The following is a 57,671-nucleotide window of genomic DNA, read 5'->3' on the forward strand; positions in this document are numbered from 1 at the left end:
CCAGTACATCCAGCTGTACTTGGGTGGTTTCGGCCTGGAACTCGAGGACATCAAGCAGCTGCGCCAGTGGGGCTCCCTGACCCCGGGCCACCCGGAGGTCGGCCACACCGACGGCGTGGAGATCACCACCGGCCCGCTCGGCCAGGGCCTGGCATCTGCCGTGGGCATGGCGATGGCCGCCCGCCGCGAGAAGGCGCTCTTCGACCCGAACGCCGGCGACGGCGAGTCCCCGTTCGACCACTTCGTCTACGTCATCGCCTCCGACGGCGACGTCCAGGAGGGCATCACTGCCGAGGCGGGCTCCCTGGCCGGTACTCAGGAGCTGGGCAACCTCATCGTCTTCTGGGACGATAACGGCATCTCCATCGAGGACGACACCACCATCGCCTTTACCGAGGACGTCGCCGCCCGCTACGAGGCCTACGGCTGGCAGGTCCTGGAGGTCACCGGTGAGGACGTCGAAGGCATCCTGGACGCCGTGGAGCGCGCGAAGCAGGAGAAGAACAAGCCGACCTTCATCCGCATGCGCAGCGTCATCGCCTACGGTGCACCGACCGCGGTGAACACCGGCGCCTCCCACGGGGCGGCTCTGGGTGCCGAGGAGATCTCCGGGGTCAAGAAGAACCTCGGCTTCCCGGACGAGGCCTTCCCGGTCGAAGAGGAGATCATCGATCACACCCGCCAGCTCATCGACCGCGGCGAGGCGGCGGAGGCCGAGTGGCGTAAGAGCTTCGACGCCTGGGCTGAGGCCAACCCAGAGAACAAGGCGCTCTTCGACCGCCTTTTCGCCGGCGAGCTGCCGGAGGGCTTTGATGCCGAACTGCCGAGCTACGAGGCTGGAGAGTCCGTCGCGACCCGCAAGGCCTCTGGTGCTGCGCTGCAGGCTCTGGCGAAGAAGATGCCGGAGCTGTGGGGCGGCTCTGCCGACCTGGCTGGCTCCAACAACACCCTCATCAATGGTGAGGACTCCTTCGGCCCGACCAGCATCTCCACCTCCACCTTCACTACCTCCCCGACCGGCCGGAACCTGCACTTCGGCATCCGGGAGCACGCGATGGGCGCGATCATCAACGGCATCGCCCTGCACGGCCCGACCCGCCCGTACGGTGCGACCTTCCTGCAGTTCTCCGATTACATGCGCGCCTCCGTCCGCCTGGCTGCGCTGATGAGCACGGATAGCTACTTCGTGTGGACGCACGACTCCATCGGCCTGGGTGAGGACGGCCCGACCCACCAGCCGATCGAGCACCTGGCTGCGCTGCGCGCGATCCCGAACCTCGCGGTGATCCGTCCGGCTGATGCCAACGAGACCTCCGCCGCATGGGCGGAAGCCCTCGAGGCTCCGGCCGCGCCGAAGGCCATGATCCTCACCCGCCAGAACGTCCCGGTCCTGGAGGGCACCAAGGAGAAGGCCCGCGAGGGTGTGCGCCGCGGTGGCTACATCCTCCGCGAGTCCTCCACCGAGACCCCGCAGGTCATCCTCATCGGTACCGGCTCCGAGGTGCAGCTGGCTATGGCTGCGGCCGAGGCGCTGGAGGCCGAGGGCATCGGCACCCGCGTGGTGTCCATGCCGGTCGTCGAGTGGTTCAAGGCCCAGGACCAGGCTTACCGCGACGAGGTGCTGCCACCGTCCGTGACCGCCCGCGTCTCCGTCGAGGCGGGCATCGCGATGCCGTGGCACGAGTTCACCGGCTTCGGTGGGCGCAACATCTCCATCGAGCACTTCGGTGCCTCGGCGGACTACCAGCGCCTCTACCAGGAGTACGGCATCACGGCAGAGGCTGTCGCCGACGCCGCCCGCGAGCTCGTCTAGCCAGCTCGTTACGGCGCGCTCCCCCGGCGTTTTTCGGCGGGTTTTCTGCCCGGGGGAGCAAAGTCGAAACCATCGCCTGCCAGCAGTAGGCTGGTGAGCGATGAACACTCCAAGCAATATCCAGAAACTCGCTTCCGCTGGCACTTCCGTGTGGCTCGACGACCTGTCCCGGCCACGCCTGACTAGCGGTGAGCTCGCCTCCCTCATCGATGCTAAGGGCATCGTGGGAGTGACGACCAACCCAGCCATCTTCGCGGCTGCCATGTCCCAGGGGGATGCCTACGACGAGCAGCTGCGCGAGCTCGCTGCCGCCGGCGTCGCCGCCGACGAGGCGGTCTTTGCCATGGCGGTCAAGGACGTGCAGGATGCCTGCGACGTCCTGGCTGGCGTCCACGAGCATACCGGCGGGGTCGACGGCTGGGTCTCCCTCGAGGTCGACCCTCGCCTCGCCCACGACGCTGCCGGGACGGTCGCGCAGGCCAGGGAGCTGGCCGCTCAGGTCAATCGCGCAAACCTGATGATTAAGATCCCCGCGACCACCGAGTGCCTGCCCGCGATCAGCGAGGTGCTGGCCGCAGGCATCAGCGTCAACGTGACCCTCATCTTCAGCGTGGAGCGCTACGAGCAGGTCATGGAAGCCTTCGTCGAGGGCATCGCCGCCGCCGAGAAGGCGGGCAAGGACATCAGCAACATCCACTCGGTTGCCTCCTTCTTCGTCTCCCGCGTGGACAGCGACATCGACCCGCAGCTGGCTGACAAGGGTGCGGAGGCCGCAGCGCTGCAGGGCAAGGCGGCACTCGCCAACGCCCGCCTGGCCTACGCTTCCTACCTCGACAAGCTGGCCAATAACCCCCGCTGGCAGGAGTTTGTTGGCCGCGGGGCGAACACCCAGCGCCCGCTGTGGGCATCCACCTCCGTGAAGAACCCGGAGTACCCAGACACCCTCTACGTCACCGAGCTCGCGGGCCCCAACACCGTCAACACGATGCCTGAGACCACCCTCGACGCGACGATTGACCACGGCGAGACCACCGGCGACCAGCTGAGCGGGCGGGCCAGCGAGTCCCTCGAGGTCTTCTCCGCGCTCACCAGCGCCGGCATCGACCTGCCAGAGGTCTGGCAGCGCCTGGAGACCGAGGGCGTGCAGAAGTTCGAGCAAGCCTGGAACGAGCTCCTCGCGACCCTGCGCGAGCAGCTCGCGAAGGCCAAGTAGTTTCCCGGCACACGTACCGCCAATCGGAAAGGGGATCGCTTCGACGTGGGCGCATCACAGGAGAACCTGAACAACCCGCTGCGCAATCCGCAGGATAAGCGCCTCCCGCGCATCGCCGGCCCCGGCGGCTTGGTGATCTTCGGGGTTACCGGTGACCTGGCACGCAAGAAGCTGCTGCCCGCGATCTACGACCTCGCCAACCGCGGTTTGCTGCCCCCGGGCTTCTCCCTGGTGGGCTACGGGCGACGCGCGTGGAGCAAGGCGGAGTTCGAAGCCCAGGTTCTGGAGAGCGTGAAGGCGGGAGCCCGCACCCCGTGGCGTAACGCGGTCTGGGACCGGCTCGCCGAAGGCATCGAGTTCGTCCAGGGCGACTTCTCCGACGACGCCGCTTTCGACAAGCTCGCTGCTGTCACCGCCCAGCTCGACGAGCAGCGCGGCACGTCCGGGAACTGGGCCTTCTACCTCTCCGTTCCGCCACAGCACTTTTCCAGCGTGATCCACCAGCTGCAGCGCTCCGGAATGGCCCGCAGCGAAAACGGCTGGCGCCGCGTGGTCATCGAGAAGCCCTTCGGCCACGACGAGGCCTCCGCGAAGGAGCTCAATGATGTGGTCAACGAGGTCTTCCCCGAGTCCGATGTCTTCCGCATCGACCACTACCTGGGTAAGGAGACGGTGCAGAACATCCTGGCGCTGCGCTTCGCCAACCAGCTTTTCGACCCGCTGTTTAACTCCCACTACATCGACCACGTGCAGATCACGATGGCTGAGGACATCGGGCTCGGGGGGCGCGCAGGCTACTACGACGGCATCGGTGCCGCCCGGGATGTGCTGCAAAACCACCTGCTGCAGCTGCTCGCCCTCATCGCGATGGAGGAACCCGTAGCCTTCAACCCGGCAGAGCTGCAGAGCGAAAAGATCAAGGTGCTGCGCGCCACCCGCCCCGTCGGCCCCTTCGCGAAAACCACCGCACGGGGCCAGTACACCGCGGGCTGGCAGGGCAGCGTTCCGGTGTGTGGCCTGCGGGAGGAGGAGGGCTTCGACCCGGAGTCCACCACCGAGACCTTTGCGGCGGCCACCTTCGAGATCTCCTCCCGCCGCTGGGCGGGCGTGCCCTTCTACCTGCGCACCGGCAAGCGCCTGGGCCGCCGGGTCACGGAGATCGCGCTGGTGTTTAAGAAGGCCCCGCACCTGCCCTTCGTGGACGGCCAGACCACCGCCCAGGGCAGCAATATGCTGGTCATCCGCGTTCAGCCCGAGGAGGGCGTGCTCATGCGCTTCGGCTCCAAGGTGCCTGGCTCCGGGATGGAGGTCCGCGATGTGAACATGGACTTCTCCTACTCCGAGTCCTTCACCGAGGAGTCCCCCGAGGCCTACGAGCGCCTGATCCTGGATGCCTTCCTCGACGAGGCGAGCCTCTTCCCCACCAACGAGGAGGTGGAGCTCTCCTGGCGCATCCTGGACCCCATCCTGAAGTCCTGGGAAAGCCACGGTACTCCAGAAGATTACCCAGCCGGCACGTGGGGTCCACCGGGAGCAGACGAACTCATGTCCCGCAGCGGCCGCCAGTGGCGCCGCCCATAAGCCCGCTTCCCCACCATTCAAGCGAGAGAAGGAAGAGTTCAGGCATGATCATCACGCTTCCGAACACCAGCACCCGTGAGGTGACCCAGCGGCTCAACAAGGCCCGCGAGGAACGCGGTGAGGTCGCGTCTGGCCGCGTGCTCACCGTGGTCGTCAGCTCGACTGCAGCAACCCCGCTGGAGACAATCCTGGTGCCGGTCACCGACGCCGCCCGCGAGCACCCCGCCCGTGTGATCATCCTGCAGGAGGCCGACGGACCCAGCGTTGAGCCGCGGTTGGACGCGCAGATCCACCTTGGTGGCAAGGCCGGTGCCTCCGAGATCATCGTGCTGAGCCTGCACGGTGGCTTGACCGAGCACGAGGACTCCATCGTCCGCCCGCTGCTGCTGCCGGACACCCCGATCGTCGTCTGGTGGCCGGGAGATGCGCCCCGCAACCCCGCCGCCGACCCACTTGGGGTGCTAGCGGATCGCCGCATCACGGACGTCAACGCGGAGACCACCACCCGCAGCATTTACCGCCGCCGTACCACCTACTCCCGCGGGGATTCCGACCTCGGGTGGAGCCGCATCACCCTGTGGCGGGCGCTGCTGGCATCCACGCTGGACCAGCCGCCCTTCGAGCCGGTGGAGTCCGCGGAGGTCACCGGCCCGACCGACGATGCCGCCGTGGATCTGGCAGCGGGCTGGCTTGCCGACCAGCTGGGGGTTCCGGTGAAGCGGATTAATTCCGACGCCCCCGTCCCTCCCGTGGACGCTGCGGGCCACGAGACCATTCCCGTTCAGAAGACGGTCCTGAAGCGGAAGGGTGCGGACATCACCGTCGCTGTTCAGGACGCCCACACCGCCGAGGTCACCGTCGGGACGCGACGTTCCCTGGTGGCCCTGGCTCCCCGAGATCTGGGCGACTGCCTCGCCGAGGAGCTGCGCCACCTGGATTCCGACTACGCTTTCGGGCGGGCCCTCCGTGGACTGGTGCGTGTGAATCGCTCCCGCCGCAGCGGTGAGACGGTCACCCGCATCGTCGAGGACCTGGAGAGCCTCGAGTCCCAGCGCTAAACACTTCTTTCCCACCCAGTTGTGGCTGAACACAAGGAGAAAGCATGACCGCAGAACACCGTGGAGAACACGGCACCATCGACGGCACAGTGAGCGAAGGTGGCGTCACCGTCGTCCAGAATGTGGACCAACGAGGCCTGGCTGCTGCCGCGGCCCGGGAAGTCGTTCGCACGGTCACGAAGATTCAGCGTGAGCAGTCCGGCGTCCACGGCGATGGGGTCGCACGCATCGTGCTGACCGGCGGGGGTGCCGGCATCCAGACTCTCCGCGAGCTCGCGGTGCTGGATCACGCCGCTACGACGGCCGCGGAGGACTTCCCCATCGATGCGATCGATTGGTCCCGGGTGCTGATCTTCTTCGGCGACGAGCGCTTTGTGCCCGCAGGTGATTCCGAGCGCAACGAGAAGCAGGCCCGCGACGCCCTGCTGGACCACATCGCGATTCCGGCTGAGAACATCGTGAGCTACCTCGCCCCCACCGGTGCCGGTCCAAGTGATGGTGCGGAGCTGGATGAAGCGGCCCGTGACTACGAGGAGAAGCTGGCCCGCCTGGCGCCACAAGGCTTCGACGTCCACCTGCTGGGGATGGGGCCGGAAGGGCACATCAACTCCCTGTTCCCCCACACCCCTGAGCTGCTGGAGGCCACCGGTGAGGTGGTGGCGGTGCGTGACTGCCCCAAGCCCCCGCCGGAGCGGGTCAGCCTCACGATCAGCGCGGTGAACCGGGCAGCCCAGGTGTGGCTGCTGGTCTCCGGGGCCGAGAAGGCCGAGGCTGCCGAGCAGGTGGCCAACGGCGGCAATGGGGCCCAGTGGCCGGGCGCGATCGTGGCGGGCGTGGAGCGCACCGTGCTGTGGGTCGACGAGGCCGCCTCCCCATGGCTGGCCGAGAGCGCCAGCGACTCTGCTACGGTCGCGGCCACAGAGGACGCCGAGAACGCCGAGAATTAGGTATAGGTAGCACGAAGCCCCGCTCACAGAACCGACGAGCGGGGCTTCAATCTATGCGGGCGTCGCTAACACTATGCAGCGACGCGGGAAATGTGGTGTCGCGAGAACTGCTTAGCCGTAGTGCAGAACCAGGTTCAGCGCGATGATGCACAGCAACCACACGACGCCGGTGCCGACGGTGAGCCGGTCCAGGTTCTTCTCTGCGACCGTGGAGCCGGAGAGGTTGGTCTGCATACCGCCGCCGAAGAGGCTGGACAGCCCGCCACCCTTGCCCTTGTGCAGCAGCACGGACAGCCCCAGCAGCAGGCTGGTGATGACAAGGAGAATCTGGAGAGTGAGGATCAAAGCCTTAAACCTTTAAAAACTTCTCGCTGAAGAATCTAACTAACAGAATAAATCTACCCAGCCAGGCGGGCGGCGGGCAATTCGGCGCGCCGCCCGGTCGGCGGGATTGTTGCGTGCCGACTAGCTGACGGACGCCGCGACGAGGCGGGCGAACTCTGCACCGTCGAGGCTTGCGCCGCCGACCAGGCCGCCGTCGATATCCGGCTGCGCCATCAGCTCGCCGATGGACTCCCGCTTCACGGAGCCACCGTAGAGGACCCGGACGCCAGCGGCGACATCCTCTCCTCCCAGCTCAGCGAGTGCCTCGCGGACCGCGGCGCAGACCTCCTGCGCGTCCGCGGCGGAGGCGACCTTGCCGGTGCCGATGGCCCAGACGGGCTCGTAGGCGATCACGATCTTGGAGAGTTCCTCCCCACTGAGGCCGGAAAGCGACGCCTTGAGCTGGTCGACGACGTAGCCCACGTGCTCGCCCGCCTCACGAACCTCCAGCGGCTCGCCGACGCAGATGATCGGGGTCAGACCATGCTTGAGCGCGGCACGCGCCTTCGCAGCGACCGTCGCATCGTCCTCACCGTGGTATTGACGGCGCTCAGAGTGACCGACAACCGCGAAGCTGCAACCCAGCTTCGCGAGCATCGCACCGGAGACCTCACCGGTGTACGCGCCGGAGTCGTGGGCAGAGACGTCCTGGGCGCCATAGCTGATCTGCAGCTTGTCACCCTCGACGATCGTCTGCACGGAGCGGATGTCGGTGAACGGTGGCAGAACCGCAACGTCGACTCGCTCGTAGTACTCCTTCGGCAGAGCGAAGGAAAACTTCTGCACCACCTGGATCGCCTCAAGGTGGTTGAGGTTCATCTTCCAATTGCCCGCGATCAGGGGCTTGCGCTTGACGGCGCTGTGAGCTGCCACTCAAGAATCCTTTCTGTGACTTCCCCGCCCCGTGCCTCGGGTGCGGGAAAAACGGCGGGTTGCGGCCCGGTACCTCGGACTAACCCGGTATCTCGGACTAACCCAGTACCTCGACGCCCGGCAGGGTCTTGCCCTCCAGGAACTCCAGGGAGGCGCCACCGCCGGTAGAAATGTGGCTGAAGCCCTCCTCGTCCAGTCCCAGGGTGCGCACAGCGGCAGCGGAATCCCCGCCACCGACCACGGAGAAGGCACCGGCGTCGGTGGCCTTGATGATGGCCTCAGCGACCGCCTTGGTTCCAGCGGCGAACGCCGGGAACTCGAAGACACCCATCGGGCCGTTCCAGAAGACGGTCTTCGCCTCGCCGAGTACCGCAGCGAACGCGGCCGCGGACTCCGGTCCGATATCCAGGCCCATCCAGCCGGACGGGATCTCGGACAGGCCCACGGCCTTGTGCTCGGCGTCCTTGGAGAAGTTTTCTGCTGCGACGACGTCCGTCGGCAGGACGATGACGTCGCCGTAGCGCTCCAGCAGGTCCTTGCAGGTGTCGATCATGTCTTCCTGCAGCAGGGAGCCGCCGACGTCGTGGCCCTGGGCGGCCAGGAAGGTAAAGCACATGCCACCGCCGATGATGAGACGGTCGACCTTCGGTGCCAGCGCCTCGATCACGCCCAGCTTGTCGGAGACCTTGGAGCCTCCCAGCACGACCGCGTACGGGGCCTCCGGGGAGCCCGAGACCTTCTCAAGAACCTCGAGCTCCGCGGAGACCAGGCCACCGGCGTAGCTCGGCAGCTTCTTGGCCACGTCGTAGACACTGGCCTGCTCGCGGTGGACCACACCGAAGCCGTCGGAGACGAAGGCGCCGTTATCGGCGGTGAGCTCGGCCAACTCCGCGGCGAACTCCGCGCGCTCGGCGGCGTCCTTAGAGGTCTCGCGGGGGTCGAAGCGAACGTTCTCCAGCAGCAGGATGTCGCCGTCGTCCAGGCCGTTGGCGCGCTCGTGGGCGTCCTCCCCCGTCACGTCGCCAGCCAGCGGCACCCACTGGTCCAGACGCTCGGCGAGCGCCTCGGCGACTGGTGCCAGGGACAGCTCCGGGTCGACCTCGCCCTTGGGGCGGCCCAGGTGGGCGGCGACGATGACGCGAGCCCCCTCGTCCAACAGGGCGCGCAGCGTCGGGATGGACGCGTCGATACGGCCCGGGTCGGTGATCTCCCCGTCAGCCAGCGGAACATTCAGGTCCGAACGAACCAGCACGTGGCGGCCTTCCACGCCTTCGGCCAGAAGGTCCTTGAGGGTCTTTACTGCCATGAAACTCGACATCCTTTGAAAGAAGCTTGAGGGAAAGTTTTCTGCTCGCACCCACGCTCAGCGGCTGGAAGCCACCGGGCGTGTGCGATAAGTAACCGCTGCGATTCTACCTAGAGGCGGGCGCCGATATAGTCAGCCAGGTCCGCGAGTCGGCAGGAGTATCCCCACTCGTTGTCGTACCAGGAGACAACCTTGACCTGAGAGCCGATCACCTTCGTCAGCTCCGAATCGAAGATCGTGGAGTGCGGGTCACCGATGATGTCGGTGGAGACGTAGGGCTCCCCGTTGGAGTACAGTGCGATGCCCGCCAGCGGCCCCTCTGCAGCATTGCGCAGGGCGTTGTTGACGGCCTCGACGGTCACCGGCTTGCTGGCCTCGAAGGTAAGGTCAACCAGGGATCCGTTGATGACCGGCACGCGCACGGCGTAGCCATCCAGCTTGCCTTCCAGCTCCGGCAGCACCAGGCCGACGGCGCGGGCAGCACCGGTGGAGGTCGGGACGATGTTCTGGGCGGCGGCGCGAGCACGGCGCAGGTCCTTGTGCGGGGCGTCGTGGATGCGCTGGTCACCGGTGTAGGCGTGCACGGTGGTCATCAGGCCACGCTCGATGCCGAAGGCGTCGTTCATGACCTTGGCCAGCGGTGCAAGGCAGTTCGTGGTGCAGGAAGCGTTGGAGACGACGGTGTGCTTCTCCGGGTCGTAGTCCTCGTGGTTGACGCCCATGACGAGGGTGGCGTCGACCTCCTTGCCCGGTGCGGAGAGCAGCACCTTCTTCACGCCGGTCTCGAGGTGGCCGTGGGCCTTTTCGTTCTTCGTGAACTGGCCGGTGCACTCCACGACGATGTCCACCCCGGCCTCGGACCATGGGATGGATGCCGGATCCGGCTCCGCAAAGGTGCGGATGGTCTCCTCGCCGATGCGAAGAGAGTGCTCGGAGTGCAGTACCGGCTCGCCGAGGCGTCCCATGACGGAGTCGTACTTCAACAGGTTCGCCAGGGTGGCGTTGTCGGTCAGGTCGTTGATCGCGACGATGTTGAGGTGGGGGTGCATCTCGCGCACCGCGCGGAAGAAGCTGCGTCCCACGCGGCCGAAGCCGTTGATGCCGATGTTGATTTTCTTCTGGTTGCTAGCTGGCATGCTTATTGCCTCTGTCCTTTCGCTTCGTCGGTCCCGTGGGGCCGGGTGCCGGCGGATGTCATCAGCCGCTGGCGGGGTATCTATTGGTCGTGGTGTTTGGGTGCTGGAGGCTTCCAGTTCCCGATCTTAGGGATTATTCGACGTCCTGGAAGAGGTCCTCGGTCACCGCGGCGTGGGTATCCGGGATGTCCAGCTCCTCGGCTCGCTTATCCGCCATCGAGAGCAGACGGCGGATGCGGCCGGCCACCGCGTCCTTCGTCATCGGCGGTGACGCCAGCTGGCCGAGTTCCTCCAGGGAGGCCTGCCGGTGCTTGACGCGTAGCTGGCCGGCTTCGGCGAGGTGGGTGGGAACATCCTCACCCAGGATCTCCAGAGCCCGCTCCGCCCTGGCGGCAGCGGCCACCGCCGCGCGGGCGGAGCGGCGCAGGTTCGCATCGTCGAAATTGGCCAGGCGGTTCGCCGTGGCACGAACTTCCCGTCGCATGCGGCGCTCCTCCCAGACCAGGCGCGTGGCCTGCGCCCCCATCAGGGTCAGCAGCGCGCTGATCGATTCGGCATCCTTGACCACCACGCGGTGCACCCCGCGGGTCTCCCGGGTTTTCGCGGTCACGCCGATTCGGCGCCCCGCACCCACGAGGGCGAGCGCCGCCTCATTGCTCGGGGTCGCGACCTCGAGCGCGCAGCTGCGACCAGGCTCCGTGAGGGTGCCGCGCGCGAGGAAAGCGCCCCGCCACGCTGCCACGCAGGCGGACTTTGGGCCGCCGATGATCGTCCGTGGCAGCCCCTGCACGGGCCTTCCTGCGCGGTCGATCAGCCCGGTGCGGCGGGCGATCTCCGTGCCGCCCTTGATCCACTTCACGATGTAGCGCGCGCTCTTGCGCAGGTTGCCTGCGCCGATGATCTGCAGCTGCGCCTCGTGGTGGTAGAGCTGCTCCACAAACTCCATCAGGCGTCGCGCCGTCGCGGAGCTGTCCACCTCGGACTCCACCACGATCTGTCCGGCGACCAGATGCAGCGCGCCGCTATAGCGCAGCAGTGCTGCCACCTCGGCGTTCATGTCCTCAGCGCGAACGACGCTGACGCGGGCGATCTCGTCCTTCACATCGGCGGTGAGAGCCACGGCTTGATTACCTCTTTCCTCTTCACATTCTCTTCAACCTGGGTGCCGCGTGGGCCCCGTGGGTTTTACCGGGTGCGGTGCTTCGCGGCGATGTCCGCCAGGGCGGCGGCCAGCTTCTTGGGTTTGTGCCGGTCAGTCCAGCGCCCCCGGTTGTCGTCCTCCCGGACGTCAGCGCAGATCAGCTCCGCCCCCATCGACGCCGCCGCACGTTCGATGTGGGTGCCCATCGTCCCGCCCGGCATGGTGGACTGGTCAATGAGCATGTAGTCCACGTTCAGGTCGCGGGCGTGTTGGTGCAGCATGTGGACGTGATGCTCCTGGGAGAAACCGGAGGTCTCCCCGGCTTCTGCTACGAGGTTCAACACCACCACGGTCGGGGCCTGTGACTCGTTGAGAGCTTCAACGATCCCCGGAACCAGCAGGTGCGGAATCACCGAGGAGAACCAGGACCCGGGACCAAGGGTGATGAGGTCAGCGTCCTTGATCGCTGCCACGGCCGGCGCAGCAGCCGACGGGTTGGCCGGGTGGACACGCACCCGGCGCACCTCCCCGATGGTGGTGGCCACGGCAACCTGGCCGCGAACCTGCACGCTCTCTCGGGGATCCTTCGCCAACCCCAACACATCCGCCTCTAAATCCAGAGGCACGGTGCTCATTGGCAAAACCCGGCCCTTCACACCCAGCATCTTCGCGAGCGTATCCAGGGCGGCGATGTCGTCACCCAGCACCTGGGAAATCCCGGTGATGAGGAAATTACCGATGGCGTGACCGTTGAGAGCACCCTGCCCGCCGAAGCGGTGCTGGATGACCTCCTCCCAGAAGCGTCCCTTGTCGCTGTCCTCGGTCAATGCTGCCAGCGCCATGCGCAGATCTCCCGGCGGGAGGCAATCCAGTTCCCGGCGCATGCGGCCCGAGGAGCCGCCGTCGTCCGCGACGGTGACGACGGCGGTCACGTGATCCGCGATGGTGCGCCCCGCGCGCAGGGTGGCGAAGAGTCCGTGGCCACCACCGAGCGATACGAGGCGCTCGAGGGGCTTGTTACCCGTGTCAGTAGCGGGCGGGGTGGTCGGGTTATCGACCACGGGGTGATCGTTATGAGACATGAGGTGCAACTTCCCAGTGAGCAGTGTGCGCTCCCCACATGACGGGGAACGAAAGGGTGAAGGAAAAGTTCAGTGCGTCGGCGACCTTCAGCCGCGTTCCAGATCGCGGTGCCTGGTCCGAACCTCCACTCCCCGCTCCCGCAACCTGGCGGAAACCTCCTCGGTCACTGCGACGGACCGGTGGTGGCCGCCGGTGCATCCAATCCCGATGCTTAGGAACCCCTTCCCCTCGCGGTGAAAGCCCGGCAGCATGGCCAGCAGCATCGACTCGAAGGACTCCAGGAATCGCGGGGCGTCTTGTTGGCTCAACACGTAGTCGGAGACCGGCTTGTCCACGCCCCGCAGTCCCCGGAGCTCGGGAACCCAGTACGGGTTTGGCAGGAAGCGCACGTCCAGGAGGATGTCCACATCCCGAGGAGCCCCGTGCTTGAAGCCGAAGGACTGCAAAACCACCCGGGTGCTATCCCCGGCCGCATCGGAGAACTTCATCTCCAGGATGCGGCGCAGGTCATGGATGCTGGTGCTGGAGGTGTCGACCACAATGTCCGCCTCCTGCTTAATCCCGTTCAGCATCTCGCGCTCGCGGTCGATCCCGCTCTGCAGAGAATCGCCGTCCTGCAGCGGGTGGGAGCGGCGCACCTCGTCAAAGCGGGAAATCAGGGCCTCGTCGGACGCCTCCAGGAAGAGCACGATGGGCTTGCGCCCGGAGTCGACCAGCTTCTCAAGCACCCCTGTCAGGCTGCCGGCAAAAGAACGCGACCGCACGTCGGTGACGATCGCCAGCTTCTCCACCGGGGATTCCGCGTCAAAGCTGAGCTCCACCATCCGCACGATCAACTCCGGCGGGAGGTTATCCGTGACGTACCAGCCCATTTCCTCGAGCACGGCCGCGGCGGTGCGGCGGCCAGCACCGGACATGCCGGTGACGAGGGTTAAGGAGGGTTCTTTCTGCGGCGAGGTCATGCTGACCATAGTAGCTACCCCGCAGGCTTAGTGGGGCGGTGCTGTACCGCCTCGTGCACCTTCTCGGCCAGCGCAGGGCCGAAACCAGGTACCTCTGCGATCTCCTCAACGGTGGCGGCGCGCACCTTCGCCACGGATCCGAAGTGTTTCACCAGCTCCTGCCGGCGTTTCGGGCCCAGCCCCGGCACCTCATCCAAGACGGAGGTGCGCATCCGCTTGCTGCGCTGCTGACGGTGGAAATTGATCGCGAAGCGATGCGCCTCATCGCGGATGTGCTGCACGAGATAGAGGGCGTCGGAATCGCGCGGGATGACCACCGGGTACGGGTCCTCCGGCAGCCATAGCTCTTCCAGGCGCTTGGCGATGCCCACCAGGGTGACATCGTTGACCCCCAGCTCGTCCAGCACCTTCTGCGCGGCGTTGACCTGCGGTGGGCCGCCATCGACGATGAACAGCTGCGGCGGGTAAGCGAAGGCGCGCTTCGGCTCCTCGCCTGCCGCCTGCTCCAGTTCTTCCTCGCCTTCCAGCCGGTCGCCGGCGTCATCGCCGGTCGGGACGGCGGTTATGTCCTCCTTGTGCCGCAGGAAACGGCGACGGACGACCTCGGCGATGGAGGCGACGTCGTCGGAATGTCCGTCTCCCGCGGCGTCCCGGATCTTATAGCGACGGTAGTCGGCCTTCTTCGGCAGGCCGTCTTCGAAGACGACGAGGCTGGCGACGACGTCCGTTCCCTGGATGTGGGAAATGTCCGTGCACTCGATGCGCAGGGGCGGCTCGTCCATCCAGAGAGCCTCCTGAAGGTCGCGCAGGGCTGCGGAGCGTGCGGTGATGTCCCCGGAGCGCTTCAACTTGTGCTGTGCCAGCGCCTGGGTGGCATTGGTGTGCGCGTTGCTCAGCAGCGCCTTCTTATCGCCGCGCTGCGGAACCCGGATGGTGACCTTGGAGCCACGCAATTCGCTGAGCCACGCACCGAGGCGGGCATTGCCGGCGGGCAGCTCGGGTACCAGTACCTCGCGGGGCACGGGTGAGACCTGCACATCCCCCACCAAACCGCCGAGCTCCGCGGCGGAGGCCGGGTTGATGGCGGTCGCCAGGTCGACATCCACATGCGAGCTTGCGGCACCACCAACCGCCGTCTCCGTCGCGGCGACCAGCTCGGCCTCCCCGCCGTAAAACTGCGTGATGAACTGGCCGATCATCTCCGCACGGGTTTCGTCGGAATGCTCCACCACCCAGCCACGCTGGCCGTGGATGCGCCCGCCGCGGACGTGGAAGATCTGGATCGCCGCTTCCAGGTCGTCCTGCTCGATGGCGAGGACGTCGGCGTCCGTGGCGTCGGAGAACACGACGGCCTGCTTCTCCATCGCCTTCTCCATGGCCTGCAGCTGATCACGCAGGCTCGCGGCCCGCTCGAAGTCCAGGTTCTCGGCGGCCTCCTCCATCTCGCCGCGGACCCGGCGCAGCACGGGCTCGGTGTTGCCGGCCAAAAAGCTACTGAATTGGTCGACGAGTGCGCGGTGCTCGTCCTCGGTCACCTTGCCGACGCACGGTGCGGAACAACGGTCGATATAGCCGAGCAGGCACGGCCTGCCCAGGGCCTCGTGCCGGCGGAACACGCCCGGCGCGCAGGTACGGATCGGGAAGACCCGGGTCAGGGACTCCAGGGTCTCCCGGATCGCCCAGGCTTTCGGGTACGGGCCGAAGTAGCGCACGCCCTTACGTCGCGGCCCACGGTAGAGATAAGCGCGCGGGAAGCGATCCTTCACGCTGATGGCCAGCATCGGGTACGTCTTATCGTCCCGGTACATGACGTTGAAGCGCGGGTTGAAGCGCTTAATCCACGTGTATTCGAGGTTGAGGGCCTCGAATTCGCTGCCCACGACGGTCCACTGCACCCGGTTGGCAGTTTGTACCATCGTGCGGGTGCGCGGGTGCAGCTGGCTGAGGTCCTGGAAGTAATTGGACAGGCGCGCCCGGAGGTTCTTGGCCTTGCCCACGTAGATGACGCGGTCGTGCTTATCGCGGAAAGTGTAGACCCCCGGCTGCGTGGGGATAGTGCCGGGGGCTGGCCGATAATCGACGGTGTTGGGGGTGCGTTCCGCCACCGGCTAGTCCTCCGGCATATAGCGGTCCTCAAGCAGGCGGAACCGCTCGACGTTCGCGGCGATGGTCTCCTTGTCGTAGATATTCAGCGCCATCATCGGAACGAACTCGAAATCCGGGAGCTCCAGCCGCGCCATTTTCGCCTTAGCCGGGAAGGAGAGGCCGTGGATGATCTGCCAGGGGTAGAACTGCGCGTTCGCGATGTTGCGCACCTCAACCCCGCGCTCATCAATGCGGACGCGGGGACGCAGCAGGAAGAGGCAGACGCCGGAGAAGAGCAAGCCGATGCCGACGAAGGACCACTGATCCGCCGAGGTCAGCGTCACGCCGGTATCGCCGATACCAACGATGATGGCCATGACGATGTGGATGATCATGATGACGACGACACCGATGATCGCGATCCGCTTGAGGAACGGCGAACGGGCCTCAAAGAGCCACTGCCCCTTGGCCGGTGCTGCCTGCGACACTGGGTTACTCATCTGTGAAACTCGACCGCTCTCCTCGTTCGTACTGCCACAACGTATCGGCTACTACCCTACCGCCGCGATCTGGCGGAGAACTAATGCGGCGTGGATGGCCGCGGTCGCGGAGTCCGCGCCCTTGTTTTCCTTGGCATCCGGCCCGCCCGCGCGGTCGACGGCCTGCTGGTGGTTGTCGACGGTGAGTACGCCGTTGCCGATCGGCACACCCGTATCCAGGCCGACGCGGGTCAGCCCGTAGGTGACGGCATCGCAGACCACGCGGAAGTGCTCGGTCTCACCCTCGATAACGCAGCCAGTGGCAATGACGGCGTCGAAATTCTTGCAGGCCGCGGCCACGACGACGGGGAGCTCCAGGGCGCCAGCCACCCGCCAGTCCTCGACGCTGGCGCCGAGCTCACGGGCAGCTGTGATGGCCTCGGCGTGGAGCTTATCGGTGATCTCGGCGTTCCACTGGGCGCTGATCACGGCGACACGCAGCCCCTCTGCTGCGCCGGGGCCCAGGTTGATCTGCGGGATACCTTCGGCTGGCATGCTAGTTCTCCTTCTCGGCTGTAGCGGCAGCCGGTGCAACGTTGAGGTTGTCGAGCTGGTGGCCCATCTTGTCCCGCTTTGTCTGCAGGTAACGAGCGTTATCCTTCGTTGCCGGTGGCTGCACTGGGATGCGGCCGGTGACAGAGACCCCGAAGTTCTCGAGGCTCTGCTTCTTCGCCGGGTTATTGGAGATCAGGTGGACGCTCTCGATCCCGAGTTCCTTGATGATCGACGCTGCCGCGCTGTACTCGCGGGCGTCGGCTGGCAGGCCCAAGGCGGTATTCGCCTCCACGGTGTCCAGTCCCTCGTCCTGGAGGACGTAGGCACGCAGCTTCGGAACCAGGCCGATCCCGCGGCCCTCCTGGTTGCGCAGGTAGATGACGACGCCGTGGCCCTCGTCCTGGACAGCCTCCATGGCGGCGTGGAGCTGTTCGCCGCAGTCGCAACGCAGGGAGCCGAAGACGTCGCCGGTGAGGCACTCAGAGTGCACACGGACTGGGACGTCCTTCTGGCCGGTGACGTCCCCGTGGACGAGCGCGACGTGCTCGGTGCCGTCGACGAGGCTGGTGTAGCCTACCGCGCGGAACTCGCCGCGGGTGGTCGGCAGGCGGGCCTCGGTGCTGCGCTCCACGGTCTGCTCGGTGGCGCGGCGGTACTCGATGAGCTGCTCGATGGAGACCATGCGCAGGCCGTGCTCGTCGGCGAAGCGGCGCAGTTCCGGGCCACGGGCCATGTCAGTGGGGTCGTCCTCGGAGACGATCTCGCAAAGCACGCCGACGGGTGCGCGGCCGGCGAGCCGGGACAGGTCTACGGAGGATTCGGTGTGGCCATCGCGGGCGAGCACGCCACCGCGGCGGGCGCGCAGGGGGACGATGTGGCCCGGCCGGGTAAAGGCCTCGGGGCCAAAGCTCTCGTCGGCGAGGCGGGTGATGGTTTCGCAGCGGCTGCGGGCGGAAATGCCGGTGGAGCCGGTGGCCGCATCCACGGTGACGGTGTAGGCGGTCGAGCGGGCATCCTCGTTTCGGGCGACCATCGGCGGCAGGTTGAGCGCGTCGGCGCGGTCATCTTCCATGGCGACGCAGATGTAACCGGAGGTGTAGCGCACCATGAAGGCCACGAGTTCTGGGGTTGCCAGATCCGCGGCGAAGATCAGGTCGCCTTCGTTTTCGCGGTCCTCATCATCGACGACGACCACCGCTTTGCCGGCGGCAATATCGGCGATGGCGGATTCGACGGAATCCAGGACTAGCGAGTCTCGTTCAGCGGTCATAGCTTCTTTCCAACGATGCCACCCTCGCCCGGTTGGGGCGGGTGGCTTAAGGCTTGTCGAATTCTTCTTTGTGGTTCTGTTGCGGCGGGTCAGCGGTCGAGCATGGCGCGGACGTATTTCGCAAGCACGTCGCATTCGATATTGACCTTATCCCCCGGCTGGAGTTCGCCCAGCATCGTGGCCTCCAAAGTGGCGGGGATGAGGCTGACCTCGAAGAGCCCATCGGCTAGTTCCGCGATGGTCAGGGAGGTGCCGTTGATTGCAATCGATCCCTTTTTCACCAGGTAGGTGGCAAGTTCCGGGTCGTCAAGGTGGAAGCGGAAGACCTCCCAATGCTCGGAGGGCACGCGTTCCTGCAAGGTGGCGGTGCCGTCGACGTGCCCCTGGACGACGTGTCCGCCGAAGCGCCCCTGGGCGGACATCGCGCGCTCCAGGTTGACGGACGCCCCCTCGGAGAGTGTGCCCAGCGACGTGTAATCGAGGGTGACCTTCATGACGTCAGCGGTGAAGCCGGTGTCGTCGAAGTCGGTGACGGTCAGGCAGACGCCATTGACGGAGATGGAGTCTCCCAGGCCGGCATCAGAGACCACTCGCGATGCGGCGACGCGGATGCGCCCGGCGTCGGGAAGCCTCTCAATCTTCTCGACGTGACCGATCTCTTCGATGATTCCGGTGAACACAGCCATCCTCTCTGACGTCGGGGCCAAAACTACCAATGATGATATATCTTCTTGCGCTTGAGCACGGGTCAATCCCCGGTCTAGCGTTGCGCCAGCCAGAGGATGTCCTCGCCGATGCGCTGCACACTACGGGTGGCGAAGCGCTGCAGATCCGTGATCGAAGTACTGCCGATGCCGCCGGCTCCCAGTGCGGGGAGGCCGCGCGGCAACCAGGCGGGGGCAAGATAGGACCGGATCTCGTCGACCAGGCCGTGGGCAAGGAAGCTTCCCGCTAGTTCGGGTCCGCCCTCCACCAGCACATCCGAGATGCCCTGCCGGCGCAGCTCCGCCAGCGCCGCATGGAGGTCCCGGGTTGCCAGGTGCTGGCCGGCCGGCGCGTGAGTCCCAGCTTGCAGGAGGCGAGCGTTAGTGGGGAGCTCCCGCTGCCCCAACGCGAAGCGCAGCGGCTGACGGGGACCCTCCGCCCCGCCGGGGCGGGCGGTGAGCTGCGGGTCATCGGCCAGGACGGTTCCGGTGCCCACGAGGATCGCCTCCCGGTACTGCCGGTCTGCGTGGACGTCCGCGCGGGCGGTCGGGCCGGTGATCCACTGGCTCGTGCGGTCCGTGGCAGCAGCCAGGCCATTGAGGGTGCTGGCGAACTTCAGCGTGACGTGCGGCCTGCCCAAATGTGCGGCGCGCAGCCAGGGTTCCACGCTGAAACGGTGCTCCCCCAGGTGGAAGGGCTCGAGGTAGGGGCCTGTGACGGTCACGCCGGCAGCGCGCAGGCGCTGGCCTCCCCCGCCCTCGGTCTTGCCCGGGTCGGCGAAAAGGTAATGCACCTCCGCGATTCCGGCGGCGATCAGGGCCTCCGCGCACGGCCCGGTGCGTCCGGTGTGATTGCAGGGCTCGAGGGTGACGTATGCGGTGGCACCAGCGGCGCTCGCACCGGCAGCCTGCAGCGCGACCACCTCGGCGTGCCTACCGCCCGCCGGTTCGGTCGCACCCCGGCCCAGAATCGCGCCGACCGAATCCACGATCACGCAGCCCACTGGCGGGTTCGGCCGGGTATTGCCCGCAGCGTGCCAGCCCATCTCGTCGGCCAGCAGAAATTCCGCTGGGAGGTCCGCTGGTACCTCGGTCCGCGACGGGGTCGCCCCCTGCGTCGCAGCCTGAGAAACGCGCTGGGGGGGGTTAGGCACCTGCGTTGGCCTCCGCGGCCGCGCGGATCTCGCCGATCGCCTGATTACGGTCCTCCTTGCCAAAGACCGAGGAACCCGCAACGTAGACGTCGACCCCGGCCGCAGCAGCATCCGCGGCGGTCTCTGGTCCGATGCCGCCGTCGATTTCGATGAGGGTGTCCAGCCCCTCAGCGTCGATTTTTTCGCGCAGGGCACGCACCTTATCCAGCACCTCGGGCATGAACTTCTGCCCGCCGAAGCCAGGCTCCACGCTCATCACCAGGACGAGATCGAACTCGGCCAGATGCTCCAGCAGCGGCTCCACCGGGGTATTCGGCTTGATGGACACACCGGCCTTGGTCCCGGCGGCGCGCAAGGCGCGAGCCAGAGCCACCGATTCCTCAACCCCTCCGGCAGCCTCCACGTGGAAGGTGACGTTGTCGAAGTCGGTGTACTCCTTCACCCAGCGCTGTGGGTCCTCGATCATGAGGTGGACGTCGAGGAACTGCTCGGTCTTCCCAATCAGGGACTTGGCGACCGGGGCGCCGAAGGAGAGGTTGGGGACGAAGTGGCCGTCCATCACGTCAATGTGCACCCACTCGGCGTCCGAAATGGCCTCGACTTCCGCGCCAAGGGCGGAAAAATCCGCGGCGAGGATGGAGGGGGCGATGATGGTCTGCTGTCCGTTGGCTGTGCTCATAACACTCACTCTACTTAGGCTTTTCTGATGCCCGCGATGAACATCGCGTCGGTGCCGTGGCGGTGCGGCCACAGCTGGATATAAGGGCCGACCGCTCCCCCGGCGGCCGCTGCGGCAGCCAAGGCCGGTACCTCGGAGCCAAGGTCGATGGGCTGGGCTCCCGCCTCCCGGCAGAAGGAGTCCACCAACTGCGTGGTCTCCAGCGGATGCGGCGAGCACGTCGAATAGATGACGACTCCGCCCGGTGCGGTGGCCTCCCACGCCGAGCGCAACAACTCGCGCTGGAGGGGGACCAGCTCGGTGACGTCCTTCTCCTGCTTGCGCCAGCGGGCCTCCGGGCGGCGGCGCAGCGCGCCCAGGCCGGTGCACGGGGCGTCGACGAGGACCCGGTCGAAACCGTCCTCGGGCAGCTGGAGGCCCCGCACCTCAGCGAGATTCCGGCCGTCGCCGGTGTGAACCTGCACCGGCAGTTCCTTGGTGGATTTCGCAACGAGGTCGGCGCGGTGCGCGGAGATCTCGGTGGCGTCCACGGTGGCTTGTTCTGCCTGCGCCCACGAGCCGATGAAGGCGGTCTTGCCTCCCGGCCCCGCACAGAGGTCGAGCCAGCGCCCGCGGTCCTCCCGTTCCAGCGGCGCCTGGACCAGGGCCAGGGAGATCAGTTGCGAACCTTCGTCCTGGACGCTCGCCAGGCCTTGGGTGATCGCCTCAAGCTCGCCCGGCGCTCCGGAGTCCAGGTAGACCGCATAATCGGACCAACGACCCTGTTCGCCTCCGGTGATGAGGGCGAGCTCTTCAGCGGAGATCTGCCCTGGTCGGGCGGCGAGGTGCACGATGGGTCGGGCGTCGTCGGCTTCCAGAGCCTCGGCCAGATCAGCCGCAGGGTTCTCCGCCGTCCCGCCGAGCGCCTGGTTGAAGGCGGCGGCGATCCACTCGGGGTGGGAAGAGCGCAACGCCATGCTGGCCAATCCCGAACCGGGTGCCACCCGGTCCAGCCATTGCTCGGGTGTGCTGCGGGAAATCGTGCGCAGCACACCATTGACGAAGCCGCTGGCCTTGCCCCCGCCATTGGCCTTGACCAACTCCACCGAGGTGTCCACCGCGGCGTGCGACTCGACCCGGGTGCGCAGCAGCTGATAGGCACCGATGCGCAGCGCGTCCAACGCCACCGAGTCAATCTTCTCTACTGGCCGTCCCGCGGCCTTGGCGATGATTGCGTCGAGCAGCCCGGTGGCTCGCAGCGTTCCGTAGGTCAGCTCGGTGGCGAAGTTCGCATCCCGGCCGCTGATCCCGCGCTCCCGCAGGACGGCGGGCAAGGCGAGGTTGCCGTAGGCGTCCTCCTCGGTGACTTGCCGAAGCACGGTGAATGCGGCGTCGCGGGCCTTATCCCCGATCCCGGCACGTCGGCTCTTTTCCTGGCGGTGTACCGGGCGGCGCTGCTGATAGCCCCGGGCCCGCCCCGATTCGCGTTGCTTAGCACGTCCGGTGCCACGGGAGGCCGTGTTGGGGCGCGCCTTGCCGCTACGCGCGGACTCGGACCTCGAACGAAAAGAACTCATTTAGCCGTGTCTTCCTCGATATCAAAGCGTGGGGACTGCGCCAGCAACTCCTGCTGACCTCGGGCCCAGTCGGCGGCCCGCATCATCTTCTTGCCTGGTGGCTGGATGCTTTCCACCAGCAGTGGATCGTCACCAGTGCCGACGAGCACCCGCGTCTTATCTGCCCACAGCTGGCCGGGGGCCAGCTCCGGGAACTCCTCCTCCTCTGGAACAGGCAGTAGCAACCCGAACTTATAGCGCTGGCCATCCAGCGTGCACCACGCACCCGGTGCCGGGGTGTGGGCACGGGCGCGGCGTTGAATCACCTTCGCCGGCGTAGAAAAGTCGATACGCGCGTCAGCGGGGTGAATCTTCGGGGCGTGTGTCGCCCCCTCCTCCGGCTGCGACTGCGGGATGGCCGTACCTTCGCCGAGCTCAACCAGGGTGTCTGCCAGCAGCGACTTGCCAGAGTCGGTCAGCTCGATGAGCACGTCCTCGGCGGTATCGCGGATACCGATCTCATAAGCCTTCTTCGCCAGCATCGGGCCGGTGTCCAAGCCCTGCTCGATGCGGAAGATCGTCGCACCGGTCTCTTCGTCGCCCGCGGCGATGGCGGCCTGCACGGGTGCGGCACCACGCCAGCGTGGCAGCAGGGAGTAGTGCAGGTTCACCCAGCCGTGCTCAACGGCGTCGAGCAAATCGGCCGGGATCAGGTTTCCATAGGCCACCACGGCCACCGCCGTGGCGCCCGCCTCGCGGTAGGCAGCCAGCGTGTCGCGGACATCGCTTGCATCCTCGGCGCTCGCCCCGAGGGAGGCCCACTTGTGAACCTTCAGCCCCGCGGCCTCGGCGACCTCCGCGACGGGGCTGGGGTGCAGGCTCCGGCCCCGGCCCCGGCGAGCGTCGGGCTGTGTAATGACCCCGAGGACCTCCAGCCGCGGATCGGCGAGCAGATGCTCCAGAACGATAGCGGCGGGCTTGGGCGTGCCAGCAAAAATAATCTTCATCTAAAACCACTCCGAGCGTCGAATATCTGCCATAGCTTGCTTGCGGTCCTCGGGCGCGAGGTGCTGGAGGAAAAGCACGCCGTCCAGGTGATCGGTCTCGTGCTGCACGCAGCGAGCCAGTAGGCCCGAGACCTCCCGGTCGACCAGTTCGCCCTCCAGGGTCTGTCCGCGCAGTCGCACAGTCTCCGCACGCTCTACCTCGCCGCGGATCCCGGGAATGGACAGGCAGCCTTCCGGGCCTGTTTGCGTCTCCTCTCCCACCGGCTCCCAGGTGGGATTGATGACGTGCCCACGGTCGGACTCGCAGTCGTAGACGAAGACGCGTTTGGTGACCCCGACCTGGTTTGCGGCTAGGCCGACTCCACCGTGGTGATCCATGGTTTCCAGCATGTCGGCCACGAGGGTGGCGAGGGTAGCGTCGGAAGAAAAATCGGCCCCGACCTCGGTGGCAGGAGTGCGGAGGACGGGATCGCCGAAGTAGCGCAGGGACAGAACAGCCATGGGGATACTCTAACCGATACGGACCGGGTCCATGACTACGCGTAGGGGTGCGGAGTGCCGCTGCGAGGAGCGCACGGCTACAGCGCTTTTGAGTGCGCTGCCCAGGGACAGCGCGTCGGAGTGCGGCACGCGAATGATGAGCCGGCGGGCTTCATCCGCATGGCCGCTCGACAGGCCCGCGGGAAGCCTGACTCCGGCCGGGAGCTCCACTGGCCCCAAAAGTTCCGCCGATTCCGGCAGCTCCCAAGCCTCCTCCAACTCGGCCAGGCTGGCCGGGATGCCGTCCACGACCGCAACCACCGCCGCCGGTGGGAACTGTGCCTCCGCCCTGCTGGCCAACTCTGCGGCGGCTGCAGCATCCGGGTTCCAGCGGATGAGCTGCTGAATCGCGCTCAGCCGGTAGTCCCCTGCGATGATGACCCGGCCACCGGCCTCACGGGGTGCGACGAGTGCGGCAGCGCCCATCCACTGGCGCAAGGCGTTCTCCTCGGCTCGCAGATCCGCGCGGGTCAGCGGCGCCCAGGGGTCCAAGATGATCGAGGCTCCGTAGTGCCCATTGGGCTGCTCGGGTGGCGTATCGGGGTCACGGAGGATCGGCTCGGAGCCTGGGGTGGCGACGACGATGCGGCGCCCGAGTGGGACGGACGTTTTTACTTGTTCTCCGCCCGAGACCGTCACCGGGACGCCGGGGAATGCGCGACCCAGCTCCTCAGCGGTGCGGTCGTGGCCCACCACGCTCATGCGCAATGCGTGGTTACCGCAGTTGGTGCAGGTGAAAGTCGGGTGCAGGTGTCCGCACCACCGGCACGTGGGCGCTGAGTGGTCCCTGCCCTGTGGCAGTTCGAGTGGGCCATTGCAGTTCCGGCACCGGGCCGGGGTGCGGCATCGAGCACAGGCCAAGGCCGGAGCGTAACCACGGCGCGGCACCTGGATCAGCACGGTGCGGTCCGCATCCAGGGTCTCGCGAATCGTGGCGAAGGCCAGAGCCGGCAGCCGGCTCCCCGGGCTGTGACTCTCGGCCTCGAGCTGGCGTTCGGTGTCCCCAAGCCCTCGAATCCAGGGCAGCTGCTCACGAAGGGTTTCGGGCGTGGGGCGGATGGAAGCCAGCTCCCCCGCCGCGACCCACTGCTGAACCTCGGCGGTGCGGTGGTGACCGATGATTGCCAGCGCCGCGGACTCACCCTGACTGCGGGCCTTCGCTACCTCCCTGGCGTGCAGGTAGGGAGCGCGGGGGTCGACAAGCGAATCGTCCCCCTCCCCCAATACGACCACCAAGCCGAGATCTTTGAGCGGCGCGAAGACTGCATTGCGGGTTCCGACGACGATCCTGGCCTGACCGAGCACGATGGAAAGGAAACGCCGGTAGCGCACATGCGAGGACTCTGCGGCCGTCATTTGGAGCACCTGCTCGGTGGACGTCCAGGCCGCCAGGGCCTCGCTGACGCGGTCCACGAGCCGCTGATGTGGAGCGATCACCAGCGTCGACTTCCCTGCCCACGCGGTCGCAGCGGCGAGGACGGCGGCTAGGCGGGCATCGTCGTCCCCAGGAGCGGTGAGCAGCGACATGCGAGGGGCGGCGCCCTCGTCCAGGAGGGCAGCAAGGAAGCGCGGACCAAAGTGATACTTGCCGAGCGCGGATTCGGCATTTGACCGCGCCTGGGTGCGCAACTCGGCGACGGGCTCCAGCGTCGAGTAGAGATCCTCCCACGCCTTACCGCCTGCAAACAGCCCTGCCTTCTCGGCGCTCGCATGGCGGGGCGGGATCGCTGCCCGTAGAACATCCGCTCGGGTTCCGGCGGCGCGCTCGGCGAGCTGATTCACCAGCCGCCACATGTGCTCCGGCAGCAGCCGAATCGGGCTGATAACGCGCTCCAACGGGCGCAGCTTTCCCGAGTGGTCGCTGCTCGAGCGTCGTTCGATGATGAAACCGTCCACGAGGCGCCCGTTGAACCGGATACGGACTCGCACGCCGGCCTGAGCGTCGGCGTCCATCTCGGCGGGAACCTCATAGTCGAAGAGGCGGTCGAGATGTGGCACCCCGACCAGCGGCAATACCCGCGCGATCCGGCGAGGCCCGCGCCCCGCACGGGCAGCGAGCAGTTCCCTATCACCGGGGTTGGCTGCGGCTGGCTGTGCGGTCGTGTTCATGAGCTACAGGCTAGCCGACGGTGCAGACACGCCTTCACGGGGCGCTGGGAGAATGCCCCGAGAGCTGCCGTTAGTTGCTGCCGACAGCCTTCTTGAGCTCCTCAACCTTGTCCAGGCGCTCCCACGGCAGGTCGAGGTCATTGCGACCGAAGTGACCATAAGCAGCCGTCTGGGCGTAGATCGGGCGGAGCAGATCCAGCTCGCGCAGGATCGATGCCGGGCGCAGATCGAAGACCTCGGCGACAGCGCGCTGGATGTCCTCCACCGGTGCCTTCTCGGTGCCGAAGGTTTCCACGTAGAGGCCGACGGGGCGGGCCACGCCGATCGCGTAGGCCACCTGCACCTCGGCGCGGTCGGCCAGGCCAGCAGCCACGATGTTCTTTGCCACCCAACGGGTCGCATAGGCAGCAGAACGGTCCACCTTCGACGGGTCCTTGCCGGAGAACGCGCCGCCACCGTGGCGAGCCATGCCGCCGTAGGTGTCAACGATGATCTTGCGACCGGTCAGGCCGGCGTCACCGGCAGGGCCGCCCAGGATGAAGGAACCGGAGGGGTTAACCAACAGTTCCAGGTCCTCGGTCACGAAGGGCTTGAGGCTCTCGTCAGAGAGCACGTGGTCCACCACATGCTCGGACAGGAGCTCCCGCAGCTCATCCTGGGTGCGCTCCGGGTCGTGCTGCGTGGAGATGACGACGGTATCCAGGCGCACCGGGGTGCCGGCCTCGTCGTATTCGAAGGTGACCTGGGTCTTGCCGTCCGGGCGAAGGCCGGTGACGATGCCCTCCTTGCGCACCTCAGTCAGGCGACGGGAAAGGCGGTGGGCGACGGAGATGGGCAGCGGCATGTACTCCGGGGTCTCGTTCGTCGCGTAGCCGAACATCAGCCCCTGGTCGCCCGCACCCTGGCGGTCGTCCTCGTCGGTAGAGGAGGAACCGCGGACCTCGTGGGAGGTATCCACGCCGGCTCCGATCTCTGGCGACTGCGCACCAATGGACACGGACACGCCGCAGGTGGTGCCGTCGAAGCCCATGTCGGAAGAGGTAAAGCCGATCTCCTTGAGGGTATCGCGCACCAGCTGCGGGATCTCAACGTAGCCCGAGGTGCGGACCTCACCGACAATGTGGACGAGGCCGGTGGTGACCACGGTCTCCACAGCGACGCGGGCCTGCGGATCCTCGGCGAGCATGGCGTCGAGGATCGTATCGGAGATCGCGTCACAGATCTTATCCGGGTGACCCTCGGTGACGGATTCGCTGGTAAATAGGCGCTTAGACACTAGTTATCTCGCTTCTATCGTTCGTATTGTTGGTGCGGCCCGTCGGTGGCGGGTGGCGGGCGACGACCTAGACGGTGAACTAATTCATCAATAATAGACCAAGCGGTCTAGAAATGCACGCTAGCGATCGGCGGTTCGTGGCAAAGCGTCAAGAATCGCTCCGGCTACCTCGAGCTTATGCCCTGCCGGGACTTCACGGACATCCAGCGTCTCCGGATCATCGGAGCCGGACGGATTAGCGATCAGCCAGCCCGCGGAGTCCTCCTGACCGAAGACCTTACCGCGGCCGACAGCGTTCGCCATCAGCAGGTCGCAGCCCTTGCGGAGAAACTTCCGCTGCGCGTGCTCGAGAGGGGTAGATTCCGCGTCACCGGTCTCCGCTGCGAAACCCACGATGCGCAGATCCTTCGGCAGCTCCCCTGCCCGGCGCAGCTCGACAAGCCCCGCCAGGATGTCTGGGTTTTCTACCAGTTCGATGACCTCCAGCTGATCCTCTCCGCCCTTCTTGAGCTTCGACTCAGCCTGCTGGGCGGGACGGTAGTCCGCCACCGCCGCCGCCATGATGACGACATCCGCTTCCCGAGCGGCCTGCTCGGTCGCGTCCTTCAGCTCCAGAGCGCTGTTGATCCGAGTCACCCGCGCGCCGGAAGGCGTCGGCAGATCCTCGGTATGCCCCGCGATGAGGTGAACGTCGGCGCCACGTTGGGCGGCGATGTCCGCCAGCGCGTAGCCCTGACGGCCCGAGGAGGCGTTACCAAGAAACCGCACCGGGTCGAGATCCTCGTGCGTGCCGCCGGCGGTGACAACCACGCGGGTGCCGACCAAGTCCTGGTCGAAGATTCCCGGCTGGGAGTGGGCCGCCAGCGCCAGTGCCGCGATGTGATCGGGCTCGGGTAGCCGACCGGGGCCGCTATCCTTGCCGGTGAGGCGCCCGTGGGCGGGCTCCAGCACGGTGATCCCCCGGCTCCGCAGCGTCGCAACATTCTCCTGCGTCGCCGGGTTTTCCCACATCTCGGTGTGCATCGCCGGGGCAATGACCACCGGGCAGGTCGCGACGAGGCAGCTCGCGGTGAGCAAGTCATCCGCGCGCCCCATACGGAGCCGCGCCATAAGATCGGCCGTGGCCGGGGCGACCACGATGAGGTCGGCCTCCTGACCGAGACGGACGTGCTGGACCCCGGAGACGTCGTCCCAGACGGTCGTACTGACCGGATTACCGGACAGGGCCTCCCAGGTGGCAGCACCCACGAAGTTCAGTGCGGATTCGGTGGGAACGACGTGGACGTTGTGCCCCCGTTCCGTGAAATAGCGCACGAGGTGGGCCGCCTTAAACGCAGCAATGCCGCCCCCAACACCCACCAGGATGCGGAGCGGCTTGCTCGTATTCTTCTTCGAAGCGTTATCAGTCACACGTGACAGGATAGCCTCTTAGCCCTCGGTGTGCTCCAAGAGATCCGCGTTAATCTCGCGCAGGGCGATGGACAGTGGCTTCTCGTGCATCTCCGGGGTCACCAGCGGGCCAACGAACTCCAGGACACCTTCGTCGATGCTCTGGAAGTAGTCGTTGATCTGACGCGCGCGCTTAGCTGCGAAGATCGCGAGGGCGTACTTCGAGGACACCTTGGTCAGGAGCTCGTCGATCGGCGGGTTGGTGATGCCGACTGGCGGATCGAAAACCGTCTCGTTCGAGTTGACGTCCTGATTTTCCACGAAATGCACCTATTCTTTCGATTGCTTAATTAAGCCGCGTCTGATCCCCACGACGGCTTAGGGGAAACTATATCTTAATCGCCTGGAAGCGCCTAACCCCACGCCCACGTCGGTGGGTCGCGGGGTGCGGTAACAGGCTGGGTGGAGCCGGTGTCTCTGGGGCGAGGTCCCCTAGGCTTCCGGCACCAGGATGTCGCGGATTCCCGCGACGGCCTCGTCCACATCCGAGTTCACGATGACGTGGTCGAACTCATCCTTAGCGGCCAGTTCCCCGCGGGCGGTCTCCAGGCGACGCTGGATGACCTCGTCGGATTCGGTGCCACGGCCGGTCAGCCGTTCCACCAGCACCTCCCACGAGGGCGGAGCAAGGAAGACGGTGTGGGCCTCCGGCAGGAGCTTCTTCACGTTCCGCGCACCCTCGAGATCCACCTCAATGAGGACGGGGTGCTGGGCGGCCATGGCCTCCTCCACCGGCTTGCGGGGCGTACCGGAGAGCTGCAGCCCACCGTGGATCTCAGCCCATTCGAGCATGAGGTCGCTGTCGATGTTGGACTGGAACTCGTCTCGCGTCACGTAGAGATAGTCACGACCGTGTACCTCGCCGGGGCGAGGTTCGCGGGTCGTCATCGATACGCTGAAGAAGAGGTTCGGGACCGACTCGCGGAGCTTAGAGACCACCGTGGACTTACCAACGGCGGACGGCCCGGCGAGGACGACCACGCGGCCGCGGCCCGATTCCTGCGTCACGGCTTAAGCCTCTGGGTCGAAGCCGAAGTGCTCCAGCAGAGCGCGACGCTGACGGTCGCCCAGGCCGCGCAGACGGCGGGTCGGGGCGATCTCGAGCTGGTTCATGATCTCCTCGGCCTTGATCTTGCCGACCTTCGGCAGGGAGACCAGCAGAGCGGAGACCTTCATCTTGCCCAGGATCGGGTCAGTCTCGGCGTCCTTCAGGACCTGCTGCAGATCGGTGCCGCCGCGCTTGAGTTTCTCGCGAAGTTCGGCGCGTGCCTTACGTGCCTCGGCTGCCTTCTTCAGGGCCTCTGCACGCTGCTCCGGGGTCAGCTGGGGAAGTGCCACGGGATTCCTCCATACGTAATCGTTTTTGAAAATCTTGTGGAATGTCTTGCATTTTAGCCAATCAGCGTCGGGCTGCTGGCTTGAACACCCCTTTTCAGGGCGCTACTTGCTTAAGAAAGCAAAGCACGAAGGTGAATCCTAAGGTGCTTTTGCCGTGGTGGCAACTGCGACGCGCGGATTCACCTTCGCCAAATTTGCAGGCTACACCTGAAGTTCCGCGGCGAAGCGGCGCGCTGCGGCCTGCAGATCCGCCACGGCAGGCCCTTCGTTCAGGACAGCGCGGGAGACATTCGGGCTCGCGAAGCGTGCCGCCTCACCGCAAATACGCCGCACATCGGCCATCGTGCCGCCCTGGGCCCCGACGCCGGGCATGAGGATCATGCCGTTGACCTGGTCCAGAACCGGTGGATTCTCCACCGTCGCGCCGACCACGACGCCGACGTTGCCGGGCTTGTCCCCCGCGTTGAGTTCGGCCACGCGGTCGCACACCGCCTGGGCCAGCGTGGCGCCGGACTGCGTCTGGGACAGCTGCACAGACGGGGCCTCCGGGTTGGATGTCGCCGCGAGCACGATGGCACCCTTGTTGTACTCGGCTGCCAGTTCAAACACCGGGGCCAGGGAATCCACACCGAGCCACGGAGAGACCGTCACCGCGTCCGCCTCCAGGGGCGAGCCCGGCCGCAGCCAGGCGCTGGCGTAGCCCGCCATGGTCGAGCCGATATCGCCTCGCTTGGCGTCAGCGATCACCAGCACGCCGGCCTCCCGCAGCTCCGCCATCGCGTTCTGGAGAACCTCGAAGCCTGCAGCCCCGAAAGCCTCATAGAAGGCCACCTGTGGCTTGACGACGGCGACGGTATCCCGGAAAGCGGCAACCGCGGTATCGGTGAATTCTTTCAGCCCGGCCAGGTCATAGCTCAACCCCCAGCGCTCGAGGATGTGTGCGTGCGGGTCAAGCCCCACGCACAGCGGCCCCAGGTCGGCAGCCCGAGCCAGGAAGCGCTCGCCGAAGGTCTGAGACTGGTCTGCAGCCTGCCTCACCGGCGTGGTCATTAGTGCTCCACTTCCTGAATCGGGGTCACAGTGGTGTCGTGGTCCAGCAGAGCCTCGATGCCCTGCACCGCTGCGACGGTGCCCTGAACGGTCGTCGCGCACGGCACGCCGCTGTTCACAGAGGCCGCGCGGATCTCGTAGCCGTCGGTGCGCGCGTCAGCGGTACCGGCCGGGGTGTTGATGACCAGGTCGATCTCGCCGTCGCGGATGTAGTCCACGACGTTGCGGGCGTTCTCGCCCTCGCCGCTGGTGGCGGAGACCTTCGCGACGACCTCGCACTCCACGCCATTGCGGCGCAGCATGCTTGCGGTGCCCGCGGTGGCGAGCACGTTGAAGCCCAAGGAAGCCAGGCGCTGGATCGGGAGGATCAGGGTGCGCTTGTCGCGGTTAGCGACGGAGACGAAGACGTTGCCCTTGGTCGGCAGCGCGCCGTAGGCACCTTCCTGGGACTTCGCGAACGCGGTACCGAAGTCCGAGTCGAGGCCCATGACCTCGCCGGTGGACTTCATTTCCGGGCTCAGCAGAGAGTCCAGCACCTTGCCCTCGAAGCTGCGGAAGCGGTTGAACGGCAGCACTGCCTCCTTGACGGCAATCGGGTGACCGATCGGCAGCGAGCCACCGTCGCGATCGGAAGGCAGGATGCCTTCCTCCTTGAGCTCGGCGATGGAAGCGCCCAGCATGATGCGCGCGGCGGCCTTGGCCATCTGCACGCCCGTGGCCTTGGACACGAACGGGGCGGTGCGGGAGGCGCGCGGGTTGGCCTCGATGACGTAGAGGATGTCGTCCTTCAGTGCGTACTGGACGTTCATCAGGCCCTTCACGCCGATGCCCTGGGCCAGCTTGCGGGTGGATTCCCGGACCTTTTCGATGTCCTGCTCCCCCAGCGTCATCGGTGGCAGCGCACAGGCGGAGTCACCGGAGTGGATACCGGCCTCCTCGATGTGCTCCATCACGCCGCCGAGGTAGACGTCCTCGCCATCGCAGAGGGCGTCGACGTCGATCTCGATGGCGGAATCCAGGAAGCGGTCGACCAGGACCGGGTGCTCGTCGGTGATCTCCGTGGCGCGCGAGATGTAGTCGCGCAGGCTGGCCTCGTCGTAGACGATCTCCATGCCTCGGCCACCGAGGACGTAGGACGGGCGGACCAGTACCGGGTAACCGATGTGTGCGGCGACCTCACGGGCCTCCTCGAAGCTGGTGGCGGTGCCGAAGGCCGGGGCTGGCAGCTCGGCGTCGCGCAGGACCTTGCCGAACTCGCCGCGGTGCTCCGCCAGATTGATGGCCTCCGGGGTGGTGCCGACGATCGGCACACCCGCGTCCGAGAGGCGCTGCGCCAGGCCCAGTGGGGTCTGGCCACCGAGCTGGACGATCACGCCCGCGACGGTGCCGGACTCGGACTCCGCGCGGTAGATCTCCATGACGTCCTCGAAGGTCAGCGGTTCGAAGTACAGGCGATCGGCGGTGTCATAGTCGGTGGAAACGGTCTCCGGGTTGCAGTTGACCATCACGGTCTCGTAGCCAACGCGGGAGAGCTCGAGGGCCGCGTGGACGCAGGAGTAGTCGAACTCAATGCCCTGGCCGATGCGGTTCGGGCCGGAGCCCAGAATGATGACCTTTTCCTTCTCCTTCTGCGGCTCGACCTCGGACTCGGCGTTCGGGTCCAGCTCATAGGAGCTGTAGTGGTACGGGGTCTTCGCCTCGAACTCGCCGGCGCAGGTGTCCACGGTCTTGAAGACCGGGTGGATGCCGAGGGACCAGCGCAGGGAGCGCACGCCGTCCTCACCTGCGAACTCCGGACGCAGGGCGGCGATCTGGCGGTCGGAGAGGCCGAGGAACTTCGCGTAACGCAGGAGATCCACGTCCAGGACCGGCGCGTCGATCAGTTGCTGGCGGAACTCCACCAGGGCCATGAGTTCGTGCAGGAACCACGGGTCGATGCCGGAGGCCTGGTAGATCTCGTCCACGGTCGCGCCGAGGCGCATGGCGAGCTCGACGTCGTAGAGGCGGCCCTCGGTCGGGCGCTTCAAGTCCTCGAGGACGGCTGCCTTGTCGGTGGCACGCTCGCCCGCAAAGTCCTCATCCGGGACGGTCCAGAAGCCCGCCTGCTTGGTCTCCAGGGAACGCATGACCTTGTTCAGGCCGGTGATGTAGTTGCGGCCGATGGACATGGCCTCACCGACGGACTTCATCGTGGTCGTGAGGGTGTCGTCGGCGCCCGGGAACTTCTCAAAGGCGAAGCGCGGAGCCTTGACGATGACGTAGTCCAGAGTCGGCTCGAAGGCAGCCGGGGTGACCTGGGTGATGTCGTTGCGGACCTCGTCGAGGGTATAGCCGATCGCCAGCTTCGCGGCCAGCTTCGCGATCGGGAAGCCAGTGGCCTTGGACGCGAGCGCGGAGGAACGGGATACGCGCGGGTTCATCTCGATCGTGATGATCCGGCCGTCCTTGGGGTTGATGGCGAACTGGATGTTGCAGCCACCGGTCTCCACGCCGACCTCGCGGAGGATGGCGATGCCCTGGTCGCGCATGATCTGGAACTCGCGGTCCGTCAGGGTCATGGACGGGGCGACGGTGACGGAGTCGCCGGTGTGGACGCCCAGGGCGTCGACGTTCTCGATGGAGGCGACGACGACCACGTTGTCCTTCGCGTCGCGCATCAGCTCCAGCTCGAATTCCTTCCAGCCGAGGATGGACTCCTCGATCAGGACGTTGGCCTCCGGGGACGCGGCGAGGCCGCCGCCGGCGATGCGCTCCAGGTCCTCGTAGTCGAAGGCCAGGCCGGAGCCAAGGCCGCCCATGGTGAAGGACGGGCGGACGACGACTGGCAAGCCCAGCTCGGCGACGGTCTCGTGGACCTCGTCCATGTTGTGGCAGACGCGGGAGCGGGCGGAGGATCCACCGATCTTCTCGACGATGTCCTTGAACTTCTGGCGGTCCTCGCCGCGCTCGATGGCGTCGATGTCCGCGCCGATGAGCTCGACGCCGTACTTGTCGAGGATGCCGCGGCGGTCCAGCTGGATCGCGGCGTTCAGCGCGGTCTGTCCGCCGAGGGTGGCCAGCACGGCGTCGATCGGGTGCCCCTCTGCCTTTTCCTTGGCGAAGATCTTCTCGATGTACTCCGGCTGAATCGGCTCGATGTAGGTGTGGTCGGCGAACTCCGGGTCGGTCATGATGGTCGCCGGGTTGGAGTTGATCAGGGTGACGCGGAGGCCCTCTTCCTTGAGCACTCGGCAGGCCTGGGTGCCGGAGTAGTCGAACTCGCAGGCCTGACCGATGACGATCGGGCCGGAACCGATGACGAGGACGTGGTTGATGTCTTCACGACGTGGCATGAGTGTTTTCTCTTTCTGTTGGGCGTTGTGCTGCTGGATGCGTTCTGTGCTGTGAGAAGGCGTCGGCTTAGGCCTTCTTCTCCTGCTCCAACAGGTTGAGGAAGTGGTCGAACAGGGGGTTTGCGTCGTGCGGGCCGGCGGCGGACTCCGGGTGGTACTGCACCGAGAAGGCGCGTCCGCTGGTCAGCGCCACGCCTTCGACGACGTCGTCGTTGAGGCAGATGTGGGTGACCTTGGCGGGCCCGAATGGGGTGTCGAATTCCTTCTCTAGGCCGCCGGCGGGGGCCGCCAGGGCGAAGCCGTGGTTCTGGGCGGTGATCGCGACCTTGCCAGTCTCCAGGTCCTTCACCGGCACGTTGGTGCCGCGGTGGCCGAACTTCAGCTTGTAGGTGTCCAGGCCGAGGGCACGGCCAAAGAGCTGGTTGCCGAAGCAGATGCCGAAGAACGGGATGTCGGCCTCGAGCACCTTCTTGACCTGCTCCACCGTGTGGTCGGCGGTGGCCGGGTCACCCGGGCCGTTGGAGGCGAACACGCCCTGGGCCTCGTACTCGCTCAAGTAGCCCTCGAGGGTGGAGAACTCGGTATCGGCCGGAATGACGACGGTGCGGATGCCGCGCTTGGCGAACTCGCGCGGCGTGTTGGTCTTAATGCCCATGTCGTAGGCGAGGACGGTGTACTTGCGCTCCCCTTCCGCGTCGACGACATAAGGCTCGTCGGTGGTGACGTCCGCGGTCAGGTCCGCGCCGCTCATCGACGGCTGCTCCTTGACCTGGGCGATCATCTCCTCGTCCGTGCCGAGGGCGTCGCCGGAGAAGATGCCCGCGGCGATGGATCCCTCCTCGCGCAGGTGGCGTACGACGGAGCGGGTATCCACGCCGCAGATGCTGACGATGCCCTGTGCCTCGAGCTCCTCGTTGAGGCTGCGCTTGGCTCGCCAGTTGCTGACGGTGTTGGAGAGGTCGCGGATGACCAGGCCAGCGGCCCAGATCTTGCCGTCGCGGGACTCGGAGTCCTCGTCGTTCCAGCCGGTGTTACCGATCTGTGGGGCGGTGAGCACCGTGATTTGACGGTGGAAGGAGGGGTCGGTGAGGGTCTCCTGGTAGCCGGTCATGGCGGTGGTGAACACTGCCTCGCCGAGGGTCTTGCCGGTCGCGCCCATCGCGAAGCCGCGGTAGATCGTGCCGTCTGCGAGAACCAGTGCTGCTGGAGTGTGAGTCTGCATATCTTTAGTCCTTAGTTTTTCTTTCAAGGTCAGTCGCCGATTGTTGAGTTATCGGGCAGCTAGTCGGTTGTCACAGGGTTGCCGTCGCGGCATGTCACCTTGCCACGCAGGATCGTCGTGGATACCCGAACCGGCATGGGCATGCCTTCGTAAGGGTTGTTCTCGGACTTGGAGGCCATCTGCTTGGCCTCGGCGGTCCAGCTAGCGTTGGTATCCACCACGCACAGGTTCGCTGGCTCGCCTTCGGCGATCGGGCGACCGTGGCCCGGCAGCTTGGTGATCTCGGCGGGACGCTCGGACATCACCTTGGCGACGAAGCGCCAGTCCTGATCGCCGTTGATGACGAAGAGGTCCGCGATGATCGCCAGGGAGGTCTCCAGGCCGAGCATGCCCGGACGAGCCTGGTCGAATTCGCAGCACTTCTCCTCGGAGGAGTGCGGGGCGTGGTCGGTGGCCACGCAGTCCACCACGCCGTCGATGAGTGCCTGGCGCAGGGCCAGGGTGTCCCGCTCCTCACGCAGCGGCGGGTTCACGCGGTTCACGCCGTCGAAGGTCTCCAACCGGGAGTCGGTGAGGATCAGGTGGTGCGGGGTGACTTCGGCGGACAGCGGGATGTCCTGTCCCTTCGCCCAGCGCAGCAGCTCGACGGTGCCTTCCGTGGAGGCGTGACAGATGTGGAGCCGACCGCCGTAGTCGCGGGCCATGAGGGCGTCGCGGGCGACGATGGACTCCTCCGCCACGCGTGGCCAACCACGAAGGCCCAGGCGGGCGGCAGTCTCGCCTTCGTGGGCGACCGCGCCCTCGGTCAGGCGGGGCTCCTCGCAGTGCTGCGCGAGCAGCACGTCCATGCCACGCGAGTACTCGATTGCGCGACGCATCAGGCGCGGGTCGTCGACGCACTTGCCGTCGTCGGAGAACATGCGCACCTTGGCGTCGGAATCGGCCATCATGCCGAATTCGGTGAGCTCCTTGCCCGCCAGTCCCTTGGAGATGGAACCGACGGGGTGGACGTCGCAGAGGTTCGTGTTCTGGCCCTTGTACCAGACGCTTTCCGCGATGGCGGGGTCGTCCATGACCGGGGAGGTATTAGCCATGGTGAACACGGCGGTAAACCCGCCCTTGGCAGCCGCCGCGGAGCCGGAGGCGATGGTCTCGGTGTCCTCGCGGCCCGGCTCGCGCAGGTGAACATGCATGTCCACCAGGCCCGGCAGGAGCACCTGGCCGGCAAGGTCGAGCACCTCGGCCTCAGCTGGAGCCTCGTCGGAGAGATCCGCGCCGATCTTGGCGATCACGCCGCCGGAGAGCAGGACATCCTGCGGCTCCCCTTCACCGTAGATGAGCACGCCCTTGAGGAGCACCGCGTTCTCGGCACCCGCCGGGTGCGCAGCCAGTGGGCCAGTCGGGGGAAAGTTCTTGTTGTCGACCATAAAAATCGCTTATCCTTTCTGGCCTTAAGCGTCTGTCTCGGTCTCGGAGGCCGAGTGGCCGCCGATCAGCAGCTGGAAGAGGATCGCCATGCGGACGTGAACACCGGCAGTGACCTGCTGGAGCACGACGGTGTTCGGAGCATCCGCGACGCTGTAGTTGATCTCCATGCCTCGCAACATCGGGCCTGGGTGCATTACAACCGCGTCCGGCTTCAACATGGCGTGGCGGGCCTTGGACAGCCCGTATCGGGTGGCGTACTCGCGGTGCGAGGGGAAGAAACCACCGTTCATGCGCTCCGCCTGGACCCGCAGCATCATGACCGCGTCGGCGCTCGGCAGCTCCGCGTCAAGATCGTGGCTCACGCGCACGCCCCAGTTCTCCACCCCGATCGGCAGCAACGTCGGAGGTGCGACGAAGGTGACATCTGCGCCGAGGGCATTGAGCAGCTGCGCGTTGGAGCGGGCGACGCGGGAGTGCAGGATATCACCGACGATCACGACGTGCTGCCCCGACAGATCACCCCGTTGACGGCGCAGCGTCGTGGCGTCGAGCAGCGCCTGGGTGGGGTGCTGGTTGGAGCCATCTCCGGCGTTGATCACCGCGGTATCGCCGATGAAGTTGGCAACGTGCTGCGCCGCCCCGGAGGACGGGTGGCGCATGACCAGTGCGTCGGCGCCGATGGACTTCAGCGTCAGTGCCGTGTCCCGGAGGGACTCGCCCTTCTTCACGCTCGAGGAGGACGCGGAGATGTTGATAACGTCCGCGCTCATCCACTTCCCCGCCGTCTCGAAGCTGGCCCGGGTGCGGGTGGAGTTTTCGTAGAACATCGTGAACACGGTGCGCCCCCGCAGGGTGGGCAGCTTCTTGACCTCGCGGCCCTTCAGCGCCTCGGCGAAGCGGTCCGCCTCGTCCATGATGCTCACAATCTCATTCGGAGTGAGATCGGAAATGCTGAGCAGGTTCTTCACTACGCACGCCCCTTGTCTGCGGCGGACGGTACCTGCCCGCCCTGATTCGCTGGTTGCTGGTCGGCGGGTGTGGTCGACCGGGTCAGGGTGACCTCGTCGCGGCCGTCGAGCTCGTGGAGAGCGACGGTGACGTCCTCGGAGGCTGCCGTCGGAATGTTCTTGCCCACGTAATCGGCGCGAATCGGCAGCTGCCGGTGACCGCGGTCAATCAGGACGGCCAGCTGGACGGTATCGGGACGGCCGAGATCCCGGAGGGCGTCCAACGCGGCGCGGATGGTGCGGCCCGAAAACAGGACGTCGTCGACCAAGATGACGGTTGCGCCGTCGATCCCCTCGTCCGGGATGATCGTGGGCTTGAGAGCACGGTGCGGGCCGCGCCCCAGATCGTCCCGGTACAGCGTGATATCCAGCGAGCCTTGGAACACATCCACGCCACTGAATTCGCTGATCTTTTTCTGCAGCCGCTCCGCGAGCGGCACTCCCCCAGACGGAATACCCAACACCACGACCCGCCGGGCGGATCCGCTGTCTAGAGCCGTCTTCTCAATGATTTGGTGCGCGATGCGTGCGACCGTGCGATTGACATCGTCCGGGTTCAGCAGAACCACGGAGTGCTGATCGACTGTCGGATTCATCGTGACCTCCTTTCCCGCCTCTCTGTGCGGTCTGTTAAAGGATGCCTCTGAAAGAAAACCTTTCATGTGAACGATAGCACAAAGCATTACCCCCGGCTGCGCGGGGCAACCGGGGGTAGATGGGTGCGATTCACTCATTCGCCGGCAGGATGCCGCGACTGAAAAACCTCGCTTTTTAGACGGAGTTCTGGCCGTCAGCGGCGGTGTCTTCGCCAACCCCCGCCTGGCCGTCTTCGGTCTCTTCTGCGGCGCCGTCCCCCACCTGCTCGGTGGGGTCTGCGATCACGGAATCAACCAGCGCCTCGATATCTGCCGGGGCAGGAGCAGAGCCCTCCTCGGACCCCGACTGTTCCTGCTCGCGCTGGGTGGCCAGACGGTCAGCCATCGCGGCGTCTGCGTCTGTGGCCACGCCGTCGAGCACAGCGTTGACGTAGTCCGGGGCCTTGACGTGGGAGTACTCGCTGGCAAGTTCGATCCCCTCGGACAGGGCAACGCGGTGCGGAACGTCCGGGTTAAACATCAGTTCCCACGCCGCCACGCGCATGACCGCGCGGTCCACGGCGGGGATGCGATCCAGGGTCCAATCGCTGGTGAGGTGCACGGCGATGGCGTCGTCGATCGCGTCGAGGTTACTTGCCACGCCGGGCACGATCTGGGAGGTGTACTCCGGGATCGGCTTGATCTGGTTTTCCTGATCCTTAGCTAGCTCCGCGCGCTCTTCCATGATGTCGACCGGGTCGATGTCGCGGAACTCCGCCTCGAAGAGGATGTCCACGGCACGGCGGCGGGCCTTGTAGCGCGCACCACGCCGCTTGAAACGCGCAGCCGAACGCTCATCCTTCGAGCCTTTGCCCTCCCCCGCAGACTGCGGGTTCTGGCTTTCGGGGCGCGAGGATGGCGACGGCGACTGTGGTTCAACCATGAGGAAGTATCAGGCTCCTGGGGTGTTACTGGGTGACGCGGGACAGGTACTCGCCGGTGCGGGTGTCCACCTTGACGACGTTGCCGGTCTCGATGAACAGCGGCACCTGGATCTCGGCACCGGTCTCCAGGGTGGCTGGCTTGGAGCCACCGGTGGAGCGGTCGCCCTGCAGGCCCGGATCGGTGTGCTCGATCTTGAGGTCAACGTTGGCCGGCAGCTCAGCGAACAGCGCCTGGCCGTCGTGGAAGGAAACGTTGACGCGGGAGTTCTCCAGCAGGAACTTCGCGCCGTCACCCATGAGCTCCGGCTGCAGCTCGACCTGGTCGAAGGTCTTGTCGTCCATGAGGACGTAGGCGGAGCCGTCGTTGTACAGGTAGGTCATGTCGCGGCGGTCGACGGTGGCCTGCTCGACCTTCACACCTGCGTTGAAGGTCTTGTCCACGGTCTTGCCGGAGACGACGTCCTTGAGCTTCGTACGCACAAACGCCGGGCCCTTACCTGGCTTGACGTGCTGGAACTCCACGATCTGTTGCAGCTTGCCGTCGATCATCAGGACCATACCGTTTTTGAAATCTGCAGTGGTTGCCACTAGTTCAGGCTCCTCTATTCTCGTTGAGATTTTTTTGCGCGCACGTCGACGCCCGAGGTCTCGGGCGTTCTCGTTCGACTTATTCTAACACCTTAAACGATGCGCAGATCAGTGCTGGAGGCGTTGCAGCTCTTCGCCCCGTCGGCCGTGACCACGTAGGTGTTTTCGATGCGCAGACCGGTCTTGCCCGGGATGTAGATCCCTGGCTCCACGGTCAGCGTCATCCCCTCAGCAAGCGTTACTGATCGGTCGACCCGGGAGTTCGCCGACGGCGCTTCGTGGACGTCCAGGCCCACGCCGTGGCCCGTCGAGTGCACGAAGTACTCGCCGTAGCCAGCATCGGTGATGATGTCCCGGCAGGTCTTATCGATATCGAACAGAGCGGTTCCCGGGGCGACGGCCGCGGCACCAGCCCGCTGCGAGCGCAGGACGACGTCGTAGAGGGTGGCGGAGAGCTCGTCCGGCTCCCCCACGCAGACGGTGCGTGTCTGGTCGGAGGCGTAGCCGTCCAGGTAGATGCCGAAATCGACGGTGACCAGACCGGGCACGATCGGGTCGCGGGAGACACCGGCGTGCGGCTTGGTGGCGTTGACTCCCGACGCCAGGATGGTATCGAAGCTCAGTGCTTCGGCACCGGCCTTGCGCAGGCGGTACTCCAGGTCCGCTGCGGCCTCGATTTCAGTGCGGCCCTCGCGGATTCCGCCCTCGTCGAGGAATTCCTGCCACACCGAATCCGCGAGCTCCCCGGCTGCCTCGAGGGCGGCGATCTCCGCGCTGTCCTTGACCAAGCGAAGCTCCTCGACGATGCCGGCCGCCACCTCCGGCAGCGGCCCGTCCGCGGCAAGCTTCTTCGCTTCGCCGATGCTCAGGCTGGACTCCACGGCAAAGCCGGTGACCTGAGCCCGCTCCGGGACTTTCTCGAGCAGCTTATTGTCGATGAGGAGCTCGACATCCTCTGGCTGGCCGGTCTCGATCTCCACCTGGGTGGCGTATCGGCCATCGGTGCCGAGCACGCCCCGGCCGTCCGGCCGCTGCAGGTACACCGCATTGGAGCCACTGAAACCGGTGAGGTAGCGAACGTTCTTCAGGTCAGTGACCAGAAGGCCCGGCAGGTCGCGCTCCTGTAGGCGTGCGGCAAGCTTGTTGCGGCGCTCGGCGTATCGCTGAGTCTGGGTCATTCGCGCTCTCCTTCGATCGTTGTTTCCCCCATGCTGGGTTCAATCACCCCCACGCTACTCCCCTGGGCGTCCACACTCGCGGGCGCGGGTCATTGCGCGGAGCGTTGAGCCCGACCCCGCCCTCAAAGACGTCGGCGGTGCTAGCTCTGCGCGAGGTAACGCAGAGCCGCCAGGTATCCCTCGATCCCCAAGCCAGCGATCACGCCGCGGGCAATGGGGCTGAGGTAGCTGTGGTGGCGGAAGGGCTCGCGGGCGTGGACGTTGGAGATGTGGACCTCCACGAAGCCCTGCCCGTCGGCGACCTCCGCGAGAGCGTCGCGCAGCGCCACAGAAGTGTGCGTCCAGCCACCCGGGTTGATGATCACCGCATGCCCCTGGTCAGCTGCCGCATGGATGCGGTCCAGCATCTCGCCTTCGTTGTTGCTCTGGAAGAACTCCACCGCCACACCCAGGCGTGCCGCCTCATCGGCGATCAGGGCCTCAACGTCGGCTAGCGTCGTCGCCCCGTAGACCTCCGGCTGGCGCTTGCCCAGCCGGTTGAGGTTCGGGCCGTTGAGCACGCTCACCGTCAGCTGCTGTTCCTGTGCGGTCACTGCGAAATCGCCTCCCACGCTGCGTCCAGGTGTTCCCTGCTCGAGGACTCGAGCCGGGTCGGTTTCGCCAGTCCCTCGAGGACGACGAAGCGAATCTTGCCCTGCTTATTCTTCTTATCCCGCCCCATAACCTCAATGAGGGTGTCGAAATCGGAGTGCTGATAGGTCGTCGCCAACCCAACGCTGCGCAGGATGTTCCGGTGCCGGTCCACGAGTTCCTGGTCGATGAGACCGGCGGCCTTGGCCAGCTCAGCCTCGAACATCATGCCCACGCCCACGGCCTGACCGTGACGCCAGCGGTAGTTCTCCTGCTGCTCGACCGCGTGGCAGAAGGTGTGCCCGTAGTTGAGGATCTCCCGGATATAGGACTCCTTGAGGTCCTGGGCCACCACCTCTGCCTTGACCTTGATCGCCCGCTCGATCAGTTCCGGGAGTACATCACCGGCGGGGTTCAGCGCCTCGACCGGGTCCTCCTCGTAGATCTCGATGATGCGCTCGTCACGGATGAAACCTGCCTTGATGATCTCCGCGGAGCCAGCGATCAGCTCCTCGCGTGGCAGATCCTTGAGGGTGTCCAGGTCGATGAGGACTGCGGCCGGTTCGTGGAAAGCACCGACGAGGTTCTTACCCCGGGTAGTGTTGATCCCCGTCTTGCCGCCCACCGCGGCGTCGACCATCCCAAGCAAGGAGGTCGGGACGTGTGCCACGCGGATACCGCGCATCCAGGTGGCGGCGATGAACCCGGCGAGGTCGGTGGCAGCGCCACCGCCCACGGAGACGATGCAGTCCTGACGCGTCAGCCCGGCATCTGCGCAGCGATCCCAGCAACGCTCGGCTGATGCAATGGTCTTGCCGTCCTCTGCGTCGGAGATCTCCAACAGCTCGGCGACCCTGCCCTCGGCCTCCAGCAACTTCGCGACGTGGGCTGCGCGCTCAGCCAGGGCCGGCTGGTGGATGATCAGGAAGGTGCTGGCGCCCTCGGTGGCCTCGAGCATCGGCGGGATCATCGTCTCGATGCCGCGGCTGATGAGGACCGGGTACGGCGAAGCGGTGCGCACATCGATGCGCGTTGGGGTGGGCTGCTGCGCGGAGTAAGGCGTTGTCACGCTGTCACGTTCTTTCTCTATAGCTGTGGTGGTTTGGTGGTCGGCCGTGGTGGCAGTGCCGCGGGTGAACGGCCCGGTGAGGTCGCCTAGACCTGTTCCGCGTCTTCGAGGTACTGCAGGATGGCGGTCACTGTCCGCTGCGGGTCGTGGTTGCCGGAGCGGATGCGGAAGCTCGCGACCTCTTCATAGAGCTCGTGGCGCTCGTCGTAGAGCCGCTGATAGACCTCTTCAGGGTTGGGGACGTCCAGCAGCGGGCGGGTTTTGTTCCCGGAGGTACGGCGCACGCCCTCAGCGACGTCTACATAGAGGTAGACGACTTGGTGGTTCATGAGGGCCTCGCGGGTCTTCGCGCTCTTCACAGCTCCCCCGCCCAGGGACACCACCGCATTGGTCTGCAGTGCCTGAGCGACGGCTTCCTCCTCAGCAGCACGGAATTTCTCCTCGCCGAGCTCCCGCAGCACGTCGCCGCAGGGCTTGTTGAAGCGTTCGGCGATGAGCTCATCGGTATCGATGACGGGCAGGTGGAGGGCATGCCCGATGCGCCGGCCCATCGTGGATTTACCCGCGCCCGGCAACCCAGCGAGCACAACCTTGGGGCGCTGCCCAGGTGCCGTGTGCTGCGCGTTGACCGGTGTGGATTGCCCTGGTCGAGTCATCTTTCGCGAAGCCTCCTTGTCCGCGGGTTGGTTAGAAATCCAGCCGCTCGGCGACCTGCTGCTGATAAGCGGCCACGTTGCGCTTCATCTCGGCGAGGGAATCGCCCCCGAACTTCTCAACGGTGGCCCGAGCCAGCACGAGGGCGACCATCGCCTCGGCGACGACTCCTGCTGCGGGGACGGCGACGACGTCGGAGCGCTGGTGGATGCCGGTCGCGGCCTCTCCGGTGGCGATGTCGACGGTGCGCAGGGCGCGCGGGACCGTGCTGATCGGCTTCATCGCGGCGCGGACGATGACGTCCTCACCGTTGGTCATGCCGCCCTCGATCCCGCCAGCGCGGTTGCTCAGTCGGGTGATCTCCCCGTCCTCGCGAACCATCTCGTCGTGGGCTTCGGAGCCGCGGCGACGGGCCTCCTCGAAGCCGTCGCCGATCTCGACCCCCTTGATGGCCTGGATCCCCATGACGGCGGAAGCCAACTGGGCGTCGAGACGAGCGTCACCGGACGTGTGGGAGCCCAAGCCGATCGGCAGGCCCTTGACCACGACCTCCACGATGCCGCCGAGGGTGTCGCCGCTCTTCTTGGCCGCCTTGATCTCCTCGACCATCGCGTCCTCCGAGGCCTTATCGAAGGCACGCACCGGGGAGGCGTCGATAGCTTCCAAGTCGGAGAAACTCGGGGTGGGTCCGGTATAGGGCTCGCTACGACCGATCGAGACGACGTGGCTGAAGACCTCCACTCCCAGTACCTCGCGCAGCAGGGCGCGGGCGAAGGTGGCGGCGGCGACGCGGGCAGCGGTCTCGCGGGCGGAGGCACGCTCCAGGATCGGGCGGGCATCGTCGTGGTCGTACTTCAGCATGCCGGCGAAGTCCGCGTGACCCGGGCGCGGGCGGGTGAGTTTCGCCCCGCGACCGGAGGCCATCGCCTTGGCCACCTCCGGGTCCTCCAGATCAACCGGGTCGGCGGACATGATGGTGGTCCACTTCGGCCACTCGGTGTTGCCAATCATGACGGCCACCGGGCTGCCGAGGGTCTTGCCGTGTCGGACGCCAGAGACGAAGGTCAGCTCGTCCGCCTCAAACTTCATCCGGGCGCCGCGACCATAGCCGAGGCGACGGCGGGCGAGCTGTTCCGCGACGTCCTCGCGAGTCACGCTCAGCCCAGCGGGGAGGTTTTCCACCAGCGCAATCAGCGCCTGGCCATGGGATTCACCAGCAGTAGTCCATCGAAGCATGCCGACAAGTCTACTATGTGAGCTATCGAACAATTATAAGGACACTGCGAAGGCCAGCAGCGTACCCAGAACCATTGCCGGTCCCATGGCGACGGGCCGATGGGGTGGAGCCTTTCTGGCCCGATCCTGGATCAGTATCCCGCCGGTCGTGAGCACGCCGGAAGTGCCGATGGCGAGCAACACCCACCCCAATCCGTGCCAGGCAGCAAGGATGCCGCACGCCGCCGCAAACTTGGCGTCCCCGCCACCGAAGTACTGGCCAGGAGCTCCGCTCCCCTCGCGGAGATTCTTTACAGAGCGTTGGTGGAAGAAACTGAACAATAGCCACCACACCGCGCCACCGACGAGTGCTGAAGGCTGCCAGACACACGCCGCGACAACAGCAGAGAGGATGCTGGGGAGCACCACGGCGTTGGGGATGCGACGATGCCGCCAATCTACGACCCCCAGGTAGGCCACAGCCACGCCAAGCGTGGCAAGCACAGCGCACATCACCGATGGCTCCCCCCTTAATCTTGCTCCCCTACAGTCTTCTCCCCTGCCCCAAAGAGCCCCCTGCGTCCCCACGCAGGAATCTCTTTCCCCGCCTGCGCTGAGAAGATAAGGCTCCGGCTTAGTCCAGCGCCAGGTGCTGGTGCAGTTCGGCCAAGAATAGTCCCTCGGGAGCCTGCTGGCCGGTGAACAGCCGGAACTGCTCCTCCGCCTGGCCAGCGAGCATCTGCAGACCATCGGAGACTGGCAGCCCCTGCTGCTTGGCCTGAGCCAACAGCGCGGTCGGATAAGGATCGTAGATCACGTCGATGACAGACTCAGCGCGACAGAACTCATCCACGTACTCCGCAGCGACGTCCTCCGGGACCGTCGAAATCAGCGCTGCAGCCTGGCCACACACGTGGCCCAGCTCCGGGGCATCGAACCGGGTCCAGGAAAACTCCATGCCCAGCGACTCGGTGAGCGCCTGCAGGTTCAGCGCACGCTCCGAACGGGCGACCACGTTAATCTCGGAGAATCCGGCAGCCGCTGCGGCAGCAACGGCGGGGCGGGCGGTGCCACCGTTACCGACAATGACGGCCGTCTGCCCGGCGAATGGTGCGCCTCGTTCCGGATCGCGCTCGGTGAGCTCGGCTGCCACCGCGTTCAGGCAGGCGGTGAGACCGTCGACGTCGGTGTTATCCGCGAGCCAGCGGCCATCCTCCTGCGGCACCAGCGTGTTGGCGGAGCCGATGTCCTCGGCCCGCTTCGTCGCCAGCCCCGCCAGCTCGAGTGCTGCGCCCTTGCCCGGCATAGTGACGGACAATCCGCGGATGTCCGGATCCTGCGCCTGAACGATCACCCGGATGTCCCGGGCCTCCGGCGCCTCCACCCGGTAGTAATCCAGGTCCAGGCCCATGGCCCGGTAGCCAGCCTTGTGGATCACCGGGGACAGCGAATGCGACACCGGGCTGCCCAGGACCGCGCAGCGGGGGCCGCTTAGCGCAAAAAATTCTTCCGGACTGAGCACACTCGCACCTGCCGAGTCCGCAGTGGGCTGAGGGTCACCGCCGGTAGACAACTGGGCATCCTGGCTTTCCGACATCGGCTTCCTCTTCCTCCTGGCTTATTGCTTAGCGGGCCGAGTCCAGCACGCCGTTGGCGCGCGCCTTCTCGATCGCGGCCTCGTGGGCATCGAAGTCCCGGTTGAACACGGTCTCGCCATCCTTGTTGATGGTGACGAAGTAGAGCCAATCGCCCTCAGCGGGGTGCTCCATCGCCTGCAGCGCCTGAATACCCGGGGAGGCGATAGGGGTCTCCGGCAGCCCCTTCTTCGCATAAGTATTCCACGGGGTGCGGCGAGCGCGGTCGCTATCCGTCGTGGCGACCTCCTGCTCGTCGACGTCGTAGTTCACCGTGGAGTCGAACTCCAGACGCTGGTCTTCCTTGAGTCGGTTGAGGATCACGCGAGCAACCTTGTCGAAGTCCCCGGCAGGTGCCTCGCGCTCCACCAGGGAGGCCGCGGTGATCATCTCATATGGGGTTAGGCCCACAGCCTCAGCAGCCTTGAGCAGCCCCGTCGCCTCGTATTCCGCCGCAGAGTTGCTGATCAGCTCGCGCATGATCTCCTGCGGGGTCGAGGTCGGGTCGAAAAGGTGCACGCCCGGGGAGATCAGCCCCTCGATGCGGCGCGGATCATCGGCGCGGTCGGCCACCGCCCCCTTCGCCCACTGCGGCACCTCCAACTCTTCCGGGGTGGAGCTGACCACGGCTTCGCGCAGCGTATCGGAGGAGATGCACTCATCCTCGCTCGAGCAGGTCTGGGCGGAGATCAGCGAGTAAATCCCCTCGCGCGTCTTCCCGCCCACGACGGTGACGTCCTCCAGCGGCAGGCCGGTCGGGATGTCGACGACGCCGCGGCGGTTAGCGTCGTCTGTCAGCGCGTCCAGCGCGGCCGAGGCCGACATTTTTTCCTGAAGCGGATAGTAACCGGTCTGCAGGCTGGCGTCACGGGCTTCGGCCTCGCGCATCAGCGCCCGCCGGGAGCCAACAATCTTCTTCTCCACCAATGTCGGGGCGATGGAAGACAGGCTGTCCCCCTCGCCGACCTTGACCATCACGACCGTTCCATTGCCCGCACCCTCGTAGTCGCGCTGGCCGACGACGGACCGCTGGTACCAGACGTACCCGGAGATGCCCACCAACAGCAGGGTGAGCGCCAAAGCCAGCGCGACTGCCAGTTGACGGCGGCGCCGGTACTTCGGTTGCATACTCCGCTTCAGGGTCATGCAACTATGCCTTTCGGATCTCAGGTGCTACGGAACGCGCGGCCACGCTCGAAGCGTGAAGGCAACGCGAAGCATCGCCATAGGACAGCGATGCATCCGATGATCGTGGATCGATCATCGGACATTATTCCATGATCACAATTCGATTACGAGATGACGCGCCGACGGGCGTCAAGCCACCCCTGGAGAATGTGCACCGCCGCGGCTTGGTCAATCCGCTTCCGACCCTTCTTGGCGCTCACCCCGGAGGCATGAAAGGCCTGGGTGGCTGCCATGGTGGACATGCGTTCGTCGACGAGCCGTATCGGGAGGTCGGGCAGCTCTTCGGCCAGGTCCTCGTAAAAGTCGAGGGCTGCCGCGGTGCTCGCGGTGTGGTTGCCGCGCAGCGCCACCGGAAGACCGACGACGACCTCCACGACGAAGTTCTCCTCGATCAGTTCCACGACGCGCGACACATCGGAGCCGTCGACGGCGGCGGCGACCGTCTCCAGTGGAGAGGCCAGGATGCCATCCGGGTCGCTCAGCGCAACGCCGATCCGCACACTGCCGACATCGAGAGCCAGCCGCCGTCCCCGCCCCGGGTCGGTCTCCGGGTCGGGACGATCTGGCGAAATCTCCTCGCGGGAAAAATCGGATGCCATCGGCGATCGACCTCGCGGAACTAGCTCAGGGTCTCGTTCACGAGGCGCTGCACGGCGGCCAGGCCGGCGTCGACACCGGAAGCATCGGAACCGGAGCCCTGCGCCAGGGCTGGCTTACCGCCACCGCGGCCACCAACCTCGGCGCCGAATGCCTTCACCAGGTCGCCGGCCTTCAGCCCACGCTCGACAGCCTGCGGGTTGGCCGCGGCGACGAACGGAACCTTTTCGCCGTCCTGGGCAGTGAAGAGCACGACCGCCGCCTCGGAGTTGAAGCGGGCGATGGCGTCCTGCGCCACCGAACGCAGGTCCTTCGCACCCAGGCCCTCCCCGAGGTTCTGGGTCAGCACCTTCACACCGGATACATCTGCGGCGCTGTCCACGATGCTGCCGACCTGGGCTGCCAGCTGCTGGGCACGCAGCTGCTGGACCTGCTTCTCTGCGGCCTTGAGCTTGGCGGTCAGCGCGTCGATGCGCTCCGGGATCTCCTCGCTGGTGGCCTTAAAATTCGCTGCGAGGTTCGCGACGAGGGAACGGTCGGCAGCGAGGTGGCGGAAGGAATCCATTCCGGTGTAGGCCTCGATGCGGCGCACGCCGGAGCCCACGGAGGACTCACCGAGCACGCTGATCGGGCCAATCTGGGAGGAGTGGTCCACGTGGATACCGCCGCACAGCTCCATGGAGAATGGTCCGCCAATCTCGACGACACGAACCTGGTTGCCGTAGTTCTCGCCGAACAGCGCCATCGCACCCATCGCCTTGGCCTCCTCCAGGGAGGTCTCGATGGTATTGACCTGGTAGTCAGTGTCCACCGCGGAGTTCGCGATCTCCTCGATCTGCTGCAGCTGCTTCTCGGTCAGCTGATCCCCGTAGGAGAAGTCGAAGCGCAGGTAGCCGGGCTTGTTCATGGAACCGGCCTGCACGGCTGTCGGTCCCAGCACCTCGCGCAGCGCGGCGTGGATCAGGTGGGTACCGGAGTGCGCCTGGCGGGCCTGGTGGCGCCACTTCTGGTCGACGCGGGCCTCGAGGAGCTCTCCGATGGCGAGCTCTCCCTCGGTGACCTCGATCTGGTGCGCCCAGACCTTCTTGGCGATCTTCTGGACGTCCACGACCTTAGCCAGGCCACCTGGGCCGCGGAGGTCGCCACGGTCGGCCATCTGGCCACCCGACTCAGCGTAGAACGGGGTCTGATCCAGGATGACCTGGGCGTGCTGGCCGGCGGACGCGCGGTCGGCGAGCTGGCCGTCGACGACCAGGCCCAGAACCTTGCCCTCGTCCACCGTGTTCTCGTAGCCGGTGAAGTGGGTCGGGTGGGAATCGATGAATGCGCGGTAGACGCTCAGGTCCGCGTGGACGTGCTTCTTGGCGGCGTTATCAGCCTTGGCGCGAGCCTTCTGCTCGGCCATCAGCTCGTGGAAGCCCTCCTCGTCGACCGTCAGCGAGGCCTCCTCGGCCATCTCGCGGGTCAGGTCGATCGGGAAGCCGTGGGTGTCGTGCAGCGAGAAGGCAACCTCGCCCGGTACCACCGTGGCGCCGCTGTTGCGGGCCTCCGTGAGGAACTGCTCGAAAAGCTGGGAACCGGACTCGAGGGTCTTCAGGAAGGCCTTCTCCTCGATCACGCCCACGGAGCGGATGCGCTCCCAGTTCTCCGCGATCTCCGGGTAGGACGGGGTCATCGCCTCGCGGACGGTGTCCAGGAGCTGCTCGATGACAGGCCCCTGAGCCCCCAGCAGTCGGGCGGAGCGAATGATGCGGCGGATCAGGCGACGCAGGATGTAGCCACGCCCCTCGTTGCCTGGGGTCACGCCGTCGAGGATGAGCATCAGCGCGGTACGGCTGTGGTCGGCGATGACACGGAAGCGGATATCGCCCTTATCCTCCGAGCCGTAGCGAGTGCCGGTCAGCTTCTCTGCGGTGTCGATCACCGGGCGCAGCAGGTCGGTCTCGTAGACGTTATCCACGCCCTGCAGCAGGAATGCGAGGCGCTCCACGCCCATGCCGGTATCGATGTTCTTCTTCGGCAGGTTGCCCACGATGTCGAAGCTGCCGTCGGGCTTGGTTTCGCCGCGCTCGAACTCCATGAACACGAGGTTCCAGATCTCGATGAATCGGCTATCGTCCACTGCCGGGCCACCGTCCGCACCATAAGCCGGGCCACGGTCGTAGTAAATCTCGGAGCACGGCCCACACGGTCCGGGCACGCCCATGTGCCAGTAGTTATCCTCCATCCCGAGGCGCTGGATGCGCTCGGTGGGTAGACCGACAAGGTCGTGCCACAGCTGCGCGGCCTCGTCGTCGTCCTCGTAGACGGTGACCCAGAGGCGGTCCGGGTCCATTCCCAGGCCACCGTCGTCAACGGAATTGGTCAGCAGCGTCCACGCGTTCTTAATCGCGCCTTCCTTGAAGTACTGGCCGAAGGAGAAATTGCCGGCCATCTGGAAGAAGGTGTTGTGGCGGGTGGTGATGCCGACCTCGTCGATATCGAGGGTGCGCACGCACTTCTGGATGGAGGTGGCGGTGCCGAACGGCGGGGTCTCCTGCCCCAGGAAGTAGGGCTTGAAGGGGACCATACCCGCGTTGACGAAGAGCAGGTTCGGGTCGTCGAGGATCAACGACGCGCTGGGCACCTCGGTGTGACCGCTTTTCACGAAATGGTCGGTGAAGCGCTGGCGAATCTCATGCGTCTGCACGGTTGTGCTACCTCAATCTGTCTCGGGTTGTCTTGGCGGCCTGAGTGGGGCCGACCGCCTCCTGCGGGTTGCGTGCCGCGGGGAAAGCTAAAACTACAGATGGCATTCTACTTGCCCGGGCGCGACCCACGCACAATACCCCGCAGCGTGTCCAGGCGACTGTGGATCGTACGCTCGTGGCCGTGAGTGGTGGGCCGGTAGTACTCCGCTTCGACCAGGTCATCCGGCAGGTACTGCTGGCGCAGCACGCCCCGGGGATCATCGTGCGGGTACTGGTAGCCGGTAGCGTTTCCGAGGGCCTTCGCGCCGCTGTAGTGTCCGTCGCGCAGGTGGGCTGGAACGATCGCCCCCTTGCCCGCCCGGATGTCGGCGATGGCCTCGTTGATGCCAACGTAGGCGGCGTTGCTCTTCGGGGCGGTGGCCATGTGGACGGTGGCATGGGCCAGCGTGATGCGGGCCTCCGGCATACCGATGAAGCTCACCGCCTGGTGCGCCGCGACTGCGACCTGCAGGGCAGTAGGATCCGCGGTTCCGATGTCCTCAGAGGCGACGATGACTAAACGCCGGGAGATGAACCGGGGGTCCTCCCCTCCTTCGAGCATCCGCGCAAGGTAATGCAGCGCGGCATCCGGGTCGGAGCCACGCATGGACTTGATGAATGCGCTCGTGACGTCGTAGTGCTGGTCGCCGTCGCGGTCGTAGCGAGCCACTGCCTTATTCGTGGAGCGGGTGACGTCGGCGACCGTGATCGTGGGAGCCTCGTCACCGTCCTGCTGTTGTTGCAGGACGTCCTCGGCGACGGCCTCGAGGTACGTCAGGCTGCGTCGAGCATCCCCGCCGGAGACCGCGGCGAGCTGGTTCAGGGCGTCGTCAGCGATCTGCACCTGGTCGGCCAAGCCCCGCTCATCGGCGATGGCGCGACGCAGCACGGATTTGATGCCTTCTTCGTCCAGAGACTTCAGCTGGACAAGCAGCGAGCGGCTGAGCAGCGGCGAGACCACGGAGAAGCTCGGGTTCTCGGTCGTGGCGGCCACCAACAGCACCGTGCGGTTCTCCACCGCCGCGAGCAAGGCGTCCTGCTGGGTTTTGGAGAAACGGTGCACCTCGTCGATGAAGAGCACGGTGCGCTCCCCGTGGAGCAGTCGACGACGGGCGTCCTCGATGACAGCCCGGACCTCCTTGACCCCGGAATTCAGGGCAGACAGAGCGACAAAGTGGCGCCCGGATGCCGCCGAGATCAGCGATGCGATGGTGGTTTTGCCCGTGCCGGGTGGCCCGAACAGGATGACGGAGGAGTCGCCGCGCCCGTCAATGAGCCGCTGCAGCGGGGTCCCCGGCCCCAGCACGTGGTCCTGCCCCACCACCTCAGCCAGGCTTCGCGGCCGCATGCGGACTGCCAGCGGCGCATGCGAACCCGGGTGAAAGTATGCTTCCGCCTCCGCTGCACTGGTCCCAGACTGGCTGGGTTCGGCCTGGGTGAACAGGTCCTCCATGTCGCGCCTAGTCCTCGCGTCGCTGCGGGTGCGCGCCCAGCGGGGCCAGCGCCACCAGGAGATTTTCTGCAAGCTCAATGACGGGTGCGAAACGCTCCTCGCCCAGCCCCGCCGTGAAGCGCAAGACGGCGTCCACGGTGGTCGCGAGATCGATGAGCTGTGCGGTCGTCAGCTTCTTCAAGTCATCGACCTCGATATCGAATTCGCGCAGGTCATTAACCTTATCGGAACCGTAATACAGGAGCGCCAGAGAGAAGAAGGCCCACGCGACCAGCGAGGCCACCAGGACCTCGTTGAAGTAGGCGTCGTCCCGGAACTCCGGCCAGTAGTGCACGACCTCTGCGCGCCAGGCATCGAGGAACTCGGCGGTCTCCTGATCGTTCAGGGCCGGGGTCGTCAGGTCCTGTGGGAAACCGGCCATGACACACGCGACGTCGAAGGCAATATCGCGGAACCCTGCCCACTCGTAGTCGAGGAAGAACACGCGCTGCGCTAAGACGATGTTATCCGGCATGAGGTCGAACGGAGTGAAGGCACGAGCGGTGGCATCCGACTGTCGCTTCGCCGACAGGTTCGCCAACCGGGTGACCTCCGGGTGCATGGCGATTGAGTTGCCCTCCATCAGCTCCAGTCCGAGCGCGATGGTGTCCTCAATCTTCGGCTGCTGGTCGGCGACATCCTCAAAGTCGTAGCCATGCTTCTGGCACTGGCGGCGGAAGAGGGTGTCATAGGACTCCTCTTTACCTGCGGTAGCTACGTGCATGCGACCGAGTGACCGCCCCAGCTTCCGCAGTGCGGTGCGGCGATCCTTGGCCGGCAATTGAGTGAGCACCTCAGCGAAATTCTGGCCTTCACCAAGGTCCGAGAGGATCAGGAGGCGTTCCTCGATGTCATACGCCAGCAGCAAGGGGCCTGGCCGTGATTCCTCAGCCAGGGTGTTTGTGAACTGATAAGCCACGAGCTCGCGGAAAAGCCCGGTGCGGTCGAAGGAGATTCTCCTGCTACCGCGTGACCGGTTGGCCTCCGGGTCCCCGAGGGATGAGTGATCTTCGCCCGAGGCCTCAGGTGGTAGCTGTTTGACCACCACCGTGCGTTCCTGGAGGAAGTCATTGTGCCCGACCCGAGCGCGCAGGACCAGGGAGGATCCGTTTCCTCCGAGGTTCTCCGGGCTGCTCAGTTCCGGCGATCCGCCGAAGCGGGCGGCGAGGACTCGCTGCGCGGACTCGCCTACTGCCGCCACGGAGAGGGCTGGATTGTGTTCGGACACCTGTTTACTCATCCTCATTGCCAACGGACCGGCACCATGTGCCACCCAGCTGGTCTTTTTATCTTTTCGCGCTACTTGGAGCTGGTCTTGGCTGCGCCGGCCTGCGCCTCTGCGGCCTTCTTCGGCTTCGCGTCGATGCCGGATTCCTTACGCTGCTCCGGGGTGATCTCGCTCGGTGCATCCGTCAGTGGGTCGACACCGCCGCCGGACTTCGGGAAGGCGATGACATCGCGGATGGAGTCGAAGCCGCCCAGCAGGCTGACGATTCGGTCCCAGCCGAACGCGATGCCGCCGTGTGGCGGAGCGCCGAAGGCAAAGGCGTCGAGCAGGAAGCCGAACTTCTCGCGGGCCTCCTCCTGGGAGATTCCCATGACCTGGAACACTCGTTCCTGGACGTCCCGCTGGTGGATACGAATGGAGCCGCCACCGATCTCGTTGCCGTTGCAGACGATGTCGTAGGCGTAGGCCAGCGCGGAACCCGGATCCTGGTCGAAGGAGTCCAGGAACTCCGGCTTCGGGGAGGTGAATGCGTGGTGCACGGCAGTCCATGCGGAGTTGCCGAGAGCCACGTCGCCCTCTGCGCGGGCATCTGCTGCAGGCTCGAACATCGGCGCGTCAACGACCCAGGTGAAGGCCCACTTGTTGTCGTCGATGAGCCCCAGCTTCTGGGCGATCTCGCCGCGTGCCGCGCCCAGCAGGCCGCGGGAAGACTTGGTGTCGCCGGCTGCGAAGAAGATGCAGTCGCCCGGCTTCGCACCGACGTGGTCGGCAATACCAGCGCGCTCGTCGTCGGTGATGTTCTTCGCGACTGGACCGGACAGCTCGCCGTCCTCGCCCACCAGGATGTAGGCCAGGCCCTTCGCACCGCGCTGCTTGGCCCACTCCTGCCAGGCGTCGAGCTGGCGGCGTGGCTGGCTGGCCCCACCATCCATGACGACGGCACCGACGTACTCGTTCTGGAACACGCGGAAGGTCGTGTCCTTGAAGAACTCGGTGCACTCAGTGATCTGGATGTCGAAGCGCAGATCCGGCTTATCGGAGCCGTAGAGGCGCATCGCGTCGGCGTAGGTCATGCGCGGGAACGGGGTCTGGACATCGTAACCGGCGGTGGACCACACCTCGGTGAGGATCTCCTCGGCCAGGGCGATGACGTCCTCCTGGTCGACGAAGCTCATCTCGACGTCCAGCTGGGTGAACTCCGGCTGGCGGTCGGCGCGGAAGTCCTCGTCCCGGTAGCAGCGGGCAATCTGGTAGTACCGCTCCATGCCGGCGACCATGAGCAGCTGCTTGAACAGCTGCGGGGACTGCGGCAGAGCGTAGAAGGTGCCTGGCTTCAGGCGTGCCGGAACCAGGAAGTCACGTGCGCCCTCCGGGGTGGAACGGGTCAGCGTCGGGGTCTCGATCTCCGTGAAATCGTGGCGCTCGAGAACCTTGCGAGCCGCAGCGTTGGCCTTGGAGCGCAAGCGGAGTGCGTCGCCCTGGGAGGCGCGGCGCAGATCCAGGTAACGGTACTTCAGGCGGGTCTCCTCGCCGACCTCGCCGGCGGAGGACGGGTCGTCGATCTGGAACGGCAGCGCGGCGGACTCGTTGAGTACCTCGAGCTCGCTGACGTTGACCTCGACGGCGCCGGACGGCAGGTTCGGGTTCTCGGAACCCTCCGGACGGGCCTCCACGCGACCGCGAACGCGGACACAGTACTCGCTGCGCAGCGCGTGGGCGCGCTCGGCGACCTCGGACTCGCGGAACACGACCTGTGCGACGCCGGAACGGTCGCGCAGGTCGATGAAGATCACGCCACCGTGGTCTCGGCGACGGCCTACCCAGCCGGTGAGGGTGACCTCCGAGTCGATGTCTCCTGGGCGAAGTTCGCCTGCTAGATGGGTTCGCAGCACGTCGCTTATCCTTCCGATGCTTTCAATCTTTGAAAAAGGTGTCGAATTCAACCCTTCAGCTTAGTCCATCAACAAGTGTGGCAAACTTTAGGGCGTGACCTTCAATCAAAATCTAGGCGACTCCTCCGGCCGCGCCCAAGGTGGCGGCAATTCCGGGGGCTCCAACTTCGGCGGCGGAAACCGTGGCGGCGGCAACTTCCTCATCAACATGTTGGTGAGTCAGGTGGGCGCTCGTTTCGGGCTGCCCGGCATCATCATCGCCGGCTTGGTGATCTTCTTCCTCAACAGCGGCGGCGGAATCCCAGGCATTGGCGGCGGCGGTGCCAACAATGTGCAGGGCCCGCAGACCGACTCGGATGCGCTCGCGCACTGCAAGACGTACGAGGACGCCAACGAGCACGACGACTGCCGCATTCAGGCCACCGCGACGGTTCTGGACGACTTCTGGGGCGAGGCGCTCCCCCAGGAGGCGAATATTGAGTACACCAAGCCGGGGCTCTTCATCGGCTCTGGTCAGCTAAACACCGCCTGCGGGGCGGCTGATGCCTCCCAGTCCGGACCGTTCTACTGCCCGGGCGATGAGACCGCCTACTTCGCGACGCCATTCTTTAAGCAGCTGCGGCAGATGGGTGGCTCCGATGGCCCGTTCGCCCAGATGTATGTTGTCGCCCACGAGTTCGGCCACCACATTCAACACCTCGAGGGCAACCTCGGTCTCTCCGATTACAACAACCCGGGTGAGGACTCCAACGCCGTGAAGATGGAGCTGCAGGCCGACTGCTACGCGGGCCTGTGGGCTAGCCAGGCAGATAAGGGGCCGGACGCCATGCTCGACCCGATCACGCAGGACCAGGTGGATCAGGCCGTGAAGACTGCCCAGTCCATCGGCGATGATGCCATTCAGAAGTCCGCCGGTCGCTCGGTCAACCCGGAGAAGTGGACTCACGGCTCCTCCCAGCAACGCGTGGACGCATTCCTGCGCGGCTACCAGGGAGGAACAATGGCCAGCTGCGAGGCCAACTTCCGCCGCTAAGCGCCATCAGCTTGGGCGCACGCCATCGGCTAAGGCCCTCCAGTAGCGCTTCGCTCCGGGCGGCCGAAGAACCCACGGCAACGAAAACGGCACTGTGCGAGAAAGCGCAGTGCCGTTCTTTTTGGCCGAAAGTCCCGCGTGGTGATCCGAGGACTACGCCAGCTGCTGACGGATGTGGGTGGTCAGGTCCGCCACTGCGACGTCGTGCTGCTCCCCGAGCTGCAGGTCCTTCACTGCCACGGTGCCGGCCTCGAGCTCCTGGTCGCCGATGACGACGGCGAGCTGAGCGTTCGCCCGGTTGGCTGCCTTCATCGCCCCCTTGAGCCCACGATTGCCGTAGGCCATGTCCGCCGCAACGCCCGCCGCTCGCAGCTCGTTGATCAGGCCAACCATGTAGCGCTTCGCGGCATCGCCCATCGGGATGCCGAACACGTCCACGCGGCGACCGGTCGACGCGGTCTTGCCCTCCGCTTCGAGCGCCAGCAGGGCTCGGTCCACGCCGAGGCCGAAGCCGATGCCGGAGAGGTCCTGGCCGCCGAGCTGGGCCATCAGGCCGTCGTAGCGACCGCCACCGCCGATCCCGGACTGAGCCCCGAGGCCGTCGTGGACGAACTCGAAGCAGGTCTTGGTGTAGTAATCCAGCCCGCGGACCATGCGCGGGTTGATCGTGTACGCCACTCCCATGTCCTCCAGCAGGCCGGTGACGGTTTCGAAGTGCTCACGGGAGGAATCGGAGAGGTGGTCCTTCATCAGCGGCGCGTCTTGCAGCATCTCCTGCATCTGCGGGCGCTTATCGTCCAGCACTCGCAGGGGGTTGAGCTCCGCGCGACGCTGGGTCTCCTCATCCAGCGGCAGCGTGGCCAGGAACTCCTGGAGCTTCGCGCGATATGCCGGGCGATCGGTGCTATCCCCCAGGCTCGTCAGCTCGAGGCGGAAGCCGTCCAGCCCGATGGAGCGGAAGCAGCGGTCTGCCAGGGCGATGACCTCGGCATCCAGCGCCGGGTCGTCCACCCCGATGGCCTCCACGCCGACCTGCTGGAGCTGGCGGAAACGGCCGGCTTGCGGGCGCTCGTAGCGGAAAAACGGACCGTGGTAGGCCAGCTTGGCTGGCAGCTGCCCCCGGTCCAGATTGTGCTGAATCACCGCACGCATCACGCCAGCGGTGCCCTCCGGGCGCAGCGTCACCGAGCGACCACCCCGGTCAGCGAAGGTATACATTTCCTTGCTCACCACATCGGTGGACTCCCCCACACCGCGGGCGAACAGCGAGGTGTCCTCGAACACGGGCAGCTCGATGTGCTCGTAACCG

At 66.0% G+C, this 57,671-nt stretch carries 51 protein-coding genes (2 of these 51 cut by a window edge); 6 read left to right on the top strand and 45 right to left on the bottom strand.

Translation table 11 applies throughout. The features are described from left to right. The 5 genes from tkt to pgl all read left to right on the top strand — a co-directional run. Nucleotides 1-1,813, top strand: the 3' portion of a protein-coding gene (tkt, locus tag QP997_RS00535) for a transketolase (protein WP_284846008.1). Its footprint begins 236 nt before the window's first position; 1,813 of the gene's 2,049 nt are visible here — the last part of the coding sequence; its start codon lies off the left edge, out of view; it ends in the stop codon at nt 1,811-1,813. Between the two features lie 100 nt (nt 1,814-1,913). Next, entirely contained in the window at nt 1,914-3,026 is a 1,113-nt protein-coding gene (gene tal / locus QP997_RS00540) for a transaldolase (RefSeq protein ID WP_284845886.1), read from the top strand. Between the two features lie 45 nt (nt 3,027-3,071). Further along, entirely contained in the window at nt 3,072-4,607 is a 1,536-nt protein-coding gene (zwf, locus tag QP997_RS00545; protein ID WP_070758917.1) for a glucose-6-phosphate dehydrogenase, read from the top strand. A gap of 44 nt (nt 4,608-4,651) precedes the next feature. Beyond that, nucleotides 4,652-5,665 (top strand): glucose-6-phosphate dehydrogenase assembly protein OpcA, encoded by a 1,014-nt coding sequence (locus QP997_RS00550; RefSeq protein ID WP_284845887.1) that lies wholly within the window; start codon nt 4,652-4,654, stop codon nt 5,663-5,665. Between the two features lie 44 nt (nt 5,666-5,709). Then, a complete protein-coding gene (pgl, locus tag QP997_RS00555; RefSeq protein WP_284845888.1) occupies nt 5,710-6,612 on the top strand; it encodes a 6-phosphogluconolactonase in 903 nt (300 codons plus the stop codon). Between the two features lie 111 nt (nt 6,613-6,723). Here pgl and secG read toward each other — a convergent pair whose 3' ends face one another. From secG to aspS, 44 genes are all read right to left on the bottom strand, one after another. Beyond that, nucleotides 6,724-6,957, bottom strand: coding sequence for a preprotein translocase subunit SecG (gene secG, locus QP997_RS00560; RefSeq protein ID WP_070758920.1), 234 nt, complete (start codon nt 6,955-6,957; stop codon nt 6,724-6,726). A gap of 120 nt (nt 6,958-7,077) precedes the next feature. Continuing rightward, nucleotides 7,078-7,869: a triose-phosphate isomerase gene (gene tpiA, locus QP997_RS00565; RefSeq protein WP_284845889.1), complete on the bottom strand. Its 792-nt coding sequence runs from the start codon at nt 7,867-7,869 to the stop codon at nt 7,078-7,080. Between the two features lie 97 nt (nt 7,870-7,966). Beyond that, nucleotides 7,967-9,175, bottom strand: a complete 1,209-nt coding sequence (locus tag QP997_RS00570) for a phosphoglycerate kinase (protein WP_284845890.1) — start codon at nt 9,173-9,175, stop codon at nt 7,967-7,969. Between the two features lie 110 nt (nt 9,176-9,285). Then, nucleotides 9,286-10,311, bottom strand: a complete 1,026-nt coding sequence (gene gap, locus QP997_RS00575; RefSeq protein ID WP_070758922.1) for a type I glyceraldehyde-3-phosphate dehydrogenase — start codon at nt 10,309-10,311, stop codon at nt 9,286-9,288. Nucleotides 10,312-10,444: 133 nt separating this feature from the next. Next, a complete protein-coding gene (whiA, locus tag QP997_RS00580; protein WP_070758923.1) occupies nt 10,445-11,431 on the bottom strand; it encodes a DNA-binding protein WhiA in 987 nt (328 codons plus the stop codon). A 65-nt stretch (nt 11,432-11,496) separates the two neighbouring features. Next, nucleotides 11,497-12,534 carry a gluconeogenesis factor YvcK family protein gene (locus QP997_RS00585; protein WP_070758924.1) on the bottom strand — a complete coding sequence of 346 codons (1,038 nt, stop codon included), beginning with the start codon at nt 12,532-12,534 and terminating at the stop codon, nt 11,497-11,499. An 87-nt stretch (nt 12,535-12,621) separates the two neighbouring features. Further along, nucleotides 12,622-13,506 carry an RNase adapter RapZ gene (gene rapZ, locus QP997_RS00590; RefSeq protein WP_284845891.1) on the bottom strand — a complete coding sequence of 295 codons (885 nt, stop codon included), beginning with the start codon at nt 13,504-13,506 and terminating at the stop codon, nt 12,622-12,624. 5 nt (nt 13,507-13,511) lie between these two features. Next, a complete protein-coding gene (gene uvrC / locus QP997_RS00595; RefSeq protein WP_284845892.1) occupies nt 13,512-15,602 on the bottom strand; it encodes an excinuclease ABC subunit UvrC in 2,091 nt (696 codons plus the stop codon). 3 nt (nt 15,603-15,605) lie between these two features. Next, nucleotides 15,606-16,082, bottom strand: coding sequence for a PH domain-containing protein (locus QP997_RS00600; protein ID WP_070761400.1), 477 nt, complete (start codon nt 16,080-16,082; stop codon nt 15,606-15,608). Nucleotides 16,083-16,133: 51 nt separating this feature from the next. Further along, complete coding sequence (gene ribH / locus QP997_RS00605) at nt 16,134-16,616, bottom strand: 6,7-dimethyl-8-ribityllumazine synthase (protein ID WP_070761399.1); 483 nt, start codon at nt 16,614-16,616, stop codon at nt 16,134-16,136. Between the two features lies 1 nt (nt 16,617). Continuing rightward, complete coding sequence (locus QP997_RS00610; RefSeq protein WP_187441034.1) at nt 16,618-17,886, bottom strand: bifunctional 3,4-dihydroxy-2-butanone-4-phosphate synthase/GTP cyclohydrolase II; 1,269 nt, start codon at nt 17,884-17,886, stop codon at nt 16,618-16,620. An 89-nt stretch (nt 17,887-17,975) separates the two neighbouring features. Beyond that, on the bottom strand, nt 17,976-18,566 hold the full coding sequence (locus tag QP997_RS00615) for a riboflavin synthase (protein WP_284845893.1): 591 nt from the start codon (nt 18,564-18,566) through the stop codon (nt 17,976-17,978). 80 nt (nt 18,567-18,646) lie between these two features. Further along, nucleotides 18,647-19,636 (bottom strand): bifunctional diaminohydroxyphosphoribosylaminopyrimidine deaminase/5-amino-6-(5-phosphoribosylamino)uracil reductase RibD, encoded by a 990-nt coding sequence (gene ribD / locus QP997_RS00620; protein WP_502870419.1) that lies wholly within the window; start codon nt 19,634-19,636, stop codon nt 18,647-18,649. Nucleotides 19,637-19,736: 100 nt separating this feature from the next. Then, entirely contained in the window at nt 19,737-20,423 is a 687-nt protein-coding gene (rpe, locus tag QP997_RS00625; protein WP_070761396.1) for a ribulose-phosphate 3-epimerase, read from the bottom strand. Between the two features lie 14 nt (nt 20,424-20,437). Continuing rightward, nucleotides 20,438-21,979: an RsmB/NOP family class I SAM-dependent RNA methyltransferase gene (locus QP997_RS00630; RefSeq protein WP_284845895.1), complete on the bottom strand. Its 1,542-nt coding sequence runs from the start codon at nt 21,977-21,979 to the stop codon at nt 20,438-20,440. Further along, entirely contained in the window at nt 21,976-22,965 is a 990-nt protein-coding gene (gene fmt / locus QP997_RS00635; protein ID WP_284845896.1) for a methionyl-tRNA formyltransferase, read from the bottom strand. The genes QP997_RS00630 and fmt overlap by 4 nt, the downstream gene beginning before the upstream one ends. Beyond that, a complete protein-coding gene (def, locus tag QP997_RS00640; RefSeq protein WP_070758934.1) occupies nt 22,966-23,466 on the bottom strand; it encodes a peptide deformylase in 501 nt (166 codons plus the stop codon). 9 nt (nt 23,467-23,475) lie between these two features. Next, the gene (locus tag QP997_RS00645) at nt 23,476-25,614 is read right to left on the bottom strand and encodes a primosomal protein N' (protein WP_284845897.1); all 2,139 of its coding nucleotides are present in this window, start codon (nt 25,612-25,614) and stop codon (nt 23,476-23,478) included. A gap of 70 nt (nt 25,615-25,684) precedes the next feature. Continuing rightward, nucleotides 25,685-26,890, bottom strand: coding sequence for a methionine adenosyltransferase (gene metK, locus QP997_RS00650; protein ID WP_070758936.1), 1,206 nt, complete (start codon nt 26,888-26,890; stop codon nt 25,685-25,687). A gap of 120 nt (nt 26,891-27,010) precedes the next feature. Continuing rightward, nucleotides 27,011-28,300 carry a bifunctional phosphopantothenoylcysteine decarboxylase/phosphopantothenate--cysteine ligase CoaBC gene (coaBC, locus tag QP997_RS00655; RefSeq protein WP_284845898.1) on the bottom strand — a complete coding sequence of 430 codons (1,290 nt, stop codon included), beginning with the start codon at nt 28,298-28,300 and terminating at the stop codon, nt 27,011-27,013. An 18-nt stretch (nt 28,301-28,318) separates the two neighbouring features. Beyond that, nucleotides 28,319-28,600 carry a DNA-directed RNA polymerase subunit omega gene (rpoZ, locus tag QP997_RS00660; RefSeq protein ID WP_012360221.1) on the bottom strand — a complete coding sequence of 94 codons (282 nt, stop codon included), beginning with the start codon at nt 28,598-28,600 and terminating at the stop codon, nt 28,319-28,321. A gap of 171 nt (nt 28,601-28,771) precedes the next feature. Further along, nucleotides 28,772-29,347 carry a guanylate kinase gene (gene gmk, locus QP997_RS00665; RefSeq protein ID WP_070758938.1) on the bottom strand — a complete coding sequence of 192 codons (576 nt, stop codon included), beginning with the start codon at nt 29,345-29,347 and terminating at the stop codon, nt 28,772-28,774. Between the two features lie 3 nt (nt 29,348-29,350). Beyond that, a complete protein-coding gene (gene mihF, locus QP997_RS00670; RefSeq protein ID WP_012360219.1) occupies nt 29,351-29,677 on the bottom strand; it encodes an integration host factor, actinobacterial type in 327 nt (108 codons plus the stop codon). Nucleotides 29,678-29,878: 201 nt separating this feature from the next. Beyond that, nucleotides 29,879-30,727: an orotidine-5'-phosphate decarboxylase gene (gene pyrF, locus QP997_RS00675; protein WP_070758939.1), complete on the bottom strand. Its 849-nt coding sequence runs from the start codon at nt 30,725-30,727 to the stop codon at nt 29,879-29,881. Beyond that, the gene (gene carB, locus QP997_RS00680) at nt 30,727-34,059 is read right to left on the bottom strand and encodes a carbamoyl-phosphate synthase large subunit (protein WP_070758940.1); all 3,333 of its coding nucleotides are present in this window, start codon (nt 34,057-34,059) and stop codon (nt 30,727-30,729) included. Before carB ends, pyrF begins: the two co-directional genes overlap by 1 nt. Before the next feature lie 67 nt (nt 34,060-34,126). Then, a complete protein-coding gene (carA, locus tag QP997_RS00685) occupies nt 34,127-35,281 on the bottom strand; it encodes a glutamine-hydrolyzing carbamoyl-phosphate synthase small subunit (RefSeq protein ID WP_284780222.1) in 1,155 nt (384 codons plus the stop codon). Nucleotides 35,282-35,340: 59 nt separating this feature from the next. Beyond that, nucleotides 35,341-36,708 carry a dihydroorotase gene (locus tag QP997_RS00690; protein WP_284845899.1) on the bottom strand — a complete coding sequence of 456 codons (1,368 nt, stop codon included), beginning with the start codon at nt 36,706-36,708 and terminating at the stop codon, nt 35,341-35,343. A 24-nt stretch (nt 36,709-36,732) separates the two neighbouring features. Further along, nucleotides 36,733-37,677, bottom strand: coding sequence for an aspartate carbamoyltransferase catalytic subunit (locus QP997_RS00695; protein ID WP_070758943.1), 945 nt, complete (start codon nt 37,675-37,677; stop codon nt 36,733-36,735). Continuing rightward, nucleotides 37,677-38,312: a bifunctional pyr operon transcriptional regulator/uracil phosphoribosyltransferase PyrR gene (pyrR, locus tag QP997_RS00700; RefSeq protein ID WP_070758944.1), complete on the bottom strand. Its 636-nt coding sequence runs from the start codon at nt 38,310-38,312 to the stop codon at nt 37,677-37,679. Before pyrR ends, QP997_RS00695 begins: the two co-directional genes overlap by 1 nt. A gap of 175 nt (nt 38,313-38,487) precedes the next feature. After that, nucleotides 38,488-39,234 carry a transcription antitermination factor NusB gene (nusB, locus tag QP997_RS00705; RefSeq protein ID WP_284845900.1) on the bottom strand — a complete coding sequence of 249 codons (747 nt, stop codon included), beginning with the start codon at nt 39,232-39,234 and terminating at the stop codon, nt 38,488-38,490. A 25-nt stretch (nt 39,235-39,259) separates the two neighbouring features. Continuing rightward, complete coding sequence (gene efp / locus QP997_RS00710; protein ID WP_070758946.1) at nt 39,260-39,823, bottom strand: elongation factor P; 564 nt, start codon at nt 39,821-39,823, stop codon at nt 39,260-39,262. Between the two features lie 92 nt (nt 39,824-39,915). Continuing rightward, a complete protein-coding gene (locus tag QP997_RS00715) occupies nt 39,916-41,001 on the bottom strand; it encodes a M24 family metallopeptidase (protein ID WP_284845901.1) in 1,086 nt (361 codons plus the stop codon). A 140-nt stretch (nt 41,002-41,141) separates the two neighbouring features. Next, nucleotides 41,142-41,573: a type II 3-dehydroquinate dehydratase gene (aroQ, locus tag QP997_RS00720; RefSeq protein ID WP_284757730.1), complete on the bottom strand. Its 432-nt coding sequence runs from the start codon at nt 41,571-41,573 to the stop codon at nt 41,142-41,144. Nucleotides 41,574-41,590: 17 nt separating this feature from the next. Then, the gene (aroB, locus tag QP997_RS00725) at nt 41,591-42,700 is read right to left on the bottom strand and encodes a 3-dehydroquinate synthase (protein ID WP_284845902.1); all 1,110 of its coding nucleotides are present in this window, start codon (nt 42,698-42,700) and stop codon (nt 41,591-41,593) included. Between the two features lie 86 nt (nt 42,701-42,786). Then, entirely contained in the window at nt 42,787-43,356 is a 570-nt protein-coding gene (locus QP997_RS00730; RefSeq protein WP_284845903.1) for a shikimate kinase, read from the bottom strand. Between the two features lie 31 nt (nt 43,357-43,387). Further along, nucleotides 43,388-44,590: a chorismate synthase gene (aroC, locus tag QP997_RS00735; RefSeq protein ID WP_284845904.1), complete on the bottom strand. Its 1,203-nt coding sequence runs from the start codon at nt 44,588-44,590 to the stop codon at nt 43,388-43,390. 33 nt (nt 44,591-44,623) lie between these two features. After that, complete coding sequence (locus tag QP997_RS00740; RefSeq protein WP_148811761.1) at nt 44,624-45,085, bottom strand: prepilin peptidase; 462 nt, start codon at nt 45,083-45,085, stop codon at nt 44,624-44,626. Nucleotides 45,086-45,203: 118 nt separating this feature from the next. Further along, the gene (locus QP997_RS00745; RefSeq protein ID WP_070761377.1) at nt 45,204-46,166 is read right to left on the bottom strand and encodes a shikimate dehydrogenase; all 963 of its coding nucleotides are present in this window, start codon (nt 46,164-46,166) and stop codon (nt 45,204-45,206) included. 28 nt (nt 46,167-46,194) lie between these two features. Continuing rightward, a complete protein-coding gene (gene mltG / locus QP997_RS00750) occupies nt 46,195-47,349 on the bottom strand; it encodes an endolytic transglycosylase MltG (RefSeq protein WP_284845905.1) in 1,155 nt (384 codons plus the stop codon). Nucleotides 47,350-47,495: 146 nt separating this feature from the next. Next, the gene (gene ruvX / locus QP997_RS00755; RefSeq protein WP_502870413.1) at nt 47,496-47,990 is read right to left on the bottom strand and encodes a Holliday junction resolvase RuvX; all 495 of its coding nucleotides are present in this window, start codon (nt 47,988-47,990) and stop codon (nt 47,496-47,498) included. Between the two features lie 20 nt (nt 47,991-48,010). Then, nucleotides 48,011-50,677, bottom strand: a complete 2,667-nt coding sequence (alaS, locus tag QP997_RS00760; RefSeq protein ID WP_070758956.1) for an alanine--tRNA ligase — start codon at nt 50,675-50,677, stop codon at nt 48,011-48,013. 107 nt (nt 50,678-50,784) lie between these two features. Then, entirely contained in the window at nt 50,785-52,170 is a 1,386-nt protein-coding gene (locus tag QP997_RS00765; RefSeq protein ID WP_284845906.1) for a replication-associated recombination protein A, read from the bottom strand. A gap of 7 nt (nt 52,171-52,177) precedes the next feature. After that, entirely contained in the window at nt 52,178-53,437 is a 1,260-nt protein-coding gene (locus QP997_RS00770; RefSeq protein ID WP_284845907.1) for a phosphotransferase, read from the bottom strand. A gap of 71 nt (nt 53,438-53,508) precedes the next feature. Further along, entirely contained in the window at nt 53,509-55,329 is a 1,821-nt protein-coding gene (gene aspS / locus QP997_RS00775; protein ID WP_148811751.1) for an aspartate--tRNA ligase, read from the bottom strand. A 94-nt stretch (nt 55,330-55,423) separates the two neighbouring features. Here aspS and ypfJ point away from each other — a divergent pair, with 94 nt between their 5' ends. Then, nucleotides 55,424-56,362 (top strand): KPN_02809 family neutral zinc metallopeptidase, encoded by a 939-nt coding sequence (gene ypfJ, locus QP997_RS00780; RefSeq protein ID WP_070758960.1) that lies wholly within the window; start codon nt 55,424-55,426, stop codon nt 56,360-56,362. A 153-nt stretch (nt 56,363-56,515) separates the two neighbouring features. Here ypfJ and hisS read toward each other — a convergent pair whose 3' ends face one another. Continuing rightward, nucleotides 56,516-57,671, bottom strand: partial view of a histidine--tRNA ligase gene (gene hisS, locus QP997_RS00785; protein WP_284845908.1) — the 3' portion only. The gene runs 128 nt beyond the window's last position; only the last 1,156 of its 1,284 coding nucleotides appear in the window; its start codon lies off the right edge, out of view; it ends in the stop codon at nt 56,516-56,518.

Origin of the sequence: Corynebacterium sp. MSK039 (genome assembly GCF_030232315.1) — a bacterium.
Lineage (GTDB): Bacteria > Actinomycetota > Actinomycetes > Mycobacteriales > Mycobacteriaceae > Corynebacterium.

What these genes read in the sequence shown, in the direction of transcription:
- tal (WP_284845886.1), top strand. Translation starts at nt 1,914, where the DNA reads ATGAACACTCCAAGCAATATCCAGAAACTCGCTTCCGCTGGCACTTCC.
- QP997_RS00550 (WP_284845887.1), top strand. Translation starts at nt 4,652, where the DNA reads ATGATCATCACGCTTCCGAACACCAGCACCCGTGAGGTGACCCAGCGG.
- pgl (WP_284845888.1), top strand. Translation starts at nt 5,710, where the DNA reads ATGACCGCAGAACACCGTGGAGAACACGGCACCATCGACGGCACAGTG.
- QP997_RS00570 (WP_284845890.1), bottom strand. Translation starts at nt 9,175, where the DNA reads ATGGCAGTAAAGACCCTCAAGGACCTTCTGGCCGAAGGCGTGGAAGGC.
- gap (WP_070758922.1), bottom strand. Translation starts at nt 10,311, where the DNA reads ATGCCAGCTAGCAACCAGAAGAAAATCAACATCGGCATCAACGGCTTC.
- QP997_RS00585 (WP_070758924.1), bottom strand. Translation starts at nt 12,534, where the DNA reads ATGTCTCATAACGATCACCCCGTGGTCGATAACCCGACCACCCCGCCC.
- rapZ (WP_284845891.1), bottom strand. Translation starts at nt 13,506, where the DNA reads ATGGTCAGCATGACCTCGCCGCAGAAAGAACCCTCCTTAACCCTCGTC.
- QP997_RS00600 (WP_070761400.1), bottom strand. Translation starts at nt 16,082, where the DNA reads ATGAGTAACCCAGTGTCGCAGGCAGCACCGGCCAAGGGGCAGTGGCTC.
- ribH (WP_070761399.1), bottom strand. Translation starts at nt 16,616, where the DNA reads ATGCCAGCCGAAGGTATCCCGCAGATCAACCTGGGCCCCGGCGCAGCA.
- QP997_RS00610 (WP_187441034.1), bottom strand. Translation starts at nt 17,886, where the DNA reads ATGACCGCTGAACGAGACTCGCTAGTCCTGGATTCCGTCGAATCCGCC.
- ribD (WP_502870419.1), bottom strand. Translation starts at nt 19,636, where the DNA reads ATGGGCTGGCACGCTGCGGGCAATACCCGGCCGAACCCGCCAGTGGGC.
- rpe (WP_070761396.1), bottom strand. Translation starts at nt 20,423, where the DNA reads ATGAGCACAGCCAACGGACAGCAGACCATCATCGCCCCCTCCATCCTC.
- QP997_RS00630 (WP_284845895.1), bottom strand. Translation starts at nt 21,979, where the DNA reads ATGAGTTCTTTTCGTTCGAGGTCCGAGTCCGCGCGTAGCGGCAAGGCG.
- fmt (WP_284845896.1), bottom strand. Translation starts at nt 22,965, where the DNA reads ATGAAGATTATTTTTGCTGGCACGCCCAAGCCCGCCGCTATCGTTCTG.
- def (WP_070758934.1), bottom strand. Translation starts at nt 23,466, where the DNA reads ATGGCTGTTCTGTCCCTGCGCTACTTCGGCGATCCCGTCCTCCGCACT.
- QP997_RS00645 (WP_284845897.1), bottom strand. Translation starts at nt 25,614, where the DNA reads ATGAACACGACCGCACAGCCAGCCGCAGCCAACCCCGGTGATAGGGAA.
- pyrF (WP_070758939.1), bottom strand. Translation starts at nt 30,727, where the DNA reads ATGACCACGCCGGTGAGGCAGGCTGCAGACCAGTCTCAGACCTTCGGC.
- carB (WP_070758940.1), bottom strand. Translation starts at nt 34,059, where the DNA reads ATGCCACGTCGTGAAGACATCAACCACGTCCTCGTCATCGGTTCCGGC.
- carA (WP_284780222.1), bottom strand. Translation starts at nt 35,281, where the DNA reads ATGCAGACTCACACTCCAGCAGCACTGGTTCTCGCAGACGGCACGATC.
- QP997_RS00690 (WP_284845899.1), bottom strand. Translation starts at nt 36,708, where the DNA reads ATGGTCGACAACAAGAACTTTCCCCCGACTGGCCCACTGGCTGCGCAC.
- pyrR (WP_070758944.1), bottom strand. Translation starts at nt 38,312, where the DNA reads ATGAATCCGACAGTCGATCAGCACTCCGTGGTTCTGCTGAACCCGGAC.
- nusB (WP_284845900.1), bottom strand. Translation starts at nt 39,234, where the DNA reads ATGGTTGAACCACAGTCGCCGTCGCCATCCTCGCGCCCCGAAAGCCAG.
- QP997_RS00715 (WP_284845901.1), bottom strand. Translation starts at nt 41,001, where the DNA reads ATGACCCAGACTCAGCGATACGCCGAGCGCCGCAACAAGCTTGCCGCA.
- QP997_RS00730 (WP_284845903.1), bottom strand. Translation starts at nt 43,356, where the DNA reads ATGACTCGACCAGGGCAATCCACACCGGTCAACGCGCAGCACACGGCA.
- aroC (WP_284845904.1), bottom strand. Translation starts at nt 44,590, where the DNA reads ATGCTTCGATGGACTACTGCTGGTGAATCCCATGGCCAGGCGCTGATT.
- QP997_RS00745 (WP_070761377.1), bottom strand. Translation starts at nt 46,166, where the DNA reads ATGTCGGAAAGCCAGGATGCCCAGTTGTCTACCGGCGGTGACCCTCAG.
- mltG (WP_284845905.1), bottom strand. Translation starts at nt 47,349, where the DNA reads ATGACCCTGAAGCGGAGTATGCAACCGAAGTACCGGCGCCGCCGTCAA.
- ruvX (WP_502870413.1), bottom strand. Translation starts at nt 47,990, where the DNA reads ATGGCATCCGATTTTTCCCGCGAGGAGATTTCGCCAGATCGTCCCGAC.
- QP997_RS00765 (WP_284845906.1), bottom strand. Translation starts at nt 52,170, where the DNA reads ATGGAGGACCTGTTCACCCAGGCCGAACCCAGCCAGTCTGGGACCAGT.